Origin of the sequence: Catenulispora rubra (genome assembly GCF_015356825.1) — a bacterium.
GTDB classification, from domain to species: Bacteria; Actinomycetota; Actinomycetes; order Streptomycetales; family Catenulisporaceae; genus Catenulispora; species Catenulispora rubra.
Window position 1 is genome coordinate 1 of the sequence record NZ_JAACYW010000073.1, and the last position, 43,092, is coordinate 43,092.

Annotated in this window: 36 protein-coding genes; 17 read left to right on the forward strand and 19 right to left on the reverse strand. The window is 71.2% G+C overall.

Annotation, left to right across the window (positions count from 1 at the left end):
- A partial coding sequence (locus tag GWK61_RS21310) for a polysaccharide deacetylase family protein (protein ID WP_194910678.1) occupies positions 1-650 on the forward strand: 650 nt, incomplete at its 5' end.
- On the opposite strand, the gene GWK61_RS21315 is transcribed toward GWK61_RS21310, so the two are convergent.
- From GWK61_RS21315 to GWK61_RS21325, 3 genes are all read right to left on the reverse strand, one after another.
- Positions 615-2,252: an aromatic amino acid lyase gene (locus tag GWK61_RS21315; protein WP_194910679.1), complete on the reverse strand. Its 1,638-nt coding sequence runs from the start codon at positions 2,250-2,252 to the stop codon at positions 615-617. The two genes, GWK61_RS21310 and GWK61_RS21315, sit on opposite strands and share 36 nt — an antisense overlap.
- 19 nt (positions 2,253-2,271) lie before the next feature.
- Entirely contained in the window at positions 2,272-3,312 is a 1,041-nt protein-coding gene (locus GWK61_RS21320; RefSeq protein WP_194910680.1) for an ornithine cyclodeaminase family protein, read from the reverse strand.
- A 69-nt stretch (positions 3,313-3,381) separates the two neighbouring features.
- Positions 3,382-3,882 (reverse strand): GNAT family N-acetyltransferase, encoded by a 501-nt coding sequence (locus GWK61_RS21325; RefSeq protein WP_194910681.1) that lies wholly within the window; start codon positions 3,880-3,882, stop codon positions 3,382-3,384.
- 174 nt (positions 3,883-4,056) lie between these two features.
- Here GWK61_RS21325 and GWK61_RS21330 point away from each other — a divergent pair, with 174 nt between their 5' ends.
- Entirely contained in the window at positions 4,057-4,572 is a 516-nt protein-coding gene (locus GWK61_RS21330) for a hypothetical protein (protein ID WP_194910683.1), read from the forward strand.
- A gap of 101 nt (positions 4,573-4,673) precedes the next feature.
- Here the strand turns inward: GWK61_RS21330 and GWK61_RS21335 are convergent, their stop codons facing one another.
- Positions 4,674-7,259 carry a PQQ-dependent sugar dehydrogenase gene (locus GWK61_RS21335; protein WP_194910684.1) on the reverse strand — a complete coding sequence of 862 codons (2,586 nt, stop codon included), beginning with the start codon at positions 7,257-7,259 and terminating at the stop codon, positions 4,674-4,676.
- Positions 7,260-7,522: 263 nt separating this feature from the next.
- Here GWK61_RS21335 and GWK61_RS21340 point away from each other — a divergent pair, with 263 nt between their 5' ends.
- From GWK61_RS21340 to GWK61_RS21370, 7 genes are read left to right on the forward strand one after another with little or no spacing between them, the layout of a single operon-like run.
- Positions 7,523-8,719, forward strand: a complete 1,197-nt coding sequence (locus tag GWK61_RS21340) for an inositol-3-phosphate synthase (RefSeq protein WP_194910685.1) — start codon at positions 7,523-7,525, stop codon at positions 8,717-8,719.
- Positions 8,719-9,597 (forward strand): SCO3242 family prenyltransferase, encoded by an 879-nt coding sequence (locus GWK61_RS21345; RefSeq protein ID WP_194910686.1) that lies wholly within the window; start codon positions 8,719-8,721, stop codon positions 9,595-9,597. The genes GWK61_RS21340 and GWK61_RS21345 overlap by 1 nt, the downstream gene beginning before the upstream one ends.
- Positions 9,594-10,445, forward strand: a complete 852-nt coding sequence (locus GWK61_RS21350) for a sugar phosphate isomerase/epimerase family protein (RefSeq protein WP_194910687.1) — start codon at positions 9,594-9,596, stop codon at positions 10,443-10,445. The genes GWK61_RS21345 and GWK61_RS21350 overlap by 4 nt, the downstream gene beginning before the upstream one ends.
- Positions 10,442-11,068 (forward strand): EboA domain-containing protein, encoded by a 627-nt coding sequence (locus GWK61_RS21355; protein WP_194910691.1) that lies wholly within the window; start codon positions 10,442-10,444, stop codon positions 11,066-11,068. The genes GWK61_RS21350 and GWK61_RS21355 overlap by 4 nt, the downstream gene beginning before the upstream one ends.
- Positions 11,068-11,928, forward strand: a complete 861-nt coding sequence (locus GWK61_RS21360) for a TatD family hydrolase (RefSeq protein WP_194910693.1) — start codon at positions 11,068-11,070, stop codon at positions 11,926-11,928. The genes GWK61_RS21355 and GWK61_RS21360 overlap by 1 nt, the downstream gene beginning before the upstream one ends.
- A 2-nt stretch (positions 11,929-11,930) precedes the next feature.
- Positions 11,931-13,100 (forward strand): metabolite traffic protein EboE, encoded by a 1,170-nt coding sequence (gene eboE / locus GWK61_RS21365; protein WP_194910696.1) that lies wholly within the window; start codon positions 11,931-11,933, stop codon positions 13,098-13,100.
- Positions 13,097-14,467 carry an alkaline phosphatase family protein gene (locus GWK61_RS21370; RefSeq protein ID WP_194910697.1) on the forward strand — a complete coding sequence of 457 codons (1,371 nt, stop codon included), beginning with the start codon at positions 13,097-13,099 and terminating at the stop codon, positions 14,465-14,467. The genes eboE and GWK61_RS21370 overlap by 4 nt, the downstream gene beginning before the upstream one ends.
- A 60-nt stretch (positions 14,468-14,527) precedes the next feature.
- On the opposite strand, the gene GWK61_RS21375 is transcribed toward GWK61_RS21370, so the two are convergent.
- Together GWK61_RS21375 and GWK61_RS21380 are read right to left on the reverse strand one after the other, a co-directional pair.
- Entirely contained in the window at positions 14,528-15,694 is a 1,167-nt protein-coding gene (locus GWK61_RS21375) for a glycoside hydrolase family 88/105 protein (RefSeq protein WP_194910698.1), read from the reverse strand.
- A 136-nt stretch (positions 15,695-15,830) separates the two neighbouring features.
- The gene (locus GWK61_RS21380; RefSeq protein ID WP_194910700.1) at positions 15,831-16,658 is read right to left on the reverse strand and encodes an SAM-dependent methyltransferase; all 828 of its coding nucleotides are present in this window, start codon (positions 16,656-16,658) and stop codon (positions 15,831-15,833) included.
- A 122-nt stretch (positions 16,659-16,780) separates the two neighbouring features.
- On the opposite strand from GWK61_RS21380, the gene GWK61_RS21385 reads away from it, so the two are divergent.
- Positions 16,781-17,677, forward strand: coding sequence for a Sco1979 family transcriptional regulator (locus GWK61_RS21385; protein WP_194910702.1), 897 nt, complete (start codon positions 16,781-16,783; stop codon positions 17,675-17,677).
- Between the two features lie 43 nt (positions 17,678-17,720).
- Here the strand turns inward: GWK61_RS21385 and GWK61_RS21390 are convergent, their stop codons facing one another.
- From GWK61_RS21390 to GWK61_RS21405, 4 genes are all read right to left on the reverse strand, one after another.
- Positions 17,721-18,716, reverse strand: a complete 996-nt coding sequence (locus tag GWK61_RS21390) for an aldo/keto reductase (protein WP_194910704.1) — start codon at positions 18,714-18,716, stop codon at positions 17,721-17,723.
- A 47-nt stretch (positions 18,717-18,763) separates the two neighbouring features.
- Positions 18,764-19,741 carry an aldo/keto reductase gene (locus tag GWK61_RS21395; RefSeq protein WP_194910706.1) on the reverse strand — a complete coding sequence of 326 codons (978 nt, stop codon included), beginning with the start codon at positions 19,739-19,741 and terminating at the stop codon, positions 18,764-18,766.
- 143 nt (positions 19,742-19,884) lie between these two features.
- A complete protein-coding gene (locus GWK61_RS21400; protein WP_194910708.1) occupies positions 19,885-20,724 on the reverse strand; it encodes an SDR family NAD(P)-dependent oxidoreductase in 840 nt (279 codons plus the stop codon).
- Positions 20,725-20,780: 56 nt separating this feature from the next.
- The gene (locus GWK61_RS21405) at positions 20,781-21,653 is read right to left on the reverse strand and encodes a MaoC/PaaZ C-terminal domain-containing protein (RefSeq protein WP_194910710.1); all 873 of its coding nucleotides are present in this window, start codon (positions 21,651-21,653) and stop codon (positions 20,781-20,783) included.
- A gap of 99 nt (positions 21,654-21,752) precedes the next feature.
- Between GWK61_RS21405 and GWK61_RS21410 the strand changes: the two genes are divergently transcribed.
- Entirely contained in the window at positions 21,753-22,226 is a 474-nt protein-coding gene (locus tag GWK61_RS21410; RefSeq protein WP_194910711.1) for an SCP2 sterol-binding domain-containing protein, read from the forward strand.
- Between the two features lie 118 nt (positions 22,227-22,344).
- Here the strand turns inward: GWK61_RS21410 and GWK61_RS21415 are convergent, their stop codons facing one another.
- The 3 genes from GWK61_RS21415 to GWK61_RS21425 all read right to left on the reverse strand — a co-directional run bounded on the left by GWK61_RS21415 (position 22,345) and on the right by GWK61_RS21425 (position 25,769).
- The gene (locus GWK61_RS21415) at positions 22,345-23,733 is read right to left on the reverse strand and encodes an FAD-binding oxidoreductase (RefSeq protein WP_194910714.1); all 1,389 of its coding nucleotides are present in this window, start codon (positions 23,731-23,733) and stop codon (positions 22,345-22,347) included.
- Positions 23,734-23,742: 9 nt separating this feature from the next.
- Positions 23,743-24,108 (reverse strand): VOC family protein, encoded by a 366-nt coding sequence (locus tag GWK61_RS21420; protein ID WP_194910716.1) that lies wholly within the window; start codon positions 24,106-24,108, stop codon positions 23,743-23,745.
- A 125-nt stretch (positions 24,109-24,233) separates the two neighbouring features.
- Positions 24,234-25,769, reverse strand: coding sequence for an MFS transporter (locus GWK61_RS21425; protein WP_194910717.1), 1,536 nt, complete (start codon positions 25,767-25,769; stop codon positions 24,234-24,236).
- A 138-nt stretch (positions 25,770-25,907) separates the two neighbouring features.
- On the opposite strand from GWK61_RS21425, the gene GWK61_RS21430 reads away from it, so the two are divergent.
- Both GWK61_RS21430 and GWK61_RS21435 read left to right on the forward strand, forming a co-directional pair.
- Complete coding sequence (locus GWK61_RS21430) at positions 25,908-26,558, forward strand: TetR/AcrR family transcriptional regulator (protein WP_194910719.1); 651 nt, start codon at positions 25,908-25,910, stop codon at positions 26,556-26,558.
- 73 nt (positions 26,559-26,631) lie between these two features.
- Positions 26,632-27,585, forward strand: a complete 954-nt coding sequence (locus tag GWK61_RS21435) for a DUF2797 domain-containing protein (protein WP_194910721.1) — start codon at positions 26,632-26,634, stop codon at positions 27,583-27,585.
- Between the two features lie 48 nt (positions 27,586-27,633).
- On the opposite strand, the gene GWK61_RS21440 is transcribed toward GWK61_RS21435, so the two are convergent.
- From GWK61_RS21440 to GWK61_RS21450, 3 genes are read right to left on the reverse strand one after another with little or no spacing between them, the layout of a single operon-like run.
- Positions 27,634-28,461 (reverse strand): isocitrate lyase/PEP mutase family protein, encoded by an 828-nt coding sequence (locus GWK61_RS21440; RefSeq protein WP_194910723.1) that lies wholly within the window; start codon positions 28,459-28,461, stop codon positions 27,634-27,636.
- A 10-nt stretch (positions 28,462-28,471) separates the two neighbouring features.
- On the reverse strand, positions 28,472-29,095 hold the full coding sequence (locus tag GWK61_RS21445; RefSeq protein ID WP_323747677.1) for a P-loop nucleotide/nucleoside kinase family protein: 624 nt from the start codon (positions 29,093-29,095) through the stop codon (positions 28,472-28,474).
- A gap of 9 nt (positions 29,096-29,104) precedes the next feature.
- Positions 29,105-30,028 (reverse strand): esterase/lipase family protein, encoded by a 924-nt coding sequence (locus GWK61_RS21450; protein ID WP_194910724.1) that lies wholly within the window; start codon positions 30,026-30,028, stop codon positions 29,105-29,107.
- Positions 30,029-30,223: 195 nt separating this feature from the next.
- Here GWK61_RS21450 and GWK61_RS21455 point away from each other — a divergent pair, with 195 nt between their 5' ends.
- Both GWK61_RS21455 and GWK61_RS21460 read left to right on the forward strand, forming a co-directional pair.
- On the forward strand, positions 30,224-31,849 hold the full coding sequence (locus tag GWK61_RS21455; protein WP_194910726.1) for an AMP-binding protein: 1,626 nt from the start codon (positions 30,224-30,226) through the stop codon (positions 31,847-31,849).
- A gap of 173 nt (positions 31,850-32,022) precedes the next feature.
- Positions 32,023-33,711 (forward strand): AMP-binding protein, encoded by a 1,689-nt coding sequence (locus GWK61_RS21460; RefSeq protein ID WP_194910728.1) that lies wholly within the window; start codon positions 32,023-32,025, stop codon positions 33,709-33,711.
- A 118-nt stretch (positions 33,712-33,829) separates the two neighbouring features.
- Here GWK61_RS21460 and GWK61_RS21465 read toward each other — a convergent pair whose 3' ends face one another.
- Both GWK61_RS21465 and GWK61_RS21470 read right to left on the reverse strand, forming a co-directional pair.
- Entirely contained in the window at positions 33,830-36,796 is a 2,967-nt protein-coding gene (locus tag GWK61_RS21465; protein WP_194910730.1) for an FtsX-like permease family protein, read from the reverse strand.
- Between the two features lie 484 nt (positions 36,797-37,280).
- A complete protein-coding gene (locus tag GWK61_RS21470) occupies positions 37,281-38,831 on the reverse strand; it encodes a beta-N-acetylhexosaminidase (RefSeq protein ID WP_194910732.1) in 1,551 nt (516 codons plus the stop codon).
- Positions 38,832-39,187: 356 nt separating this feature from the next.
- On the opposite strand from GWK61_RS21470, the gene GWK61_RS21475 reads away from it, so the two are divergent.
- On the forward strand, positions 39,188-39,934 hold the full coding sequence (locus GWK61_RS21475; RefSeq protein WP_194910734.1) for an ABC transporter ATP-binding protein: 747 nt from the start codon (positions 39,188-39,190) through the stop codon (positions 39,932-39,934).
- A gap of 91 nt (positions 39,935-40,025) precedes the next feature.
- Here the strand turns inward: GWK61_RS21475 and GWK61_RS21480 are convergent, their stop codons facing one another.
- Positions 40,026-40,823 (reverse strand): VOC family protein, encoded by a 798-nt coding sequence (locus GWK61_RS21480; protein WP_194910736.1) that lies wholly within the window; start codon positions 40,821-40,823, stop codon positions 40,026-40,028.
- 146 nt (positions 40,824-40,969) lie between these two features.
- Here GWK61_RS21480 and GWK61_RS21485 point away from each other — a divergent pair.
- Positions 40,970-43,092, forward strand: a 2,123-nt coding sequence (locus tag GWK61_RS21485) for an FAD-binding and (Fe-S)-binding domain-containing protein (RefSeq protein ID WP_194910738.1), incomplete at its 3' end; no start/stop codon positions are given.

The window sequence follows — 43,092 nt, forward strand, 5'->3', positions numbered from 1 at the left end:
CCTCCGCGCCGCCGGACAACACCCCGCCGGCCGGCGCCACCGGGCAGGACCCGCCCCCTCCGGCCGGCACCCCGCAGTTCTATGTGCACGAGGGTGACAAGGCGATAGCCCTGACCATCGACGACGGGCCCAGCTCCAAGTACACCCCGCAGGTGTTGGCGTTGCTGGCGCAGTACAAGATCGCGGCGACGTTCTGCATGATCGGCGAGAGTGCCGACAAGCACGCCTCGCTGGTGGCCGAGGTCAGCGCCGCAGGTCATCTGGTGGCGAATCACACCTGGACCCACCCGAACCTGTCGAAGATGACGGCTGCACACATAGCCGCTGAGATCGAGCGCACCAACGACGCGATCACCAAAGGCGGCGCGAAGCAGCCGGTCCTGTTCCGTGCCCCCGGCGGCAACTGGTCCCCGACCGTGTTCGAGGTCTGCGCCAAGCTGGGCCTGCGGCCCCTGGACTGGTCTGTCGATCCGCGCGACTGGTCACGCCCCGGCACCGACCACATTGTCCAGAACGTCATGAGTCACACCAAGACCGGCTCTATCATCCTGGAGCACGACGGCGGCGGGGACCGCTCCCAAACAGTCGCCGCGCTACAGAGGTTCCTGCCGCAGCTACTCGAAGCTGGCTACCACTTCGTTCAGCCTTAAGAAGTCGAAACGCGGCCAGCCCTGCGCCAGCAGCTCTACCAACCTCCCGACGTCCTGTCCGAAGAACCGGTCCCCGGTCCCGGACGGCAGCACGGCCGCCACCTCGTCCAGCGCCCCGGCTAGCCGGTCCGCGTCGTGCGGGAGCCGGGCACCCAGGCCCCGGGCCTGTTGTAGCGCCAGCAACTCGCATGCCAGCACTTCGCGCAAGCCCTCGCTCGCCAACCGGCAGTCCTCTGCCGCCTCGACCGAGAACGTCTGCGCATCCTCCTGGCCCGCCGACGTCTCCATCGTCCCGACGGTCGACGGCACGGCGAAGCGGCGCAGCGCGTGAACCACGCCGACCGCCCGCTTGTGCACCGGCGACAGTCCAGTGTGCGGACCGGGGTCGGGGGAGAGCTGCGCGTTCAGGCCGCTCGTCTTGGGATCGAGCATCCGGTGCAGCCGCGTCGCCCCGAGCTCCGCGGCCCCGATCACCGCCACCGTCAGGATGTGCAGGTGCGCCGCGAGGTCGTACCCGTGAAAGCCCGCCGTGCCCAGGAAACGGCCGCCGCCGTCCTCCTGCTCCACATACGCCGGGGAGTCGGTGATGCCCTCTAGCGCGCGCAAGACGGCCGCGTCCAGCATTGTCACCGCGCGGTCCAAGTGTGCCAGCACCTGGCCGGAAACCCGGAACGACACAGGCGGTTGCAGAGCGCGCGGCGCCACCTGCGTCCCGGCCAGCGCGAACAACTCGGCGCTCACCCGCCCCAGCACCTCGTCTCCCCGCGCCAGCACTGGGTCGATCGCGTCGTACGCCGCGCCGGTCAACGCGAACTCCGCCGCCACGATCGCCAAGCTCTGACGCAGCAGCGCACGGGCATCCTCGGCACGCAGAATCGCCAAAGCCGTTGTCACCGGCACGCCCTGAATCAGCGCCACGCCCTCCTTCGGGCCCAGCCGCAATGGCGCGAGACCCGCAGCCGCGAGCGCGGCCTCAGCCGGGACAGGCTCCGCGTCGGCCGCGACCGGCAGCGCATCCGCCGGGACCGACTCCGCAGTGGCAGTGGCAGCACCGAAGCGAGGATCGGCCAGAACCAAGCCCCGACCGCTGATCGGCGCGGCCAAATGCGCCAGCGCCAGGATCTCGCCGGCGCTGCCCAGCCCGCTCCGCGGAATCGCCGGAAGCACATCGTGCGCGAGCATCGCGGCAAGCTGCTCGCACAGCGCCGCACTGACACCGCTGTCGTTGTTGAGGAACGTCCGCAGCCGCACCGCGAGAACCGCTCGCGTCTCCTCCCTCGTCAGCCACGGCGCGCCGCCCGCAGACCGCGCGAGCATCAACGCCTCCTGATGCCGCGCCTGCTCCGCCTCGCCGAGCCGACGCTCGCTGAGGGCGCCCATTCCGGTGTTGACGCCGTATACCGGATCCCCGGACTCCAGAGCGTGCCGAACTTGGGCACGCCGCGCCGCGATCCGGCCGGTCAACTCCGCGGATAGCTCCGGGACGGCGCCGACGCGTGCGATCCGCAGGACCTCAGCTGCCCCGAGATCGGCGGCCGACCCGATGCGGAGGCGACCGCCCGGCTGCTGCGCAGGCTGTCCGGGCTCTCCGAACTGGCCCAAGGGATCACGGCGCGTCATATCACCGATACCGCAGCATCGTGCCGACGTCAGCCTGCTCAGCCCGCTCCAGAATCAGCTGGCCGACCGCAACGTCGAGAATCGACAGCCCGCGATGCCACAACAAGATCCGCTCCTCCGGATTCTCCCGCCCGGGCTTCTGACCCGAGACCACCGCGCCGAGCTCGGCGTAAAGCGTCTCCATGGACAGCTTGCCGCTGTCCACGTGATGCCGCAGCGCGCCGAACCGGCCGGACTGGGCCTCGCGCCAGTCGTCGACGACGACCTTGTCCATGACGTCGAGCAGGTCCTCCGAAACGGCGCTGACCGTCCCATACGGCACGACGAACGCCCCCCGCTTCACCAGCCCCGGATGCAGCACCGGCGACGGCTCGGTGAGCCGCGTGGCCTCGACCAGGATGTCCGCGCCGTCGAACGCCTCGGCGGCGCTGTCGACGACGCGCACCGGCGTGTCGGTGGCCGCGCGCAGCTGTTCGGCGAAGGCCTCGCGCGACTCGGGACGCCGGCTCGTCACCCGGATCTCGTCGAGGTCGAACAGCGAGTCGAGCATCGTGACGTTGGAGAACGCCGTGCCGCGCGCGCCGACGTGGCCGAGTACCCGGGCGTCGGGGCGGGCCAGGTGCCGGGCGCCGACCGCGGTCATGGCGCCGGTACGGGCCTCGGTGATGAAGGTGGCGTCGATGATGGCGCGCGGGATGCCGTTGGTGGGGTCGTAGAGGGTGAGCAGCGCCAGCTCGCTGGGCAGCCCGAGCTGGAAGTTCGGCACGAAGTCCCCGACCACCTTCACCCCGCTGACGCCGTGGTCGCCGAGGGTGGAGACGTGCCCGCGCAGCACGTTGAAGTGGCCGACCCCGCCGTTGTTCGGGACCAGGTGCGTGCGCGGCTCGAACACGGTCTCGCCGCGGCCGTGCGCGGCGACGACGTTCTCGACGGCGTCGATGATCTCCGCCTGGCCGATGCCCAGCTCCTCGACGTCCGGGCCGGACAGGAACCTGAGCCAGATGCCGTCTTTGCCGTCGTGCTGGGCCTGATGAGGGTGCATAGGTGATCCCGTCCTACCGAACGCTGGTGGGTTTGTGGTCAGGGCGCGGTCCGGATCCCGGCCCGCGCATCAGGAGCAGGCCCGCTGGTATTCCACCTGCTCCAGCGGGTTCCCGTCGCCGAAATCGTGCGTGGTCACGGCACCGGTCTCGGCGAACCCGGACTTGCTGTAGAACCGGCGCGACTGCGGCGTGTCCCGGAGTGTCCACAGATGGACGTGTGTGAATCCGCGTTCGCGCAGGTGGCGCAAGGTGTGGGTCATGAGTTCGGCGGCCACGCCGGTGCCCCAGCCGTCCGGGTGACTGTAGAAGCTGAAGATCTCCGCGGATCCCGGCCGGGTCGGCGACGGTACGCAGTAGGAGAGGGCGAGCGGGCGGCCGTCGACGGACGCGACCAGCAACGTGCCGTCCTCGTCGGTGATCCGTTCATGCCAGCGCCCCAGCCGGTCCTCGACGCCTCGGGCGGCGAACTCGGGATCAAAGAACGGAGCATAGGCGACCGCCCAGGACGCGGAATGAATCCGTCCGAGCGCGTCCCCGTCCGCCGGGACGGCCAACCTGACCTCAATCATCTGATCATGCTAGCCGGGCCCGCCGTCCGGCCATTGACTCGATGGGTCCGGGCTCGATATATATCGAGCATCGAGCTATCGAGGTGGGCTCGGACACGGGGAGTCTTCGACGAGGCCGAGTCGCGGTGGCGGTGGCCGTCCGGGGCCGAGCGCGCCGACCTGTGCGCCGCGTCGTTGTACTTGCCACTCGGCTATGAGCACGTCGTCGGTGACCTGGAGCCTTCGAAGGCTGCGTTGCCGCTGGCCGCCGCGTTGGCCGCGCGGCCTGCTGCGGTGCTGGAACTGACGCCGCCCTTCGTCATCGCGGCGCTCGATCCGGTCAGCGGTGAGCTGTCTCTGCACACTGATGCCGTCAGTGTCGGCCGCTTGTACGAGCTGAGGTTCCCCGGCGGCTGGGTCACGGCGGTGCCCGGAGGCGCCGTGGTCCGCTACCGGCCCGAGGCCGGCGGCCGGCAGATCACGCGGCTGGACGCGGTCGCGGCCTGGGCGGAGGCCGGTCGCGGTGACGCGCTGCAGCCGGACCGGGTCGAGGCCATCGCCGAGATCAACGGCACGACCCGGCCGACGCCGCAGACGCCCGTCGACGTGCCACCGGCCGCCCCGAAGCGGCCGTTCGAGCCCGTGGTCAAGGTGCGGAGGGTGTCGTCGCGCTGGCTGCGGAAGGCGTCGATCCGCGTCGCGCCGAATTAGCGAGGTATCCGAACTGTCAGGGTATTGCGAGGACTTCGATCGGCACGGCAGAACCGGAGCCCGCACGCAGCGGACGCCGGTTCTGCTCGCTCAAGCGGACGTCACTGTGTGGTGAGCGACGTGTCGTCGAGGATGAAGTTGGTGGTACCTCCGTTCTTGTCGGTCTCGGCGCCGATGAACTTCAGCGCGATGCTCTGTCCCGCGTAGGCGGACAGGTCCGCGGTGCGCTGCGCGTAGCCCGAGGCCTTGTTCAGGTTGGAGAAGGTGCCGAGTGTGCCGAGCACCGTGCCGGCCGAGTTCACCGCCTGCACCGTGAAGGTGTCGGGTTTGGCGGTCGTGGTCTTCTCGGTCGAGTCGATGTGCAGCCAGTAGGACAGCGTCGCCTTGCATCCCGAGGGCACCGCGACGGTCTGCGAGATGGTGTCAGTGTCCTTGCTCCCGTTCCCGTCGAACCACGCGACGTAAGAACCCGAGTGGGCCGGTTCCGCCGACGTGGCCTTGGTGATCGGGCTGAGGTTCAGCGTCGAGGTCTGCGTCCAGCCGGTCGCCCCGGATTCGAAGCCCGGGTTCGTCAGCAGCTGCGCCGACGAGCACGTGCTCGGCGTGAACGTCGCGGTGTACGTGGTGTCGGCGGTCGGGGTGACGGCGTGCGTCTGCGCGCCGCCGTCGGACCAGGAGGCGAACGTCTGCGCCGCGCCAGAGGCGTCGGTCTGGTTCGGCGCGGTCAGGTGCAGCTGGTAGCCGGCCCACGAGGTGACGGTCGCCGGGGTGGTGACCGTGCCGCCGGGGTCCACGTCGTCCTCGGCGATCCCGATCTTCAGCCCGGACGGTTGCGACGCGAGACTGATGTGTACGAGCTGAGGATTGAAGTCCTGTTCGATCGTCTGTGTCACGCCGTTCGCGTCGGTCCCCGACAGGCAGACGAGCAGCCGGCTGTTCCCCTTGATCGCCGAGAACTCCTCCGCCGGCGGTGCGACGAACGACGTCGCCCCGTCGCCGGCCACCGGGTCCAGCACCGGGTGCACGTGGTTGATGTGGAACAGCCACACCTGCCAGGTCAGCGCCGAAGCCGGGAGGGTGGCGCCGCTGCCGGCGACCGCGGAACCGGACGGGGTGTAGGTCTGGCCGACGGTGAACGTGCTGGTCGGGGTCGGGGAGCTGATGGTCAGCGCCGGTGGCGCGTCGTCGGTGCGGACCGTGCCGGTCGCCGGTGCCGAAGTGCCGCCGGCGCTGTTGGTCACGGTCAGCTTCGGCGTGAAGTTGCCGACCGTGGTGTAGGTGTGGGTGGTCGTCGGCGTCGTGGTGGTCGCCGTGGCGCCGTCGCCGAAGTCCCACTTGTAGGTGAGCGCGCGGCCGTTGGGGTCGCTGCTCGCCGATCCGTCGAAGGACACGGTGAACGGCGGCTTGCCCGCGGTGGTGGCGTGCGTCGAGCAGTAGTTGAGCAGCCCGCCGGCCGCGTTGGTGGTGAACGAGGCGTTCGGCGTCGTCGTCCCCGACGTCACCCTGTGGACGGTGCCGCCGATCAGGTCGGTGTAGTACAGCGCCTGCTGCGTGCCGGTCCCGCCCGGGCTCTGCGGTCCGAACCACATCGAGATCCCCGCCGCCCCGGCCGAGAACGTCTTCAAGCCGGTGCCGCTGGTCCCGGTGGCGTTGATCAGGTACTGGTTCTTCTTCACGTAGTCGCTGAACAGGTAGTCACCGTTGTAGGACGGGTTCCACGCCCCGTTCGGCACGAACGCGCCGCCGGTGATGGACCCGCGGCCGCCGCCCATGTTGTCGGCGTAGGAGAAGTACGGGTCGACGTACTTCGGGTTCGACGGGCTGCACGGCCCCTCGCAGTTCGGCCAGCCGTAGTTCCCACCGACCTTCAGCAGGTCGATCTCCTCGGTGGTGTTCTCGCCGACGTCGTCCACGAAGATCCGCGTCCCGGAGGCGTTCGGGTCCTGGGCGATCCGGAACGGGTTGCGGAAGCCGTAGGCGTAGATCTCCTGGCACTTGCCGGAGCTGATGGGACCGGTGGCGCAGCGGGCCGTGCCCGAGCCGCTGAACGGGTTCCCGGCCGGGATCGTGCCGTCCGGCTTGATCCGCAGGATCTTGCCGTTGAGCTTGGTCAGGTCCTGCGCGGCCTGGTTCGAGGGGTCGCAGCCCTCCAGGCAGTGCCCGTCGCCGACCGAGACGTACAGGTCGCCGTCCTTGCCGAAGACCAGGTCGCCGCCGTTGTGGAAGCCGTCGCCCTGGATGCCGTCGATCAGCACCTTCTCGCTGCCGGCCACGACGTGGTCCGTGGCGTCCAGGGTGAAGCGCGAGACCCGGTTGAAGCAGCTGCCGTTGGTGCTGTGGCTGTAGTACACGTAGATGAAGCCGTTGGCGGCGAACGCCGGATCGACCGCGACGCCGAGCATCCCGCGCTCGTCCTGGCCGGGCTGCTTGGCGCAGATGAAGCCGGATCCGTCGAGCGCGAGCGTCTGGGCGCCGGCGGTGCTGTAGGCGTAGAGCTCGCCCGGCTTCGTGGTCACGAGCATGCGGCCGTCGGGGGTGAAGCTCAGCCCGACCGGCAGCGTGACGTTGGCGACGACGGTGTCGGAGAAGCCGGTCGGCGGTGTCGCGACCGCGTTCCCGGCGACCGCGTACACCCCGAGCAGCGTCAGGGCCGCGGCCAGCGCCGATCGCAGGAGCAGGCCTGTCATCCGTGGTCTTTGGAGCCTTGGTCTTCTCACGTTCCGATCTCCTCACCCGGTGGATTCCGACGAGTTAGGAAAGATTACTAACGAGAAACGCTGGGAAATATATGAGATACGTTTCGGTCCGTCAAGGGTCTGATTTGCGGGTTCCTATGGCGCTCACCGGGCATTGACGGGCCTGCGGGCCGGCGCTACGGTGCCATCCGGTTAGGAAAGTTACCTAACTATCTGGCGGAGGGCTGGCGGAAGGCTGGCGGAGGGTGACGACGATGACGTTCTCGGATGCGGACGAGATCCCGGCGGCGACCGGCGTCTGGCTGGTGGGCGCCCGGGGCTCGGTCGCGGTGACCGCGATCGCCGGGGCCGCCGCGCTGCGAGCCGGGCTGCTGGAGCCGATCGGCTGCGTGACCGCGGCGCCGGAGTTCGCCGCGGCCGGGCTTCCCGACTACGCGGACCTGGTGTTCGGCGGCCATGACGTCAGCGACGTCAGCGTCCTGAAACAGGCGGCCGAGCTCGCCGCCGACGGGGTGCTCCCGGCCGGGATCCTCGCGGCCGTGGCCGACGGGCTGCGCGCGGCCGACGACGCGATCCGGTCGGTGCCGCCGTCCGCCTCCGACGACCGGCCGGTCCGGGAGCGCATCAGGAGCCTGATCGCCGACATCGAAGAGTTCCGGACCGCCCGGCGGCTGCGCCGGGTCGTGGTCGTCAACGTGGCGTCGACCGAGCCGCCGACCCCGGAACAGCCCTGGCAGCACAGCCTGGCCGAGCTGGAGGCCGCGCTGGACCGGGACGAGGCGGAGCTCGCGCCGAGCTCGCAGTACGCCTACGCCGCGATGCGGGCCGGCTGTTCCTACGTGGACTTCACGCCGTCGACCGGCGCGCGATCGCCCGCCCTGGACGAGCTGGCCCGGTCGGTCGGCGTCCCCTACGCCGGCAGCGACGCGAAGACCGGCGAGACGCTGCTCGTCTCCGCGCTCGCGCCGATGTTCACCTCGCGTGCTCTGCGGGTCCGCTCGTGGTCCGGGACCAACCTGCTCGGCGGCGGCGACGGCGCGACCCTCGCCGATGCCGGAGCCGCGGCGAGCAAGACCGTCTCGAAACGCCGGGGTCTGGACCGGCTGCTCGGCACGCCGGTCGAGGGCCGCACGCACATCGACAACGTCCCCACGCAGGGCGGATGGAAGACGGCGTGGGACCACATCGGGTTCGAGGGCTTCGGCGGCGTCCGGATGACGTTGCAAGTCACCTGGCAGGGTTGCGACTCGGCGCTGGCCGCGCCGCTGGTGCTGGACCTGGCGCGGCTGCTCGCCAGAGCCCACGACGGCGGCGCGGTCGGCGCGTTCGCCCCGGCCGCGTTCTTCTTCAAGGACCCGGTCCCGGCCGGGCCCGGGGCGGACGTCGACTACCGGCTGGCGAGCCAGTACGAGGCGCTGCTGGCTTGGGCGGCCTCGGTGGCAGGCTGTTGATGGCCGACACCAGGGCACTGGTCGAACTGCTCCGGGCCCCGGCGGCCTTCAGCGTGCCCGGCGACGTGTTCGCCGGAGCCGCCGCGGCCGGGCGGCCGATCGGCGCGCGCGCCTGCGGCACCGCGGCCGCCTCCGTGTGCCTGTACTGGGCCGGGATGGCGCTCAACGACCACGCCGACCGGTTCGTCGACGTCTTCGAGCGGCCCGAGCGGCCGCTGCCCTCCGGCCGGGTCCGGCCCGGGACCGCCCTGGCGATCGCCGGAGGCCTGACCGCCGCCGGACTCGGCATCGCGGCGCTGTCCGGGGGAGTACGAACCCTGACGGTCGCCGTCCCGCTGGCCGCCGCCGTGTGGGGATACGACCTGGCGTACAAGGACCGGACCTGCGGCCCGGCCGTGATGGCCGCCGCCCGAAGCCTGGACGTGCTCATGGGCGCGGGTGTCGGGGCGCTGCGAGCCGCGGCACCGGCCGCGGCCGTCGTCGGCGCGCACACCCTGGCCGTCACCGTGCTCAGCCGCGGCGAGGTGCACGGCGCGTCCCGGCGTGTCGCCGCGACGACGGCGGCCTTGAGCGGCACGGCGGCCGGCGGCGCGCTGGCCGTACTCGGTCGCGGCCGACGATCCACGCCGCGACCCCAGCGCGCCTTCGCCGCGGCGCTCGCCGGCCTGTACACGTGGCGTTTCGGCGGCGCACAGGCTGCGGTCGCCCGTGACGGCCGCGCCGACGTCGTCCGCAAGGCCGTCGGCGCGGGAATCATGAGCCTGATGCCGCTGCAGGCATCCCTCATCGCCGGCCGCGGCGAACCCCTCGCGGCCCTGCCGATCGCCGCGGCCGGCCCGCTCGCGCGCCGCCTGGCCCGCACGGTGTCTCCGACATGACGGACATGACGCGCTTCGGCTACGGCACCAACGGCTTCGCCGACCACCGCATCGAAGACGCCCTGGCGATCCTGGCCGACCTCGGGTACGACGGTGTCGCGCTGACCCTGGACCACCAGCACCTGGACCCCTACGCCGCCGGCCTCGCCGCGCGCGTCTCGGCGCTGGCCCGGCTCCTGGACCGGCTGGGGCTCGACGTCGTCATCGAGACCGGCGCGCGCTACCTGCTCGATCCGTGGCGCAAACACCAGCCGACGCTGGTGTCCGCGGAGCCCGAAGGCCGGGCGGCGCGCGTCGATCTGCTGACCCGCGCGGTGCGGATCGCCGCTGATCTCGGTGCGCAGGCTGTGTCGTTCTGGAGTGGGACAGCGTCAGGGGACTGCGACAGTGCGACCGTCCTCGACCGGTTGGCGGCGGGCTGCCAGACGGTGCTCGCCGCGGCACAGGACGCGGGCGTCGTCCTCGGCTTCGAACCGGAGCCGGGCATGGCGATCGACACCCTCGACCGGTTCGCCGAACTGCGCGACGTCCTCGGCCGCCCCGACGGGTTCGGCGTGACGCTGGACATCGGCCACTGCCGGTGCGTGGAGCCGGTCCGGGTCGCCGACTGCGTCGCGGGGGTCGCGGACTTCCTGGTCAACGTGCAGATCGACGACATGCGCCGAGGCGTGCACGAGCACCTGGAGTTCGGCCAGGGGGAGATCGACTTCCCGCCGGTGCTGCGGGCGGTGTCAGAGGCCGGATACACCGGCCTGGTCTCCGTCGAGCTGCCACGCCACTCCCACGCCGCCGTACGCGTGGCGGCCGAATCGTTGACGTTCCTGCGGAAGGCGGCGGAATCTGCATGACGGGCCCGATCTCAGTATGCGATCTCGAAGCCGTCTTCTCGGCCGGAGCTTCGGACCGCGCGCGGGAATGGCTGGCCGGCGCGCGTCGGCAGGTCGCCCGAGACCGTGATGAGCTTCAGATCCTGTTCCCCGCGGCCGCCCGGGCCTGCGGTCGGGCGCCGCTGCCGCACTCGGACGGCTGGCGCACCGACGACGCGGCCCGCGTGCTCGTCCTGGCCTCGATGGCGTGGCCGGTCCCCCGTGAGCTTCGCGGCCTCTACGACCACGGCGACGCCGACGAGAAGCGCGCGGTCCTGTTGGCTCTGGACTTCATCGACGTCGGCGACGGCGGGTTGGCGATCGTCGAGGACGCGTTGCGTACCAACGACACCAGACTCATCACCGCCGCGCTCGGCCGCTACGGTGCGCGGCGTCTGACGCCGTCCGCCTATCGCCAGGCGATCCTCAAAGCAGTGTTCTGCGGTATCCCGCTGGCCGCGGTGTCCGGGCTGGCGGACCGCGCCGACGCGGAACTGGCCCGGATGCTGGACGACTTCGTCCGGGAGCGATCCGTGGCCGGGCGCGCGGTTCCCGACGACGTGTGGTTGATTCTCGCCCGATTCCCTCGGCTCAGGAGCAGTTGATGCGCATCTTCGATCCGCACGTCCACATGACCTCGCGGACCACCGACGACTACCGGGCGATGGCCGCGGCAGGCATCCGGGCGCTGGTCGAACCCGCGTTCTGGCTCGGTCAGCCGCGGACCTCGGTCGGCAGCTTCGTCGACTACTTCGACGGGCTGCTCGGCTGGGAGCCGTTCCGCGCGGCGAGTTTCGGCGTGCGGCACCACTGCGCGCTGGCGCTGAATCCCAAGGAGGCCAACGATCCCCGCTGCCGGGAGGTGCTCGACGTGCTCGACCGCTACCTGGCCAAGGACCGGGTGGTCGCGGTCGGGGAGGTCGGCTACGACTCGATGACGCCGCAGGAGGACGAGGTGTTCGCGATCCAACTCGACAAGGCGCTGCGGCACGATCTGCCCGTGCTCGTGCACACGCCGCACCGGGACAAGCGGGCCGGGACCCGGCGGAGCCTGGACGTGGTGCGCGAGTCGGGGCTGCCGCCGGGGCGGGTGCTGCTCGACCATCTCAATGAACTGACGGTCGCTTCGGTGCTGGAGGCCGGGTGCTGGGCCGGGTTCTCGATCTATCCGGACACCAAGATGGACGAGCGCCGGATGGTCGCGGTCCTGCGCGAACACGGGACCGAGCGGATCCTGGTGAACTCCGCCGCCGACTGGGGACGCAGCGATCCGCTCAAGACCGTCCGCACCGCCGAGGCGATGCTCGCCGCCGGGTTCGACGACAAGGACGTGGACCGGGTGCTGTGGCGCAATCCGGTCGAGTTCTACGGCCAGAGCGGCCGCCTGGTGCTCGACGAGGAGCCGGGTCCGGTGCCCGAGAGCTTCCGGGGCAGCTCGGTGCGGCGTGGAGAGGTGGGGGAGTAGCGGTGCGCCTGCGTCATGCCGACGGCACTGCCGTGCATCTCGGGTACTGCGCGAACGTGCACCCGGTCGACGACGTCGCCGGGGTGCTGGAGCAGCTCGCGGTCTACGCCGAGCCCGTGCGGCTCTCGCTCGGGGCCGACCGGCTGGGGATCGGGCTGTGGCTGGCCCGCGACGTCGCGGCCGGACTGGCCGCCGATCCCAGTGCGACCACGCGCCTGGCCGTCGAGCTCGCCGTGCGCGGCCTGGAGGTGGTGACACTCAACGGCTTCCCCTACTCGGGGTTCGGGGACGCGGCGGTGAAGTACCGGGTCTACCGGCCGGACTGGTCGGACCGCCGGCGTGCCGAGTACACCGTCGACCTGGCCACGGTGCTGGCCGGGCTGCTGCCCCACGACGCGGCCCGGGGGTCGATCTCGACGCTGCCGTTGGGGTGGCGGGATCCGTGGCCGGACTCGGCGCGGGACCTGGCCCGGCGGCACGTGGACCTGGTCGGCGACCACCTCGCGGACCTGGCCGCCCGCACCGGCGCGGTGATCCGCGTCGGTTTCGAGCCGGAGCCGGGCTGCGTGATCGAACGGACGGAGCACGCGGTGAAGGCGCTCGCCGGGTTCGATCCCGCGCACTTCGGCGTGTGCGTCGACACCGCTCATCTGGCCGTCGCGCACGAGGATCCCGCCGCGGCGCTGACGATGCTGGCCGATGCCGGGATCCCGGTGGTGAAGCTCCAGGCGTCGGCCGCGCTGGAGGCGTCACAGTCCTCTGATCCGGCGACGCTGAGCGCGTTGGCGCGTTTCGTCGAACCGCGCTATCTGCACCAGACCCGGGAATCGGTGGCCGGCCGATTGTGCGGCACCGACGACCTCGACGAGGCGCTGCGTGGCGATCGTCTGCCCGGGGCGGCCCCGTGGCGGGTGCACTTCCACGTCCCGTTGCACGCCGAGGTCGCCCCGCCGCTGTCCGGGACGCACGAGGTGCTGATCAGAACGCTGATGGAGATGTTCGGCGGCGACACGGCGGTGACCGACCACGTCGAGGTCGAGACGTACACGTGGCAGGTGCTGCCCGACGGCGAGCGCCCCGGCGGCGCCGAGGAGCTGGCGCGGGGGATCGCCGCGGAGGTGGCGTGGGCGCGGGCCGGGCTCGTGCGGGCCGGGTTGGAGGCGAAGCCGTGACGCTGGTGGTGCTCGACGTCGTCGGGCTGACGCCCCGGCTGCTCCGTCACACGCCGGCGCTGCGGTCGGTGGCCGATACCGGGTTCCAGGCCCGGCTGACGCCCTCGTTCCCGGCCGTGACGTGCAGCGTGCAGGCCGGCATGCTGACCGGCGCGGATCCGGCGGAGCACGGCATCGTGGGCAACGGCTGGTACTTCCGCGACCTCGGCGAGCCGCTGTTGTGGCGCCAGCACAACCGCCTCGTCGGCGGCGACCTGTTCTGGGACGCGCTGCGCCGCGAGCGCCCCGGTGCGACCGTGGCGAACGTCTGCTGGTGGTACGCGATGGGCGCCGCGACGGACTGGACGGTGACACCGCGGCCGATCTACCGAGCGGACGGACGCAAGGACCCTGATTTCTACGCGCGTCCGCCAGAGCTGCACGACGAGCTCACCAGGCGGCTCGGGGACTTCCCGCTGTTCCACTACTGGGGGCCGACCGCGTCGATCAAGTCCACGCAGTGGATCGTGGCGGCGGCGGGGCGGATCCTCATGGCGCATCGGCCCGACGTCCTGTTGGTGTACGTCCCGCACCTGGACTACGACCTCCAGCGCTACGGCCCCGGCGATCCTCGGGTGATCGCCGCCGCGGGCGAGGTGGACAGGGCTGTCAGGCCGTTGATCGAGGCCTGCCGCGCGCGGGGCGACGACCTGCTGTGCGTCTCCGAGTACGGCATTACGCCAGCCTCCAGGCCGGTGCACGTCAACCGGGCCCTGCGCGCCGCCGGGCTGCTGGAAGTGCACACGCAGGACGGCATGGAGTACTTGGATCCGTGGGCGTCCCGTGCCTTCGCGGTCGCCGACCACCAGATCGCGCACATCTACGTCGCCGACCCCGCGGACCTGTCGCGGGCCCGCGCCGCCATCGCAGAGCTCGACGGAGTCGACGAGGTCCACGGCGCGGAGGGCAAGGAGAAGCTGCGCATCGACCACGCCCGCGCCGGCGATCTCATCGCCGTCGCCGACCCTGACGCCTGGTTCACCTACTACTACTGGCAGCGTGAAGACCGGGCCCCCGACTTCGCCAGGACCGTCGAGATCCACCGCAAGCCCGGCTACGACCCGATGGAACTCTTCTTCGACCCGGCGGACCCGACTGCGGCCAGAATCCGCGCCGCGAAGGCCCTGGCCCGCAAGAAGGCGGGGCTGCGGTACCGGATGGACGTCGTCGGGCTCGACGCCTCGGCAGTGCGCGGGTCGCACGGCCGGCTGCCGGACAGCGCGGACGACGGCCCGGTGCTGCTGTGCTCGCGACCGGAGTTCGAGCGGGAGGGGTTCGCGGCGAGTGATGTGAAGGGGCTGATGTTAGGGCTGGCTTCGCGGCGGTGACGCGCACCCCCGACCGGTGCCGAGCCACTGCTCGGCACCGGTCGGGGGTTTCGGCGTGTATCAGGATCCTGTTGGTGACCGCAGCTGCTCGTTCATGATCAGGAACGAGCCCAGCCCATGGAAGTCGTTAGTGGCCTGGGTCCGGCCGATGTAGTACGCATAGTTCCCGACGTTCGTCCCGATCGAGATGGTCGTCAGGTTCGTCAAGCCGTTGCTCCCGATCGAGAGCCTCGCGAGTACGCCGTGGTACGCCTTTTGAGCCAATGCGGTGTAATGCGAGTCGATGTACCCCTGCTGCGCGCCTCGCGAGAGCGTGTACGCGTTCATGCTGGAACACGACGTCTCGGTCCAGTTCCCGGCACCGGTGGGCTTGTCGATGACCTGGAACCACCGCCCCGTCGCCGGATCCTGATACTTCTCCAGTCCGGCGGCGAAGCGGCTCAGGTCCGCGAGCAGCGTGGCCCGCCCCGGCTGCGTGGTCGGCACGTCGTCCAGCGCGGTCACTACCGCCATGCCGTACCAGCCGTTCGCCCGGCACCACTGCTCCGGGGACAGCCCGGTCGTCGGGTTGGCCCAGCTCGCGGTCTTGGACTCGTCGTAGGCGTGCTGGAGTAGGCCGTTGGGCTGCTGCAGGTGGTTGGCGTAGACGGTGAGCTGCTTGACCGCCTCGGCCTCGCCGGCCGGGTCGTTGAACTCCTTGCCGTACTCGGCGAGGAAGGGCACGACCATGTACAGCCCGTCGTCCCACAGCTGGTGCGCGCGGGAGGAGGTGTCGGCGTGCCAGAACCCGCCGTCGGAGGTGCGCGGGTAGGTGTTCAGGCGGTGGCGGATCGTCGCCGCCGCGACCGCGTACCGGGACTGGCCGGTCTCGTGGTGCAGGATGATCAGCAGCCGCCCGGCGAGCATGCTGTCCAGGCTGCTGAAGCTCTGCTTGATGGTGCCGTCGGCGGCGACGAAGCGGTCGACCCAGGCCTTCAGATACGTCAGATACGACGCATCGTGGGTGCGCAGGTAGACCTGGTACTGGCCGTAGAGGTAGAGCCCGACGGGGTACGACCAGCCGCCGATGGTGGCCGGGGTGAAGCGCTGCATCGTGGACTTGACCACCGCGACCGACCAGTCGGTGGTCGCCGCGGCCCTGGCCGGCACCGCGCCGGCGGCGGCCAGGGCGGTCGCCAGGAGCATGAGCAGGTACTGTCGCAGAACACGGACTCTGGATCTTCGCATATCAGGACCCTTCCGACACGTCGACGGAATCGCCATACGATATACGATGTATCGGCCCAGAGGATTCTTGTCAAGGATCCTTACACGTTTGTCCGCGCAGGCGCGCGGCGAAGTGGCAGGTGCGGCGAGCCCCGCTCTAGTCGCGCTTGCGCGCCGTCCCGCCCCAGACCCCGACGTCGGCGGGCTCGCCGAACGGGTTGGGATCCGGCCGCCAGAGCTGGATCGGCACGATGCCGGGCTCCACCACGTCCAGCCCGTCGAACAGCCCGACGATCTGCTCGGGCTCGCGCAGGTAGTACGGCGCGCCGCCGCTCTCGTTGTAGAGCGCGGTGGCCTTCGCGTTCGCCTCGTTGGTGATGGCGCTCTCGTTCAGAGCCAGATAGCTGCCCGGCGGCAGCGCCTGCATCAGGGTATTGACGATCGACTTGGCCTGCGCGTCGTCGTCGGCGTTCGACACGTGGCCGAGCACCTGCATCAGGATCAGCGCGACCGGCTCGTCGAAGTCGAGGGTCTTGCGGGCCTCGCGGATGATCGTGTCGGGGTCCAGCAGGTCCGCCTCGATGTAGGCGGTGGCGCCCCGCGGGTCGCTGATCAGCAGCGCGTTGGCGTGCGCCAGGATCAGCGGATCGTTGTCGACGTAGACGATGCGGGCCTCGGGGTCGACCCGCTGGGCGACCTCGTGGGTGTTGTCGGCGGTGGGCAGCCCGGTGCCGATGTCCAGGAACTGGCGGATCCCCACTTCGCCGGCGAGGTGCCGGATGACGCGCCCGAGGAAGTACCGGGAGAGCCGGGCCAGGTCGAAGATCCCCGGGTAGACGGCGGCGAACTGGTCGCCGGCCTCGCGGTCCACCGCGTAGTGGTCCTTGCCGCCCAGCCAGTAGTTCCAGACCCGGGCCGAGTGCGGCACGGTGGTGTCGATCCTGGGTATGTCCTGCGCCTCAGGGATCTCGGGCTCGCCGGTCATCGTGGCTTCTTTCTATCTCCGGGCTCTGACACTCTTATTCCTAACACAGATTCCCGGCGCCGTGCGTGTTCATGGGTTGAGGGGTTGTGGGTACAGTGGTGTGCGCAAGGAAGGGGACGCAGATGGCGGCCGATCGCGGTGAGCAGGCCCTTGACAACAGCCTGGGAAACCCGACGGTCCCGCGGATCCTGTTGGGGGCCGAGTTGCGCCGTCTGCGCACGGCCGCGGGCATCAGCAGGGGCTCGGCGGGCTACGCGATACGCGGCTCTGATTCGAAGATAAGCCGCATGGAACTGGGGCGGATAAGCTTCAAGCCGCGCGACGTCGCGGACCTGCTGACTTTGTACGGGGTCTGCGACGAGTCCGAGCGCGCCATGCTGTTGGAGCTCATGGACCAGGCGAACGCGCAGAGCTGGTGGCACGAGTTCGCCGACGTGGTCCCCGGCTGGTTCGAGGCGTACCTCGGTCTGGAGGACGCCGCCTCGGTCATCCGCTGCTACCAGACCCGCCTGGTCCCCGGTCTGTTGCAGACCGAGGACTACGCCCGTTCGGTGATCCGGCTGGGGCATCCGCTGGCCGATCCGGTCGAGGTCGAGCGCCGGGTGGCGTTGCGGATGAACCGGGCAAGGGTACTGCGACGGTCGCGCCCGCCCAAGGTGTGGGCGGTCCTGGACGAGGCCGTGCTGCGCAACCCGCCGGGCGGGCGCGGCGGGCCGATGCGGGCGCAGGTCGAGTATCTGCTGGAGCTGTCTCGGCTGCCGCACGTCACGGTGCAGGTGGTGCCGTCCCACCGCAGCCCGCGGTACGCCGACGCCGGCGCCGGGCCTTTCAGCATCCTGCGTTTCCCGGAGGCGGCGCTGCCGGACATCGTCTATCTCGAACAGCTCACCAGCGCCACCTACCTGGACAAGGCCGACGACCTCGACGTCTACGCGACGGTCATGGATCAGTTGTGTTTGGACGCGATTCCGGCTCCTGACACGGTCGGGCTCTTCAACGACGTGATCAACGGGCTGTGATGCTGCTTCGGTGACTCTGCTTCAGTGACCCTGCTTCAGCGACTCAGTAGCCTGACGGCGTGCCGTAATACGTGGGTTTGCGCGGCGTGTAGTGCTCTTCGAGCGCGGTCACCTCATCGTCGGTGAGCTGCACGTCCAGCGCGGCGGCGGCGTCGGTGAAGTGGTGCGGCTTGGTCGCCCCGACGATCGGCGCGGCCACGACCGGGTTGCGCAGCACCCAGGCCAGCGCGACCTGCGCCATCGGGACGTTGCGGGCTTCGGCGATCTTCTGGAGCGCGTCGACGGTGCCCTGGTCGCTGTCCAGGAACAGCGGCGTGCCGATCGAGTCGGCCTGCGGGCTGTTCTGGCCGCGGGTCGTGGACTTCTCGCCCCAGGGCCGCGTCACCAGGCCGCCGGCCAGCGGCGACCACGGGATCGAGCCGACGCCCTGGTCGGCGAGCAGCGGGAACATCTCCCGCTCCTCCTCGCGCATGATCAGGCTGTACTGGTCCTGCATGGAGACGAACCTGGTCCAGCCGTGCAGCTCGGCGGTGTACTGCATCTTCGAGAACTGCCACGCCCACATGCTGGAGGCGCCGAGGTAGCGGGCCTTGCCGGCCTTGACGACGTCGTGCAGGGCCTCCATGGTCTCCTCGACCGGCACGTTCGGGTCGAAGCGGTGGATCTGGTAGAGGTCGACGTAGTCGGTGTCCAGGCGCTTGAGCGAGGCGTCGACCTGCTCGAACACCGCGCGCCGGGACAGGCCGCGGCCGCCGGGGCCCTCACCCATAGGCGCGAAGAGCTTGGTGGCCAGGACGACGTCCTCGCGCTTGGTGTAGCGGCGGATCGCCTGGCCGGTGATCTCCTCGCTGGTGCCGTTGCCGTAGATGTTGGCGGTGTCCCAGAAGGTGATGCCCAGGTCCACGGCCTGGCGGAAGATCGGGTCGGCCTGGTCCGCGTCGAGCGTCCAGGCCCTTTGGCCGCCGGTGGCGAAGCTCATGCAGCCCAGGGCGATGCGGCTGACTTGGAGGCCGGAGGTTCCGAGGCGGGTGTACTGCATGGGGCTCCCTTTCGTCTTCTTTCTTCGCTTCTTCTGTCTTCGTCTTCTCAGCGGTTGATGAGCTTCTGCATGGCCTCCGGGTAGCGGTCCCCGGTGAGCTCGAACGCCGCGGCGGCGTCCTGGATCTCGGCCAGGTCCTCGCTGGTGAGCGTGACGCCGGCCCCGCCGACGTTCTCCTCCAGCCGCTCGATGCGCCGGGTGCCGGGAATCGGCACGGCGTGCGGCTGCACGGCGAGGATCCACGCGATCGCGACCTGCCCGGGCGTCGCGCCGCGCCGCTCGGCGACCACCCGCAGGAGCTCGACGAGGCCCTGGCTGGCCTGGATCGTCTCGTCGGCGAAGCGCGGGAAGATCGTCCGCCGGTCGCCCGCCCCGGACACGTCGGCCGCCGACGTGATGCTCCCGGTGAGGAAGCCCTTGCCCAGCGGGCTGAACGGCACGAAGCCGATGCCGAGCTCGGCCAGGACCGGCAGGATCTCCTGCTCCGGCTCCCGCCACCACAGCGAGTACTCGCTCTGCAGAGCGGTGACCGGCTGCACGGCGTGCGCCCGTCGCAGCACCTCCACCCCGACCTCGGACAGGCCGAAGTGCCCGACCTTGCCGGCCGCGATGAGCTCCTTGACGGTCCCGGCGACGTCCTCGATCGGCACCCCGGGGTCGACCCGGTGCTGGTAGAGCAGGTCGATGTGATCGGTCCGCAGGCGGCTCAAGGAGCCGTCGACGACCTCCCGAATGTGCTCGGGCCGGCTGTTCAACCCGTTCAGCCCCGCCGGCCGCCCGTCCGAGACCTCGAACCCGAACTTGGTCGCGATATTCACCTGATCCCGCACCGGCGCCAGCGCTTCACCAACGAACTCCTCATTCGCCCGCGCCCCATACACCTCAGCCGTGTCGAAGAAGGTCACGCCCAGGTCGACGGCACGCCGGAGCACCGCCAGCGCATCCTCCCGCGTGTGCAGACTCATGCACCCCAGCCCGACCGCGGAGACCTCCAGCCCGCCGCTGCCCAGGAGTCGCTTGTCCATGTCGGTGTCCGCCTTCCCAGTTTGATCGCATTTCGATCTCGATGCCCATCGAACACGTCCGATGCGCTGCGTGGGAGGCCCTGGTATTACCTGGCACGCGAAAGGGCCGCCCGAAGGCGGCCCCGAAGCAACGAACCGAAGAACTAAGACATCATCCCGATCCACTGCCCGCCCGTGACGTTCAGCACCTGGCCCGACACGTAGTTCGACCACGGCGAGCACAGGTAGAACACGCCGCCCGCAGCCTCCTCCGGCGTTCCGGGACGCCCCAGGGGGATCAGGAAGCTGGTGGCGCCGACCATCGCCTCGGGGATGCCCAGCTGCACCGTCTCGCCGCCGATCTCCATGGTGTTCTCGTCGGTCTTGGCGGCGGTGAGGCGGGTTTCGATGTGGCCGAAGGCTACGGCGTTCACGTTGACCTTGAACTGGCCCCATTCCTTGGCCAGGGTCTTGGTCAGGCCGACTACCGCGGACTTCGCCGCGGAGTAGTTCGCCTGGCCGGCGTTGCCCATGGTGCCGCTGACGGAGGAGACGTTCACGATCTTGCGGAAGACTTCGATGCCCTGCTCGCGCTCCTTCTTCGCCGGGTCGCGGAAGTAGGGGGCGGCGGCTCGGATGGTGCGGAAGGGGACGACGGTGTGGATGTCCAGCATGCGCTGGAACCAGTCGTCGGACATGGTGTGGATCGGTTTGTCGAGGGTGTAGCCGGCGTTGTTGACCAGGATGTCGATCTTGCCGAAGGTGTCCGCGGCCTTCGCCACCAGGGCCTCCGGGACGCCTTCGGCGGTGAGGTCGCCGGCGAACACCGCGGTGTCGGTGCCGTGGGCCTTGGCGATCTCGGCCGCGGTCTCGGCGGCGACGTCGCCGTCCAGGTCGTTGATCAGGACGCTGGCGCCCTGGGCGGCCAACAGGTCGGCGGTGGCACGGCCGATGCCGCGCGCCGATCCGGTGACGATCGCGACCTTGCCGTCCAGGACTCCCATGTACTGCTCCTTGGTAGATGACGTGATGGTTGTGTACTGATAAAGCTCGGTGCTGCTCAGGGCCGGCGGAAGAGCGCCAGGCCGTCCTTGATCACGACTTGGTCGGCATCGGAGGACGTTTCGAAGGCGAAGCCGTGCGATCCAGCCCGTGACCCCGCCGCCGCCCACACCCGAGTGCTGATGTCCTGCCCGGGCAGCACCGGCCTGGCGAAGCGTACGGCCAGCCGCTCCAGGTTGCGAGGGTCGGCCTCGGCGACACAGGTTTCTTGGGCGATACAGCTCACGGCGTGCGAGGCGAACGCCATCGTGCACAGCCCGTGGTTGATGATGCCGGGCAGGCCGACGGCCCGGGCGAAGTCCGGGTCCAGGTGGATCGGGTTGTGGTCGCCGGACGGTTCGGCGTAGCGGACCGTCTGGTCCTCGTCCACGTGCTGCTTCGCCTGGCCGACTGGCGCTTCGGCGCGGAGCGCGTCGTCCAAGGCGTGGGGCGGGGCCTGTTCGCCGGCGCTCTGCTGGTCCTGCGCGCCGCGGAAGAACGTGGACATCCACTGCTCGTTGACCAGGTCGCCGTCGGGGGTGCGGGTCTCGGACTTCACCGCGACCACGACGCCGGCCGAGGTCTGGCGCACGCCCAGCGGCGCCGAGCGCGTCAGGAGCTCCATGCCTGGAGTGATCGGGCGGTGGTAGAAGAAGTCCTGCTCGCCGTGGACCAGCATCATCAGCAGTTCCGGCGGGGCCACCGCCAGGACCGCCTCGGCGCTGGAGTCGAAGGCCGGGACCACCGCGAAGACCGGCGGCGCCAGGTCGCCCGCGCGGTGCTCGGCGATCGGGTCGTTGGTCGCCGCGGCGTAGGCGGCGATCCGTTCCCGCTCGACCGTGAAGTGCTTCTGCTCGGTCCAGACGCCGAGCGCCTCCAGGTTGAAGCTCATTGCCGTCGCCCCCTTGCGGTCGCCGCGTTGCCGGAGAACACTGTGACGCAACTGAACGTACCGTAGAATGATGTAACGATCCAGAGGGGAACCTTCACCATGTCCGAGACTTCAGGGACCGCCGGCCTGCCCGTCGAGTTCGCCGGCGCCGACCCGAACCAGCTGGCCGGCATGGTCGGCCAGCTCTCCGACGCCGAGCTGCGCGAGGTGCTGGCCGACGCCGCCCTGCGCGGCCAGGTGCTCGACGAGATCTTCCGCCGCATGGGCGACCACTTCCGCGCCGACAAGGCCAAGGGCCAGACCGTCGCGGTGCACTTCGTCATCACCGGCGGCCCGGACGGCGCCAAGGACACCTACCAGGCGTCCATCAAGGACGGTGTCTGCACGACGTCCAAGGAGCTCACCGAGCACCCGCGGGCCACCATCACCGCAGACGGCGTGCCGTTCCTGCGCCTGGTCACCGGCGGTGCCGGCGGCGTCGAGCTGTTCCTGAAGGGCAAGCTGAAGGTCGGCGGCGACATGATGTTCGCCGCGTCCGTGGCGGGGTGGTTCGCGATTCCGGGCGGCAAGTAGTCGATCATTGATAAGCACGACGGCGCGCGGGCGGCCTCGGGGGGCCGTCTGCGCGCCGTCGCGTGCCGTGCCGTCGTGTCCTGTCGTGTCCCGTCGCGCGCCGTCCCGCGTCAGCCGGTTACGCCGCCGGCTTGATGTTGGCGTTGTGCCAGAACACGTTCTCCGGGTCGTACTCGGCCTTGATCCTCGCCAGCCGCCGGTACTTGTCCGCGCCGTAGGCGGCCACGGTCCGCTCCTGGTCGGGCTCGACCATGAAGTTCACGTAGCTCCCGGTGCTGCGGGCGAACGGCAGCAGCGCCTCCCAGTACTCCTTGACCCACGCGGTGTCCGCCGCCAGCAGCTCCGGGGTCGGCGCGACGCAGGCGATGTTCACCACGTAGCCGGGACGCCGGAGCCCGCCGAACGCCGTCGCGTCGTCGGCGACGTCGGTGTAGGCGCCGCCGATCGTGAAGACCGGGGCGAACGACATGGGAGAACTCTTCTTGCCGGAGAACTCGGCCAGCACCGCGACCACGTCGTCGGTGAGCTCGTCCAGATACAGCGCCCGCTCGTAGGCCAGGATCCCGGGAGGCGCGGCGTCGTCGAGCATGGACTGCAACGCCGTGTAGGGCATCGGCGTGACGAAGTCGAACAGCGGCGGCAGCTCCCGGCGCAGGGCGTCGACGACGTCGGCGTGGTCCTCGGCCTTCCCGAAGCCCGCGATGATCACCGCGTGTCCGGGCGCCAGCTGGTACTCCGGCGGGACGAACGGTGCGGGCGGGGCGTTCATGCCGACGGCGATCACCGAGCCCATATCCCTCGGCAGCTTCGCGACCGCCTCCCGTATCGTCCGCAGCGCCTGGACGCCCTGCTCTTCGGGCCAGAACAACAGCCCCATCTGCACCATCGGCCCGACCGGATTCAGTGCGAACCGGAACTCGGTGACGACCCCGAAGTTGCTCCCGGCCCCGCGCAGCGCCCAGAACAAGTCCGGATGCGACTCCAGGGACGTCTCGACGATCCGGCCGTCGGCCAGCACCACCTGCGCCGAGACGAGGTTGTCGATCGTCAGGCCGTGGCCCGCGGTCAGCCAGCCGAAGCCGCCGCCGAGCGTCAGCCCACCGACGCCGGTGTGGCTGATCGTCCCGGCTGGCACCGCGAGGCCGTGCTCCTGGGTGGCGGCGTCGAGGTCGGACAACAGTGCGCCGCCCTGGCAGTACGCCGTTCGTGTGACCGGGTCGACCCGCACCGCCCGCATGCCGCTCAGATCGACGGTGAGCGCGTCCGGCCAGACCGCGTTGCCCGCGAAGTTGTGGGCGCCTCCGCGTACTGACACGTCCAGACCGCGGCTGCGCGCCGCCGTCAGCGCCGCCGCGACGTCCTCCGCGCTCTCACACCGGGCCACCAGCGCGGGCCGGTGGTCGATCGCGCCGTTCCAGACCGCGCGGACGGTGTCGTAGTCGGGGTCGGCGGTGGTGACGACCCGCCCCGAGAATCCCGGGATCATGCTGCTGATGTGGTCGGGCATCTCGTGTCCTTACTCTTGGAGCACTGCCAGCCAGTTCCCCGCCGGGTCCTTGAACCAGGCGATCAGCGGTCCGCCTCGCCGGTTGATCCCGTCCTCGTCGACGCCCGGCAGCATCTCGAAGCGCACGCCGCGGTCGCCGAGGCTCTTCACCGCCGCCTCGATGTCGTCGACGGGGAAGTTCAGGATGGTGAAGGTGGCCGGGACGTGGTCGGTGCCCTTGGGGTAGACCAGGATCTCGGTGTCGCCGCCGACATGCAGGCGGAGCATGCCGTTGGCCTCGGTGACGGGGACGCCGAGCGTCTCGCCGTAGAACCGCTTCGCGGCGGGGATGTCGTTCACGGAGAAGCCGCTGAAGGCTTTCGTGTTCTCGAACATGATGTGACCGTACTCGCCGCGGGCCCGCGCTGCCTGTCCTGAAACGCCGCGGGGCCCGGCATCAGGTTTTTCCCTGACGCCGGGCCCCGCGGCTATGCGGTGCGGCTATCTCACCGCACGCAGCCTCACGCGTCCGCGTGCACCGGCAGGATCGCGACGTGGTCGGTCTCCTCGGCGAGCTCGATCGCGTGCTCGTCGACCAGCGGCATCGCGTTCTTGCCCGGGAGCAGGAACACCGTCGCGATGGCGGCCAGCACGCCCAGGCCCGCGCCGACCAGCAGCGCCGTGCCGAAGCCGCCGGACAGCGCCTGCGCCGGGTTGTCGCCGGTGCCGAACAGGTGCGTGGTGCGGGCCGAGGCCACCGCGGCCAGGACCGCCAGGCCCAGGGCCCCGCCGATCTGCTGCGCGGTGTTCAGCAGGCCCGAGGCCAGGCCGGACTCCGCCTCCGAGGCGCCGGCGGTGCCGGCCACGGTCAGCGCGACCCAGGCCAGGCCGCCGCCCAGGCCGATGACGATCTGCGGCAGCAGCAGGTCGGTGACGTAGCTGCCGTTCGCCGGCATCCCGCTGACCCACAGCAGCCCGGCCGCCATCACGACCATGCCGACGATGGTGGTGGCCTTGATGCCGACCTTGGCGACCAGCTGCCCGGCGGCCGTGGCGGCGATCATGATCGACACCGCGATCGGCACCAGGGACAGGCCCGACTTCAGCGGCGAGTAGCCCAGGACCTGCTGGGTGTACAGGGTCATGAAGAAGAACGCCGGCATCAGGCCCATGACCTGCAATGCCGAGGCGACGTTCGCCCCGCGCAGCACCGGCCTCTTGAAGATCGACAACGGAACCAGCGGCTGCTTGGTCCGCGACTCGATGAACACGAAGGCCACCAGCAGCAGCACGCCGACCGCGCCCAGGCCCAGCGTCTCCGGCGAGGTCCAGCCCACCTTCTGCGCGTTGACCAGCACGAACACGATCCCGGCCAGACCCGCGGTGACGGTGAAGGCACCGGCCAGGTCGAAGCCGTTGCGCTCGCCGCTCGGCGCGCCCACCGGCAGGATGCGCGGCGCGAGCAGCGCCGCGGCGACGCCGATCGGCACGTTCACCCAGAAGCAGGCCTGCCAGCCGAACCAGTCGGTCAGCATGCCGCCCAGGATCAGGCCGACGGCACCGCCGGCCCCGGCCACCGCGCCCCAGACGCCCAGGGCCTTGTTGCGCTCGCCCTTCTCCTCGTCGGTGGAGTCCGGGAAGGAGATCAGCAGCAGGGACAGCGCGGCGGGGGAGACCACGGCCGCGGCGAAGCCCTGGAGGGCGCGGGCGCCGATCAGGAAGCCGGGGTCCGGGGACAAAGAGCCGGCCAGCGAGGCCACGGAGAACAGGATCAGGCCGCCCATGAACATCCGGCGGCGGCCCAGGTAGTCGGCCAGCCGCCCGCCCAGGAGCAGGAAGCCGCCGAACATCAAGGTGTAGGCGTTGGTGACCCAGGACAGGTCGGCCTGCTGGAAGCCCAGGCCCTTGACCAGGGACGGCAGCGCGACGCCGACGATGCCGGCGTCCAGGATCAGGACGAACTGCGTGACCGCGAGCAGCGCCAGGGCCGCCCCGCGGTTGATCGCGCGGCCGCCGTGCGGCGGGGCCGCGGCTGCGGTGGGTACAGCAGCTGACATTGGAGGCATCCCCTAAAAGCGGAAGGTGAAATACGGTTCCGGTTAACGACTGAGACAGTACCGGAGACGTCCCTCCGGTTGTCAAGTGGAACCGGAGGTCATCTTCCGGTTACCCGGGAATCGGTGTACCGTTCAACCATGGTCCTGTCCCAGAAGCCGCCCACGAGCCGACCGCTGCGCGCCGACGCCCGCCGCAACCGGGAGGCGATCGTCGCCGCCGCCGACGACCTGTTCCGCGTCGACGGCATGTCGCTGCAGATGGACGAGGTGGCACAGCGCGCGGGCCTGGGGGTCGGCACCGTCTACCGGCACTTCCCGACCAAGGAGGCGCTGACCGTCGAGCTGGTCCAGTGCCGGGTGGAGAGCACGATCAACCGCGCCGAGCAGACCATGCGGGACTGCGACCCGGCCGGCGCCCTGCGCCGCTTCATCCGGGACATGGCGGCGGTGATGGGCGAGGACATCGGGCTGCGCGAGTCGTTCCAGATGCAGGTGCTGGCCGACAACCAGCTCGACGAGTGCGTGTACTACCGGCAGGACCTGCATGAGCGAAAGCTTGCGATGGTGAAACGCGCGCAGGAGGCCGGCGTGGTGCGCGGCGACCTGGCGCTGGAGGATTTCGACGCCCTGATGTGCGGGATGGGGCAGGCGATCGTGGCCGGCGGGAACCCGACGTTGATCGCGGATGTGCTGCTGGAGGGGATGCGGGTGCCTCTGGAGCCGGTCGCGGGCGCGGAGGCTGACACGGTTGCCGGAGTCGCCGCGGTCGCTGGGTGTCCGGGGGAGTAGCCGGCACCGTAGCCGCCGCAGACTGGCGGACGACTGTCGGACCCGTCGTCTATCGTCGAGCACAATGGTAGACGTGCACGCGAATTCGAACCCTGTCTCAGTCCCCGCACCTTCCCCGGCACCTGATCGCCTGTGTACCGGCCTGAGTTGGTTCGAGGAGAAGCCCGCCCTGACAGCCGTCGAGGGCGGCGATCTGCGTCTCAAGGCACTGAGTCCCGGCACCCGACTGGCACTGTCCTGGTCCGGCCGCCGCCGCTGCATCGGCTGGACCGCGCCGGGCACCGGCCGCACCCCGTGCGCCGAGGACGCCGAGATCGGCGGCGCGGCCACTCTCGCGCAGTGCCCGGCGTGCCAGAACCGTGACCACGGCCTGGCCGTCGCGCGCGACCGGATCACCGACGACGGCCGCTCGTACCAGCTCTACCTGGCGTGGTTCGCGCCCGGCATGCTGAAGGTCGGTATCACCGGCGTACAACGCGGCGTGGCCCGGCTGCTGGAGCAGGGCGCCATCGGCTACACGGTGATCGCCACCGGAACCCTCCCGGCCGCGCGGCGCGCTGAAATCACGGTGTCGGCCTCGGGCCTGGCCAAGGAGCGCTACCGCTCGCGCGCGAAGGTCGAGGCGTGGTGGGGTCTGCCGGAGACCGAGGGGCTGCGCTCGGCGCTCAGTGAAGGACGGACCAAGGCGCTGCGGATGCTCGCCGACCACACCCTCGACGCCTTCCCCGACGGTCCGCTGGTCGACAACACGACGTTCTTCGGGCTCGGCGACGGCGCTCCGGCGACCTACCGCGAGGTCGAGTCGCTGGACGACAGCGGCAGCCTGGCCGGCGAGGTCCGCGCGGTGATCGGCAAGCACCTGTTCCTGGCGGTGGACGGCGGCACGCCGTTGCTGCTGGACACGCGGCTGCTCGCCGGACGGCACACTGTCCCGATCGCAGACGACAGCAATGGGATTGGCGTCGCCGGAGTGCGGACCGCAGAGCGTCGGCGGCCGTTGCTGTACGACACGCCGACGCTGTTCTAGCCGCCGCTACAGAGAAAGCTGCTCTGCGGCCGTCTGCGCGCAGCCGGGTCAGCCGAAGTACCCCTCGATGTCCGCGTGCGAAAGCACCCCGCTCCGCCCGAACTCGAACGTCCCGTGCTCCGCGATCTCCCTCGCCGCGCCAATGGCGGCGGTCATCGCGGCGCGCGACAGGTTCGAGCCGAGGCTGATGCGGCGCACGCCCCATTCGCCGAGCTGCTCGACCGTGGCGTTCAGGCGAGCGCCGCCGGCGATGACGTTGACCGGCTTGCCGACCTCGGAGGTCACCGCGCGGATCTGCTCCTCGGTGGTGAGGCCGGGGGCGAACAGGACGTCGGCGCCCGCGGTTTCGAAGGCCTGGAGGCGCGCGATGGTGTCCTTCAGGTCCGTGTGGCCGTAGAGGAAGTTCTCGGCGCGGGCTGTGACCGTGTACGGGAACGGGAGTGCGCGCGCCGCCTCGATCGCCGCCGTCAGGCGTTCCACGGCTGCTTCCAGCGGGATGATCCCGTCGCCGACGGCGTCCTCGACCGAGCCGCCGACCAGGCAGAACTCGGCGGAGCGGCGGATGGTCTCGGCGACCTCGTCGGGCGTGGTCCCGTAGCCGTCCTCCAGGTCCGCCGCGACCGGCAGGTGCGTGGCCGCGACCAGGGTGCCGGCGTTGGCCAGGCTCTCCTCGCGCGTGATCCCGCCGTCCGGCCGGGCCAGCGTGTGCGCGATGCCGGCGCTGGTGGTGGCCAGGGCCTTGAAGCCGAGGGCGGTGAAGATCTGCGCGGTGCCGGCGTCCCAGGCGTTGGCGATCACGAACACGTCCGGCCCGGCGTGCAGCGCGGCGAAGGTCTCGGCGCGGCGGTACTGGTCTTCGGGGGTCAGCAGGCTCATACCGGGAACCCTACGCGGCGGATCCTTCGGCGAGCGCCGAAATCTGCGCGACCAGCCGCACGCGATGGTCCGGCGGGTCGGGCTCTTCGGAGTGGTCGGAGTTGTCGATCCCGGAGTTGTCGATCTCGTGGTGCGGGACCGGCGGGGGAGTGTCGGGGCGGATGGCGGCGGCCCAGGCCTCGAACGCCGCCAGCTTCGCAGCGTCCTCATCCCGGCCGCGCGCCACGATCCGCGACCGCAGCACCGCCACGTCGCAGCGCACCCACACCAGGCGCACGGTCCCGCCGCCGAGCTCGGAGCACCAGCGCTCCCAGCGCGCCGGATCGCGGATCTGCGACGTGAACGGCGCCACCAGCAGCACCGGACATCCGTGGGAGCGGATCTCCCGTGCGGTCGCGGTCATCCCGCCGTATTCGTGCGCTTTGACGTGCTCGTCGTACCAGGCGCCCTCGCGCTCGCCGAACGGTCGCCCGGCGGCCGCGAGCACTTCCGAGGCGAAGCCCCGGTACATGGTGTCCTTGTCCAGGATCGCCGGGACCGGGGCGAGGCGCTCGGCCAGAAGTGACGCCACCGTCGACTTCCCAACCCCGGGTGCTCCGGCGACCACCCACACATCAGCCACTACATCAGCCACGTGCCGAGCCTAGATCAGCGACCGCACCACCCCGGTCACCAGATCCGCGCACGTCGTCGGCGTCGCGTGCGCCGGGTCCAGCGCGTTCGCCGCCTCGTGGAACGCCACGCCGTCCACCGTCCCGATCAGCACGTGGTCGGACACGTCCAGCGGACACAGGTCCTGCACCAGCACGTTGTGCACGTTCGGCCCGGCCAGGAACTGGTTCGTGTACGGCGTCACCAGCTCGTCGAACCGCGACACGATCGTCGTGTACCGCACCCCGGGGACCGTGTCCCCGCTGGCATCGAGCCGCCGGTTGAACGCCGAGCCCACGAACTGCTCCACACACGCCGGACACGCCGTCCCGATCACCCGCGTCGCGCCGGGGATCTGCTGCGCGACGGTGAACAAACCCGAAGCGGTCCCGCCGTGGTTCGTCGGCGCGATCCCGACCAGCGTGTGCACCTTCGGTGCGCCGCCGAGGAACTTCAGGTAGTACCGCGGCAGCGCTCCGCCGCCCTGCGAGTGCCCGAGGATGTCGACCTGGCTCGTGCCGGTCGCCGCGAGCACGCGATTGACGTAGGTCGCCAACTGAAGCCCCGACTGCTCGATCGGCGCGATCCCGTGGACGAGGGGAATCCCCGCGTACTGGCCGTAGTCAAGCTCGAACACGCAGTACCCGAGGTGGGCGAAGTAGGGCCCGCCGAGCAGCCACTGTTCGGTCGGGTTCAGAAAGGTCCCGTGCAACAGCACCAGGGGCCGAGGATGCTCGGCGCTCGGCCGGCAGGAGAAGTCGTTGACACCGGAGGAGAAGGCTGGCGCCTCGGCCGCGTGCGCGGGGGCCGCGGCGAGCGCCGCGGGGCCGGTGAGCAGGGCGGCGGCCAGCAGCCGGGCCGCGCGCCGCCGCAGCAGGCGTCGCAGGGTTCGAGGACGGGGGAAAACCGGTCGCATGTGTCCTTTCTAGGCCCGTCACGCGCTTCCGTACATTCTCAACACCATGACAGTCACCCGTCTGGCCCCGGGGGTGCCGGCGAGCGGGTCGGGTATTGACGCGGGCTCCAATTTACCGGAGGGTAACTTTCAGCGAGCGGCAGTTCTCCGCCGGCCGTTCCCTCCCGGTTATCGCGACGAAAGCAGGTACCGACCATGCCCGGCCCGGCAGGCGCGACCATCGACGGCGGCGGCTCCCACCTGGCGGTGGCCGCGACCCTGGTACGGGCCGGCGTGATCCGTCCCGGACCCCCGCACCGCAGCGTCGGGCAGCTGCGCGCGCTGGCCTCCTGGGGCGCGACGATCGCCGGCGGCTTCCGGGCCGCCGCGGCGCGCACCCCGAACGCCGAGGCGGTGATCGACGAGCGCGTCGTGCTCACCTACAAGCAGCTCACCACCCGCGCCACGCGCCTGGCCAACGGCCTGCAGGAGCGCGGTATCGGCGCCGGGGACAAGGTCGCGCTGCTGTGCCGCAACCACGCCGGCATGGTGATCTGCTTCATCGCCTGCGCCGAGCTCGGCGTGGACGCGGTCCTGTTGAACACCGGCCTGTCCGCCGGCCAGATGACGCAGGTGGTCACCGAGCAGCAGCCCAAGGCGGTGATCGCGGACTCGGAGTTCGACGCGGTGCTCACCGCCTGCCCGGCCGACGTGCTGCGGATCAACGCCTGGCCGGAGGAGGGCGCCGCGGTCGCGCTGACCCTGGACCAGATCATCGACGGCGCCCCGGCCGCGCACCGCAAGCCCCCGGCCAAGCCCGGCCGGATCATCGTCCTCACCTCCGGCACCACCGGCGCCCCCAAGGGCGCGCGCCGCCCCAACCCGCCGGGCATCGGCGCCGCGGCCTCGATCCTGAGCCGGATCCCGCTGCACGCCGGCGAGCGGATCCTGGTGCCGGCCCCGATGTTCCACTCCTGGGGCCTGGCCGCGCTGCAGATCAGCATGCCGCTGCGGGCCACGCTGATCATGCAGCGCCGCTTCGATCCGGAGGCCACGCTCAAGGCGATCCAGAGCAAGCGCCCCACGGCGATGTTCGCGGTGCCGGTCATGGTGCAGCGGATGCTCGACCTCGGCGAAGACGTGATCAAGAAGTACGACACCTCGACGCTGCGCATCGTGGCGCTGTCCGGCTCGGCGATCCCGGCCGCGGCGGTGACCAGGTTCCTGGACACGTTCGGGCCGGTGCTCTACAACTTCTACGGCTCCACCGAGGTCTCCTGGGCCTCCATCGCCGACCCCAAGGACCTGCGCCAGGCCCCGACCACGGCCGGCCGGCCGCCGCTCGGCTCCAAGATCGTGATCCGCGACGTGGCCACCGGCAAGCCGGTCCCGACCGGCACCGTCGGCCGCATCTTCGTGTGGAACGACATGCTCTTCGAGGGCTACACCAACGGTGCCGACAAGGAGACCTCCGACGGCTACATGGCCACCGGCGACCGCGGCTACGTCGACGCCCACGGCCTGCTGTTCGTCTCCGGCCGGGACGACGACATGATCGTCTCCGGCGGCGAGAACGTCTTCCCGCGCGAGGTCGAGGAGCTGATCGCGGCGCAGCCCGGGGTCCGCGAGTGCGCCGTGGTCGGGGTGCCGGACGCCGAGTGGGGCCAGCGCTTCGCCGCCTACGTCGCGCTGCTGCCCGGCGCGTCGATGACCGAGGACGAGGTCAAGGCGTTGGTGAAGGCCGGCCTGGCGCGCTTCTCGGTGCCTCGCGACGTGCACTTCGTGGACGAACTGCCGCGCAACGCCACCGGCAAGGTCGTGAACCGGCTGCTGGCCGACTGACTGGCCGACTGAATCGTGATCCTTCGACCGTGAATGAAGCGCCGGCTTCGGGATAACGGCTGCCGATCTTTCGCCGATCCAGCCGGGGGGCTGGCCGCTACTGGAACGGAACCGGAAAACTGCGAACCCCACAAACGCACAGCCATCCGTCACCCCGACAGGAGGGCACCGCCATGTCCGCCAGCCGTGCCGAGCCCAGCGAGATCGCCGGTCCGAAAGGCACCGGCCTCCGGGTGCTGCGCATCCTGACGCGCTCGGGGGTGCTGCGCCCGGCGCGCCCGGACCGCACCGTCCGCCAACTGCTGAGCCTGGCCCGCTGGGGCGCCACCGTCGCCGGCGGCTACCGGGCCGCCGCGGCCCGCTCGCCGCACCGGATCGCGGTGATCGACGAGCGGCGCTCGGTGACCTTCCGCGAGGTGCACCGGCGCGCGGTCCGGCTGGCCAACGGCCTGGAGCGGCTCGGCGCCGCCCCGGGCAGCCGGGTGGCCGTGCTGTGCCGGAACCACGCCTGGTTCGTCGAGGCGGTGCTGGCCGCCGCCGAGCTCGGCGCGGACGTGGTGCTGGTCAACACCGGTCTGTCGGTGCGGGCCACCGCCGACGTGCTGCGCACGCACGAGCCCGCCGTGGTGATCGCCGACGCCGAGTTCGCCGACCATGTCGCCTCGGCCCGGCTCGGCGTGCCGTTCCTGGTCGCCTGGCCGGACGCCACCGGCCCGGGCACCGGACGCCCGTTCGGCCCGCCCGCGCACCGGATGGCCGCCACCGCCACGGTCGACGACGTCATCGCCACCGCCTCGGACGCCAAGCGCCGCCCGCCGCAGCGCCCGGGCCGGATCATCGTCCTGACCTCCGGCACCACCGGCGCGCCGAAGGGCGCGCAGCGCGCGAACCCGCCGGGGTTGTCCGCGGCGGCCGGGCTGATCTCCCGAATACCGCTGCGCTCCTGCGAATCAGTGCTCGTGGCCACGCCGCTGTTCCACATGTGGGGCCTGGCCGCGCTGCAGATCGGCATGGCGCTGCGGGACACCCTGGTGTTGCAGCGGCGCTTCGAGCCCAAGGCGACGCTTCAGGCGATCGAGGAGCGGCGGTGCGCGGTGGTGTTCGGCGTGCCGGTGGTCCTGCAACGGATCATGGAGCTGCCGCCGGAGCTGCGTGACTCCTACGACGCCTCGTCGCTGCGGATCGTGGCCACGTCGGGCTCGGCGATCCCGACGCCGGTGGTCATCTCGTTCATGGACGTCTTCGGCGACGTCCTGTACAACTTCTACGGCTCCACCGAGGTCTCCTGGGCCGCCATCGCCGAACCCGCGGACCTGCGCATCGCGCCGAACACCGCCGGGCGTCCGCCGCTGGACTCCCGGCTGAAGGTGCTCGACGACCGCGGCGAGGTGGTGCCGCGCGGCGTCACCGGCCGGATCTTCGTCTGGAACACCCTGCTGTTCGAGGGCTACACCAGCGGCGGCACCAAGGAGCACCGCGCCGGGTACATGGCGACCAACGACCGCGGCCATCTGGACTCCTCCGGCCGGCTGTTCGTCCAGGGCCGGGACGCGGACATGATCGTGTGCGCGGGACAAGAGCTGTTCCCGCGCGAGGTGGAGGATCTGCTCGCCTCGGTGCAGGACATCCGCGAGGCCGCGGTGGTCGGCGTGCCGGACGCCGACCAGGGACAGTGCTTCGCCGCCTACGTCGTGGTCCGGCCCGGCGCCGAGATGACCGCGCCCCAGGTGCGCGGGGTCGTCGCGCGCTACCTGCCGGGCAACGCGGTGCCGCGCGACGTCGTGTTCGTCGACGCGCTGCCGCGCAACGCCACCGGCAAGGTGGTCGTGCGGGACCTTCCGCCGTCGTTGGCGGGGGCCTGACGCCCCGCGCCGGTCACCGTGCGCGCACCCCCGATTTCCCCGTGTGCCCGAGCCGGATGGCGCGCCCGCCAGGCGCGCGCCATCCGGCCGCTCTGCAATTGCCCGCGCTGGGCCCCCGCTATCCCCGTCGTCGCCGAATCTCTACCTTCGAGCGCGTCACCAGGGCCGCTCCCGTTCCGGCGAGCATCGGAACGATCACGATCGTGCCGATCAAGAACCACCACGGGATCGCCAGGTAGCTCTGCGCGTGGACGGTTGGCGCATCCCCGAAGCCACCGAGGCGCGGGCGTGCCTCGAACGCGGACTGGACGAAGCTGTGCGACCGGGCCTCGATGATCGCCACCGCCGGGACCAGACCGGTCGCCGAGCCCAGGACGGCGCCCATCGTGGCGGTGATCGTGGCCTGCGATCCGGCCAGCGTCCGGCGCACGCGCGGGCGCGCGCCGACGGCGGCCAGGGTCTCCAGGTCGGCTTGGCCGTCGGTGATGGCCAGGCCGGTGGAGATCGCCGCCGCGCCGAGGGTCACGAACGCCGCGACGGCGGCCAGCGCCAGCATCGAGGTGTCGTTGCCGCCCTGGTAGCCGCGCTCGACCTTGAGCAGCGCGGTGGTGCCCAGGGCCTCGGCGGCGGCGTTGGCGCGCTCTTCCTCGGACTTGGTCGGCATGCGGGTGGTGTCGAACAGGATCATCGACGGCGCGTACTTCACGCCGTAGCGGTCGGCCGCCGACTGCGGGATCAGGGCCCGGACCCCGTTGACGGCGCTGCCGTCCTTGGTCTTGGCGACGGCTGCCGGCAGGGTCAGCGGGGCCGGGGCCGGTCCGCTGCAGAAGGGGGCGAACTGCTGGCGGAGGGTGTCGGGCAGGTCGGCGCCGGCCGGCGGGCAGTTGCGCTGCAGGGCGATGGTCGAGCTCGGGGCGCCGGTCGCGGGGTCGGTGCCGGTGAGGTCGTAGGGCGTGAACACGACCATGCCGCCGGCCGCGAGGGTCTTCTCGGCCTGCGGGTCGACGGTGCCGGTGAGGGCGCGCAGGGTGGCGGCGTCGCCGGGGACGACCTGGCCGGCGCTGAAGGCGGCCGCGCAGCGCGGGTCGGACTGGATCATCGACTCGGCGTCCTGGCCGGAGGGGAAGGGGACGGCGCCGTCTCCGTTGTTGAAGAAGGGGCAGTCGTTCGCGAGGGTGCGCTTGACGACGATGTCGACCGGGACGAAGCCGTTGTAGTTCTGGGTCGGGATCACTGCCGCGGAGCGGACCGGGAGGGTGGCGCTGATCGCGGCGATGGCTTTGGTGGGGTCGATCGGCGGATTGGCGGGATTGTTCGGGTCGCCGGAGTTCGGGACCAGCGGGCTTGATCCTGATCCGAACTGCTGGCCGTCCAGCTGCTGCCGGCCGGCGGCCCCGAACATCAGCGCCACCTGACCGGGGCGCAGGGTGCTGTGATACTGCGCCTTTCCGCGGGCGTCGGTGCTGGTGAGCATGGTGGCCACGGCGGTGGATCCGGCCACCGCGGCCAGGATCGCGGCGACGGCCGGGGCGGTGCGGCCCCGGTTGCGTGCGCTGTCGCGCAGCGCCATGCGGCCGGTGAGCGGGAGCAGGCGGCCGAGCTTGCCGGTCAGGGCCACCAGCAGCGGGGTGCAGGCGACGACCCCGAGTTCGGACACTGCGATGCCGGCGACCAGCGGGATCGTATGGATGCCGGGCTTGAAGACCCCGTAGCCGGTGGCCGCGATGCCGGCGGCCAGGACGACGACGCCGAGCGTCGCCAGCTTCCACGGCACGCCGCGGGCTCCGCGCCGGCCGCCGGTCAGGGCTTGGAGGACCTGCTGGCGTCCGGTGATGACGGCGGGGATCAGGGCCGCGATGAGGCCGGTCACCACGCCGATCAGCGCGGCCAGGGCGAGATCGCCCGGCGCGATGCGGAAGGCGCCGGGCTCGCGGTGCGTGAGGGTGACCGCCTCGGGCAGCGCCAGGCGTCCCAGGCCGATCCCGGCCAGGGCGCCGACGATGCCGCCGACCGCGCCGAGCACCAGGCCGTCGGCCAGCACGACGGCGCGGACCATGCGCTGGTCGGCCCCGGCGGCGCCCATCAGGCCGAAGTCGCGGCGGCGCTTGCGGGCGCCGACGGCGAAGGCCGGTCCGGCCAGGAGGACGACCTCCAGCAGGGCCATGACGACGCCGACGGCGCCGACCGCGAGCAGCGCCTGCGTCAGGCGGCTGTTGCCGGCCGAGGCGGCGCGGTAGTGCTGGAGCAGCGGGACGGCGGAGTCCGGCGGCGGGTTCTCGGCGACCAGGAGGGACTCGGCGGAGTAGCCGGTCTGGTTCAGCTTCTGGACCTGGTCCCACCTCAGGCCGCCGGGGACCTGCGCGAGCCACTTGGCCGGGCCGGGGTCGTTGGGGCCGGTCGGCAGCGTGCCGGGATAGGCGACGATCTCGTCGGCGTCCAGGCGCGCGGGGACGTCGTACTCGCCGACGATGGTGAGCTGGTGCTCCGGCAGGCGGCCACTTCGGTCGGGCACCTCGTTCGCGCTGAGGAACTCGGCGCTGAGGTGGTCGCCGATCCGCTTGTCGAGGGCGGAGAGCAGGGACGTGGAGAGCGTGACCTCGCCCTTGGCGCTCGGCGCACGCCCGGACTTCTTGACGTAGAGTCCGTCGAGCAGCGGGTTGCCGAGGTCGCGCTCGGCCGCCTGCACCGAGTACGCACCCTGCGGCGAGCTCACGCGCATCTCCTGCGGCGCCGGCATCGGCACGACACGCGACCCCGGCGGCAGCACCCCGGAATCGATGGGCGAGGCGAACTGCACGCCTTGCAGCGCCCCGGCGAGCATGCCGTTGGCCTGCGGCGAGATGGGGACACTGCCGTCGGGCAACTGCTCGATAGGCGCGGGCGCGACGAAGGACACCAAGGCGTCGGCCCGCCCGATGTCCCGCCGCACCTGCTCGACGGTGGTGAGCTTGGTGGTGTGGTAGAGCGTGTCAGCCGCACTGGCGCCCGCCACCGGCAACGCCAGCATCGCCGCGACCAGCACGGACCGGCCCTTGTGGCGCAGGGCCTCGCGGCGCGCGATGCGGACGGCGACCTTCCAGATCATGGGGTCAAGGGATACCGGGTATGTTCGAGCTCTGCATCGTGCGGAATGCGTAGATCTTTTGGGCGGCGGTGGAATGCCTGGAGATAACCGGCCCCACGAGCGACTATTGAGGAAACTGGCGAGTGCGGGCAAGCGGCGATACGGCGACCGGGATGCGAGCGGCAGCTTAAGGCTGGGGATCAGGCGCGAACCCGGCGGCTGGCAGGCGGCGTTGCGCGAATCCGCAAGCTGGCGGGCGGCAGCTTTGGCCGGCGCGCGAGCGGCAGCTTAGGGCTGGGGATCAGGCGCGAACCCGGCGGCTGGCAGGCGGCGCTGCGCGAATCCGCAAGCTGGCAGGCGGCAGCTTTGGCCGGCGCGCGAGCCGTAGCTCGGGGTCGCTGGTCGGCGCGCGAGTGCGGGCGCATCCGTCGGCAGGAATGCTCGGCCACCAACCTCAGCCTCCCTGCGAGCCGCAGCCTGGGCAGGCAGGTGTGAAGGCGGGTTCTCAGCCCTGCCCCCAAGGCACCTCGGGCGACTTGTAGTACGCGATCCCCAGCTTGTCCCACAGCGGTCCCTGATCCGCCAGCCGCTGCGAGAACTTCGGCCAGTTGTGGGTGTTCGGCGTGGACCAGCCGATTTCGGCGATGGCGGGTAGGCGCGGGAAGGCCAGGGTCTCGGCGTCCTTCAGGCTCTTCACGGTCTCGCTCCACAGCGGTGCTTCCACGCCGAGCACTGATGATGGCCCGATGCCCGGCAGCACGGTCACCGGGTCCCAGTCGTAGGCCTTCGACACCGGCGTGTAGCCGGCCCAGTGCAGGCCCAGGGGGAAGTCGGGGGTCGGCTGCTGGTCGAGGTAGGCGTGGTTGCCGGGGGCCATGATCAGCTTGGTGCCCCTGTCGGCGGCCTGCGTCACGTACGGCTGGGGCTGCGCCGTGTTCCAGTACTCCAGCACCGTCTGCGGCAGCAGGGGCGCGGTGCCGGCCTCGGCCCAGGCGATCGGCGTGCGGCCGTGGCTGGCGACCAGGTTCTGGGCGCGCTGGATGAAGGCGTCGTACTGCGTCAGGTCCAGTGCCTGCGCCTCGTCGCCGCCCAGGTGGAGGTAGGGGCCGGGGGTGGCGTCGGCGGCGGCTTCGGTCGCTGAATCGACAAATCTGTATGTTGACTCACTCGTGGTGCACAGCGCGTCGTAGCCGGGGGACGCCGTGGTCACGGGGCCGTGGTGGCGGCCGTCGCAGGCCAGCGTCGGGTACGCGGACACGGCCGCGCCGACGTGGCCGGGCATGTCGATCTCCGGGATCACCGTCAGGTACCGCGAAGCCGCGTAGCCGACGATCTCCTTCAGCTCCGCGGCCGTGTAGTAGCCGCCGGGACCGCCGCCGACCTGCGAGGCACCGCCGACTGTGGCGAGCTTCGGCCAGCCCGGCACGGTGAACCGCCAGCCCTGGTCGTCGCTGAGGTGCAGGTGGAACTCGTTCACCTTGTACAGCGCGGCGGCGTCGATGTACGCCTTGACGTCGGCCACGCTGTAGAAGTGGCGCGCGACGTCCAGCATCACGCCGCGATACGCGAAGCGCGGACGGTCGGTGATCGTGCCGGCCTGGAGCTTGGCGCCGATGAGCAGCTGACGGATGGTCTGGACGCCGTGGAAGAGCCCTGCGTCGGTGGCGGCGGTGAGCGTGACGGAGGTCGGGGTGATGGCGAGGGTGTAGCCCTCGGTGCCCAGGGATGCGTCGCCGCCGGTGGGCTGGAGGACGAGCTGGATGGTGGCGTTGATGCTCGGCGTGGACTGCGGTGCCAGGCCGGTCTGCTGCTTGATGCACGCAGCAAGGTCGGCCGCGACGGGTTCGGCGCCGGGGGAGGCGTGGATCGCAGCGGCACCCGTAAGGGTGAAGGTCCCGGCCGCCGCCGTGATGTTGGACGGCTCGGGGACGACACGTTCGAGGGCCGTCGAGTCAACCGAGCCGACAGGCGAAGTGGTCCCGGATGTGACGCTGTTGCTGCTGGTCGAGGGCGGTGTCGCCGTGGTCCCGCCACCGCCGCCACTGCACGCGGACATCGCAAGAAGCGCAGCGGAAGCGCTGATCACCGCTGCGGTCCGGAGCGTGCGAGGTCGGCCGGTCACCCCGCGAGGGTAGACCACCGCCGCGTTCACCCCGAACCAACCGAAGCGCCAAAGCCGCCAGGCTCACGGCCATCAACGCATACCCGGCGGCCAGCACCCGAGTCGGGCCGAGCCGGTCGGCCGCGACGCCGGTATCGGGTAAAGAAAAGAACTGAGTTTAGAGCGCGATGTCCTGACATCTTGATTGCCAGGCGCAGGTTCGAGCCAAGTCGAGTCAGCTTCGAGGCGGAGCGCCGAGGCGGGCCGGTAGGTTGAACGACAGAGGCAGCCACCAGGGAGGGCACAGCACGATGAGCGGGGATACGAAGACTGATCCGGTGCTGGAACTGCGCGCCGTCACGCGCGTCCACGGCAGGGGAGCCGCGGAGGTCCACGCGCTGCGCGGCGTCGACCTGGCCGTGGCGCCCGGCGAGCTGGTGGCCGTGATGGGCCCCTCCGGCTCGGGCAAGTCGACGCTGCTTTCGCTGGCCGGCGGCCTGGACATGCCGACGACCGGCGAGGTGCGCATCGAGGGCACCACACTCGCGTCCCAGAGCAAGGCGCAGCTCGCTGCGATCCGTCGGCGCTCGGTCGGCTACGTCTTCCAGGACTACAACCTGATCCCGGCGCTGACCGCAGCCGAGAACGTGGCGCTGCCGCGCGAGCTCGACGGCCTGTCGGCCCGCAAGTCCCGCCAGGAAGCCCTCGCAGCCCTCGAAGAAGTCGGCCTGCGCGCCGAGGCCGACCGCTTCCCCGACGAGATGTCCGGCGGCCAGCAGCAGCGCGTCGCCATCGCCAGGGCCCTGATCGGCGCGCGCCGCCTGATCCTCACCGACGAGCCCACCGGTGCGCTGGACTCCGAGACCGGGGAGGCCGTGCTGCGGCTGCTGCGCAAGCGCTGCGACGAGGGTGCCGCCGGGGTTCTGGTCACGCACGAGTCCCGGCACGCGGGCTGGGCCGACCGCATCGTGTTCCTGCGGGACGGGCTGATCGTGGACGAGTCGGCGCCCTCCCGGCGTGCCGAAGACCTGCTGGTGTCGGGCGGCGCCGACGTCTGACACGCCCGGGCTGTGAGACGGCACAGGTCCCGTCAGATGCGTGCTCACGCATCTGACGGGACCCGAGAGCCCAGGAGGACCCGAGAAGACCTCAGCTAGCCGCGTGCTCGGCCGGCTGCGCCCCGCTCGACTCGAACAGCGAGAAGAACCCGCCCTGCGGGTCCTGGCACACCGCGAACCGTCCCGGCGGGATCGGCGTCGTGGGCACCACGACCGAGCCGCCGAGCTCGCCGACCTTCGCCACCGAGGCGTCGCAGTCGGCCACGCCGAAGTACACGGCCCAGTGCGGGGGCGTCTCCTTCGGGAAGTGCTCGTCGTCCATCACCATCAGGCCGGCCACGGTGCGGCCGTCGACCTGGAACTCGGTGTACTCCATTCCGTCCATCGGGGTGGTCGAGGCGCCCCAGCCGAAGGTCGCGGTGTAGAAGGCCTTGGCGGCGTCGGCGTCGCGGGTGTTCAGCTCGTCCCAGGCCAGCGTGCCGGGCTCGTTGACCAGGCCGGCACCGCGCATCGACCGCGGCTGCCACAGGCCCAGGACGGCGCCGGTGGGGTCGGCGAACAAGCCCATGCGGCCGACGTCGGTGACGTCCATCGCGGGCATGATGGTCTGGGCGCCGGCGGCCTGGGCCTTGGCCATCGTGTCGTCGGCGTCGGTCACCGCCACGTAGGTGCTCCAGGCCACCGGCTGCTCGGCGGACATGGTCTTCATGGCGCCGGCCACCTGTTCGCCGTTGAGCAGGAACAAGGTGTAGCCGCCGGCCTCGGGGTCCTCGGCGACCTGTGCGGTCCAGCCGAACAGACCGCCGTAGAAGGTCTTGGCGCCTTCCAGGTCGGAGGTCCCCAGGTCCACCCAACACGGGGTGCCGGGGACGTACTCTGTCATCTTCATCGCGGGGCCTCCTTCAACCCGGCCATGATCGGCCTGACGGGGTTTGCGGGGTTTTTCGTCTCTGAACGTACTCGCCCGGCACGGGTTCCGCCCCCGGAATGCGGCGGCTCGCACCCGCTCGTGGGGCGGGGCGCTACGTTGGGAGCGTGCCCGACCGATCTTCCTTCGCGAAGCCTTCTGCGCCCGGCTCGAACCGGGGCTCTGACCTGGCCGAACGCCGGTGGCGCCAGGCCCTGGCGGACGCCGGGCTGGACGTCGGGTTCGGCGCCCGGCGGCGTGCCGAGTACAGTGCCGACGCCTCCAACCACCGGCACGTGCCGCGCGGCGTGGGGTTCCCGCGCGACGCCGGGCAGGTGGCGGCGGCGGTCCGGATCTGCGCCGAGCACGGCGTGCCGGTGACGCTCCGTGGCGGCGGCACATCGGTGGCCGGGAACGCCATCGGCGAGGGGCTGGTGCTGGACTGCTCGCGGCACTTCGGGCGGGTACTGGAGCTGGATCCCGGCGCGCACACCGCGCGGGTGGAGCCGGGGGTCGTGCTGGACGTGCTCCAGGCGCAGGCGGCGCCGCACGGGCTGCGGTTCGGGCCGGATCCGTCGACGGCGTCGCGGTGCACGGTCGGCGGGATGATCGGGAACAACGCCTGCGGGGCCCGGTCGCTGGCGTTCGGGACGACGGCGGACAACGTGCTGGCGCTGGAGCTGCTGCTCGCGGACGGCACGCGCACGACCGCGCGGCGCGGGACGAGCGGGGTCGCAGCGCTCGACGAGCGGCTGCGGGCGCTGGTCGAGCGGCACGGCGAGGCCATTCGGCGCGAGCTGGGCCGCTTCCCGCGGCAGGTGTCCGGCTACGCCTTGCAGCATCTACTGCCGGAGAACGGGTTCGACGTCGCCAAGGCGCTCGTCGGCTCCGAGGGGACGCTCGCGGTCGTGCTCGGGGCCGAGGTGCGGCTGGTGCCGGTGCTGCGGGAGCGGGTGCTGGTGGTGGCCGCGTATCCGGACATGGTCACGGCGGCGGTCGACGTGCCGCGGGTCCTGCCGCATCAGCCCTCGGCGATCGAGGGGCTGGGGGCGGAGCTGGCCGACGTGTGGGCGGCGCGGCGCAAGCGGGCTCTGCCGTCGTCGCTGCCGTCGGGTGGGGGATGGCTGTTCATCGAGACGACGGCGGACCAGGTGGCGGGGATCGTCGCGGACCTGGAGGGGGCGCACGCGACGCGGGTGGTCGTCGCCGACGGCGAGCAGCGGGAGCTGTGGCGGATCCGGGAGGACGGCGCGGGGCTGGCGACGCGGACGTCGGAGGGGGCCGAGGCGTGGCCGGGGTTCGAGGACGCCGCGGTGCCGCCGGAGCGGCTGGCGGACTACCTGCGCGGGTTCGAGGCGCTGATGCACAGCGCCGGGCGCAAGGGGACGGTGTTCGGGCACTTCGGGGAGGGGTGTCTGCACGTGCGCATCGACCACGACCTGCAGACCGTCTCCGGGCGGCAGCAGTTCGCGGAGTTCACGGCGGCGGCGACGGCGTTGGTGGTCACGCACGGCGGGTCGGTGTCCGGCGAGCACGGGGACGGGCAGGCGCGCTCGGCGCTGCTGGCGGCGATGTACAGCGCTGAGTTGCTGGAGGCGTTCCGGGAGTGCAAGGCGGCGTTCGACCCGGACGGGGTGCTGAACCCCGGGATCCTGGTGGCGCCGCGCGATTTCGCCGCCGACCTGCGCGCGCCGGGGGTGGTGCAGGACGCGCCGCCGGAGCTGGCGCTGCTGGCCGACGACGGGGACTTCGGGCGCGCGGTGCGGCGCTGCGTGGGGGTCGGCAAGTGCCGCAGTGCGGCCGGCGGGGTCATGTGCCCGTCGTTCCGGGCGACCGGGGATGAGAAGGACTCGACGCGCGGGCGTGCCAGGGTGCTGCAGGAGATGCTGGACGGCCGCAGCGTGCGCGGCGGCTACCGGGCGCCGGAGGTGCTGGACGCGCTGGACCTGTGCCTGGGGTGCAAGGGCTGCAAGACGGACTGCCCGGTCGGGGTGGACATGGCCGCGTACAAGACGGAGGTGCTGTACCAGCACTACCGGGGCCGGCTGCGGCCCGCGGCGCACTACTCGCTGGGCTGGCTGCCGCTGTGGGCGCGGCTGGCCGGGCTCGCGCCGCGGGTGGTGAACCGGGTGCTCGGGTCACGGCTGGCGCCGCTGCTGAAGCGGGCCGGGGGGATCGCGGAGGAGCGGGCGTTGCCGCGGTTCGCGGCGCGGTCTTTTTCGCGGCGGGTGGGGGATGCCGAGGCGGCGGT

Bases quoted from the DNA above. Each gene is read 5' to 3' on its own strand.
- GWK61_RS21320 (WP_194910680.1), bottom strand. From the start codon at position 3,312: ATGCACCCTCATCAGGCCCAGCACGACGGCAAAGACGGCATCTGGCTC.
- GWK61_RS21325 (WP_194910681.1), bottom strand. From the start codon at position 3,882: ATGATTGAGGTCAGGTTGGCCGTCCCGGCGGACGGGGACGCGCTCGGA.
- GWK61_RS21335 (WP_194910684.1), bottom strand. From the start codon at position 7,259: ATGACAGGCCTGCTCCTGCGATCGGCGCTGGCCGCGGCCCTGACGCTG.
- GWK61_RS21340 (WP_194910685.1), top strand. From the start codon at position 7,523: ATGACGTTCTCGGATGCGGACGAGATCCCGGCGGCGACCGGCGTCTGG.
- GWK61_RS21345 (WP_194910686.1), top strand. From the start codon at position 8,719: ATGGCCGACACCAGGGCACTGGTCGAACTGCTCCGGGCCCCGGCGGCC.
- GWK61_RS21350 (WP_194910687.1), top strand. From the start codon at position 9,594: ATGACGGACATGACGCGCTTCGGCTACGGCACCAACGGCTTCGCCGAC.
- GWK61_RS21355 (WP_194910691.1), top strand. From the start codon at position 10,442: ATGACGGGCCCGATCTCAGTATGCGATCTCGAAGCCGTCTTCTCGGCC.
- GWK61_RS21360 (WP_194910693.1), top strand. From the start codon at position 11,068: ATGCGCATCTTCGATCCGCACGTCCACATGACCTCGCGGACCACCGAC.
- GWK61_RS21375 (WP_194910698.1), bottom strand. From the start codon at position 15,694: ATGCGAAGATCCAGAGTCCGTGTTCTGCGACAGTACCTGCTCATGCTC.
- GWK61_RS21380 (WP_194910700.1), bottom strand. From the start codon at position 16,658: ATGACCGGCGAGCCCGAGATCCCTGAGGCGCAGGACATACCCAGGATC.
- GWK61_RS21385 (WP_194910702.1), top strand. From the start codon at position 16,781: ATGGCGGCCGATCGCGGTGAGCAGGCCCTTGACAACAGCCTGGGAAAC.
- GWK61_RS21390 (WP_194910704.1), bottom strand. From the start codon at position 18,716: ATGCAGTACACCCGCCTCGGAACCTCCGGCCTCCAAGTCAGCCGCATC.
- GWK61_RS21395 (WP_194910706.1), bottom strand. From the start codon at position 19,741: ATGGACAAGCGACTCCTGGGCAGCGGCGGGCTGGAGGTCTCCGCGGTC.
- GWK61_RS21400 (WP_194910708.1), bottom strand. From the start codon at position 20,724: ATGGGAGTCCTGGACGGCAAGGTCGCGATCGTCACCGGATCGGCGCGC.
- GWK61_RS21405 (WP_194910710.1), bottom strand. From the start codon at position 21,653: ATGAGCTTCAACCTGGAGGCGCTCGGCGTCTGGACCGAGCAGAAGCAC.
- GWK61_RS21410 (WP_194910711.1), top strand. From the start codon at position 21,753: ATGTCCGAGACTTCAGGGACCGCCGGCCTGCCCGTCGAGTTCGCCGGC.
- GWK61_RS21415 (WP_194910714.1), bottom strand. From the start codon at position 23,733: ATGCCCGACCACATCAGCAGCATGATCCCGGGATTCTCGGGGCGGGTC.
- GWK61_RS21420 (WP_194910716.1), bottom strand. From the start codon at position 24,108: ATGTTCGAGAACACGAAAGCCTTCAGCGGCTTCTCCGTGAACGACATC.
- GWK61_RS21425 (WP_194910717.1), bottom strand. From the start codon at position 25,769: ATGTCAGCTGCTGTACCCACCGCAGCCGCGGCCCCGCCGCACGGCGGC.
- GWK61_RS21430 (WP_194910719.1), top strand. From the start codon at position 25,908: ATGGTCCTGTCCCAGAAGCCGCCCACGAGCCGACCGCTGCGCGCCGAC.
- GWK61_RS21440 (WP_194910723.1), bottom strand. From the start codon at position 28,461: ATGAGCCTGCTGACCCCCGAAGACCAGTACCGCCGCGCCGAGACCTTC.
- GWK61_RS21450 (WP_194910724.1), bottom strand. From the start codon at position 30,028: ATGCGACCGGTTTTCCCCCGTCCTCGAACCCTGCGACGCCTGCTGCGG.
- GWK61_RS21455 (WP_194910726.1), top strand. From the start codon at position 30,224: ATGCCCGGCCCGGCAGGCGCGACCATCGACGGCGGCGGCTCCCACCTG.
- GWK61_RS21460 (WP_194910728.1), top strand. From the start codon at position 32,023: ATGTCCGCCAGCCGTGCCGAGCCCAGCGAGATCGCCGGTCCGAAAGGC.
- GWK61_RS21465 (WP_194910730.1), bottom strand. From the start codon at position 36,796: ATGATCTGGAAGGTCGCCGTCCGCATCGCGCGCCGCGAGGCCCTGCGC.
- GWK61_RS21470 (WP_194910732.1), bottom strand. From the start codon at position 38,831: ATGTCCGCGTGCAGTGGCGGCGGTGGCGGGACCACGGCGACACCGCCC.
- GWK61_RS21475 (WP_194910734.1), top strand. From the start codon at position 39,188: ATGAGCGGGGATACGAAGACTGATCCGGTGCTGGAACTGCGCGCCGTC.
- GWK61_RS21480 (WP_194910736.1), bottom strand. From the start codon at position 40,823: ATGAAGATGACAGAGTACGTCCCCGGCACCCCGTGTTGGGTGGACCTG.